The sequence below is a fragment of the Marinobacter sp. VGCF2001 genome (assembly GCF_049943275.1).
GTDB lineage: Bacteria > Pseudomonadota > Gammaproteobacteria > Pseudomonadales > Oleiphilaceae > Marinobacter.
In genome coordinates this window covers 57,054-99,760 of sequence record NZ_JBNFVX010000015.1, presented here as the reverse complement: position 1 = coordinate 99,760, position 42,707 = coordinate 57,054, and the positions used below count along the sequence as shown (strand labels likewise).

The 42,707-nt window shown below is 57.2% G+C and carries 40 protein-coding genes and 3 tRNA genes (1 of these 43 only partly in view); 12 read left to right on the top strand and 31 right to left on the bottom strand.

Annotated elements, in window-relative coordinates; all coding sequences use genetic code 11:
* Nucleotides 1-171: 171 nt before the first annotated feature.
* From ACP2AU_RS13815 to ACP2AU_RS13770, 10 genes are all read right to left on the bottom strand, one after another.
* Complete coding sequence (locus ACP2AU_RS13815; RefSeq protein WP_426376781.1) at nucleotides 172-840, bottom strand: hypothetical protein; 669 nt, start codon at nucleotides 838-840, stop codon at nucleotides 172-174.
* A gap of 112 nt (nucleotides 841-952) precedes the next feature.
* Nucleotides 953-1,552 carry a hypothetical protein gene (locus ACP2AU_RS13810; protein ID WP_426376780.1) on the bottom strand — a complete coding sequence of 200 codons (600 nt, stop codon included), beginning with the start codon at nucleotides 1,550-1,552 and terminating at the stop codon, nucleotides 953-955.
* Nucleotides 1,553-2,037: 485 nt separating this feature from the next.
* Entirely contained in the window at nucleotides 2,038-2,319 is a 282-nt protein-coding gene (locus ACP2AU_RS13805; protein WP_023012028.1) for a type II toxin-antitoxin system RelE/ParE family toxin, read from the bottom strand.
* Nucleotides 2,316-2,588 (bottom strand): CopG family ribbon-helix-helix protein, encoded by a 273-nt coding sequence (locus tag ACP2AU_RS13800; protein WP_022989998.1) that lies wholly within the window; start codon nucleotides 2,586-2,588, stop codon nucleotides 2,316-2,318. The genes ACP2AU_RS13805 and ACP2AU_RS13800 overlap by 4 nt, the downstream gene beginning before the upstream one ends.
* A gap of 149 nt (nucleotides 2,589-2,737) precedes the next feature.
* A complete protein-coding gene (locus ACP2AU_RS13795) occupies nucleotides 2,738-3,088 on the bottom strand; it encodes a hypothetical protein (protein WP_426376779.1) in 351 nt (116 codons plus the stop codon).
* Nucleotides 3,089-3,184: 96 nt separating this feature from the next.
* Nucleotides 3,185-3,592, bottom strand: coding sequence for a hypothetical protein (locus ACP2AU_RS13790; protein WP_426376778.1), 408 nt, complete (start codon nucleotides 3,590-3,592; stop codon nucleotides 3,185-3,187).
* Nucleotides 3,593-4,082: 490 nt separating this feature from the next.
* A complete protein-coding gene (locus ACP2AU_RS13785) occupies nucleotides 4,083-4,862 on the bottom strand; it encodes an FRG domain-containing protein (protein ID WP_426376777.1) in 780 nt (259 codons plus the stop codon).
* A gap of 81 nt (nucleotides 4,863-4,943) precedes the next feature.
* Complete coding sequence (locus tag ACP2AU_RS13780) at nucleotides 4,944-5,237, bottom strand: HigA family addiction module antitoxin (protein WP_068436756.1); 294 nt, start codon at nucleotides 5,235-5,237, stop codon at nucleotides 4,944-4,946.
* Entirely contained in the window at nucleotides 5,237-5,515 is a 279-nt protein-coding gene (locus ACP2AU_RS13775; protein WP_426376776.1) for a type II toxin-antitoxin system RelE/ParE family toxin, read from the bottom strand. The genes ACP2AU_RS13780 and ACP2AU_RS13775 overlap by 1 nt, the downstream gene beginning before the upstream one ends.
* A gap of 165 nt (nucleotides 5,516-5,680) precedes the next feature.
* Entirely contained in the window at nucleotides 5,681-5,953 is a 273-nt protein-coding gene (locus ACP2AU_RS13770) for a hypothetical protein (protein WP_286893498.1), read from the bottom strand.
* 370 nt (nucleotides 5,954-6,323) lie between these two features.
* Between ACP2AU_RS13770 and ACP2AU_RS13765 the strand changes: the two genes are divergently transcribed.
* Nucleotides 6,324-7,310, top strand: a complete 987-nt coding sequence (locus tag ACP2AU_RS13765; RefSeq protein ID WP_426376775.1) for an integron integrase — start codon at nucleotides 6,324-6,326, stop codon at nucleotides 7,308-7,310.
* A gap of 47 nt (nucleotides 7,311-7,357) precedes the next feature.
* Here ACP2AU_RS13765 and ACP2AU_RS13760 read toward each other — a convergent pair whose 3' ends face one another.
* Entirely contained in the window at nucleotides 7,358-7,705 is a 348-nt protein-coding gene (locus ACP2AU_RS13760; RefSeq protein ID WP_426376774.1) for a 4a-hydroxytetrahydrobiopterin dehydratase, read from the bottom strand.
* A 128-nt stretch (nucleotides 7,706-7,833) separates the two neighbouring features.
* On the opposite strand from ACP2AU_RS13760, the gene imuA reads away from it, so the two are divergent.
* Genes imuA through ACP2AU_RS13745 form a run of 3 tightly spaced genes read left to right on the top strand, consistent with a single transcriptional unit; the run spans nucleotide 7,834 to nucleotide 13,070 of the window.
* The gene (imuA, locus tag ACP2AU_RS13755) at nucleotides 7,834-8,523 is read left to right on the top strand and encodes a translesion DNA synthesis-associated protein ImuA (protein WP_426376773.1); all 690 of its coding nucleotides are present in this window, start codon (nucleotides 7,834-7,836) and stop codon (nucleotides 8,521-8,523) included.
* 9 nt (nucleotides 8,524-8,532) lie between these two features.
* Entirely contained in the window at nucleotides 8,533-9,951 is a 1,419-nt protein-coding gene (locus tag ACP2AU_RS13750; RefSeq protein WP_426376772.1) for a Y-family DNA polymerase, read from the top strand.
* Complete coding sequence (locus tag ACP2AU_RS13745) at nucleotides 9,951-13,070, top strand: error-prone DNA polymerase (protein ID WP_426376771.1); 3,120 nt, start codon at nucleotides 9,951-9,953, stop codon at nucleotides 13,068-13,070. The genes ACP2AU_RS13750 and ACP2AU_RS13745 overlap by 1 nt, the downstream gene beginning before the upstream one ends.
* 212 nt (nucleotides 13,071-13,282) lie before the next feature.
* On the opposite strand, the gene ACP2AU_RS13740 is transcribed toward ACP2AU_RS13745, so the two are convergent.
* From ACP2AU_RS13740 to dbpA, 4 genes are all read right to left on the bottom strand, one after another.
* Nucleotides 13,283-14,617, bottom strand: a complete 1,335-nt coding sequence (locus tag ACP2AU_RS13740; protein WP_426376770.1) for a sodium ion-translocating decarboxylase subunit beta — start codon at nucleotides 14,615-14,617, stop codon at nucleotides 13,283-13,285.
* Nucleotides 14,618-14,631: 14 nt separating this feature from the next.
* Nucleotides 14,632-16,419, bottom strand: coding sequence for a sodium-extruding oxaloacetate decarboxylase subunit alpha (oadA, locus tag ACP2AU_RS13735; RefSeq protein WP_426376769.1), 1,788 nt, complete (start codon nucleotides 16,417-16,419; stop codon nucleotides 14,632-14,634).
* A 40-nt stretch (nucleotides 16,420-16,459) separates the two neighbouring features.
* Nucleotides 16,460-16,711, bottom strand: coding sequence for an OadG family protein (locus ACP2AU_RS13730; protein WP_426376768.1), 252 nt, complete (start codon nucleotides 16,709-16,711; stop codon nucleotides 16,460-16,462).
* 223 nt (nucleotides 16,712-16,934) lie between these two features.
* On the bottom strand, nucleotides 16,935-18,308 hold the full coding sequence (gene dbpA / locus ACP2AU_RS13725) for an ATP-dependent RNA helicase DbpA (RefSeq protein ID WP_426376767.1): 1,374 nt from the start codon (nucleotides 18,306-18,308) through the stop codon (nucleotides 16,935-16,937).
* Nucleotides 18,309-18,412: 104 nt separating this feature from the next.
* Here dbpA and ACP2AU_RS13720 point away from each other — a divergent pair, with 104 nt between their 5' ends.
* Nucleotides 18,413-18,949, top strand: a complete 537-nt coding sequence (locus ACP2AU_RS13720) for a DUF2058 domain-containing protein (protein ID WP_426376766.1) — start codon at nucleotides 18,413-18,415, stop codon at nucleotides 18,947-18,949.
* A gap of 227 nt (nucleotides 18,950-19,176) precedes the next feature.
* Here ACP2AU_RS13720 and ACP2AU_RS13715 read toward each other — a convergent pair.
* The 6 genes from ACP2AU_RS13715 to alaS form a co-directional block, all read right to left on the bottom strand.
* A tRNA-Arg gene (locus ACP2AU_RS13715) sits at nucleotides 19,177-19,253 on the bottom strand.
* Nucleotides 19,254-19,277: 24 nt separating this feature from the next.
* Nucleotides 19,278-19,354 (bottom strand) — tRNA-Arg (locus ACP2AU_RS13710).
* 60 nt (nucleotides 19,355-19,414) lie between these two features.
* Nucleotides 19,415-19,504, bottom strand: a tRNA-Ser gene (locus tag ACP2AU_RS13705).
* Nucleotides 19,505-19,630: 126 nt separating this feature from the next.
* A complete protein-coding gene (csrA, locus tag ACP2AU_RS13700) occupies nucleotides 19,631-19,828 on the bottom strand; it encodes a carbon storage regulator CsrA (protein WP_354447999.1) in 198 nt (65 codons plus the stop codon).
* A 172-nt stretch (nucleotides 19,829-20,000) separates the two neighbouring features.
* On the bottom strand, nucleotides 20,001-21,239 hold the full coding sequence (locus tag ACP2AU_RS13695) for an aspartate kinase (RefSeq protein ID WP_426376765.1): 1,239 nt from the start codon (nucleotides 21,237-21,239) through the stop codon (nucleotides 20,001-20,003).
* Nucleotides 21,240-21,343: 104 nt separating this feature from the next.
* On the bottom strand, nucleotides 21,344-23,974 hold the full coding sequence (gene alaS / locus ACP2AU_RS13690) for an alanine--tRNA ligase (RefSeq protein ID WP_426376764.1): 2,631 nt from the start codon (nucleotides 23,972-23,974) through the stop codon (nucleotides 21,344-21,346).
* A gap of 158 nt (nucleotides 23,975-24,132) precedes the next feature.
* Here alaS and ACP2AU_RS13685 point away from each other — a divergent pair, with 158 nt between their 5' ends.
* Nucleotides 24,133-24,660, top strand: coding sequence for an RDD family protein (locus ACP2AU_RS13685; RefSeq protein ID WP_426376763.1), 528 nt, complete (start codon nucleotides 24,133-24,135; stop codon nucleotides 24,658-24,660).
* A gap of 10 nt (nucleotides 24,661-24,670) precedes the next feature.
* Here ACP2AU_RS13685 and lptG read toward each other — a convergent pair whose 3' ends face one another.
* Both lptG and lptF read right to left on the bottom strand, forming a co-directional pair.
* Nucleotides 24,671-25,732, bottom strand: a complete 1,062-nt coding sequence (gene lptG / locus ACP2AU_RS13680; RefSeq protein ID WP_426376762.1) for an LPS export ABC transporter permease LptG — start codon at nucleotides 25,730-25,732, stop codon at nucleotides 24,671-24,673.
* Complete coding sequence (lptF, locus tag ACP2AU_RS13675) at nucleotides 25,725-26,828, bottom strand: LPS export ABC transporter permease LptF (protein ID WP_426376761.1); 1,104 nt, start codon at nucleotides 26,826-26,828, stop codon at nucleotides 25,725-25,727. The genes lptG and lptF overlap by 8 nt, the downstream gene beginning before the upstream one ends.
* 225 nt (nucleotides 26,829-27,053) lie before the next feature.
* Here lptF and ACP2AU_RS13670 point away from each other — a divergent pair, with 225 nt between their 5' ends.
* From ACP2AU_RS13670 to ACP2AU_RS13650, 5 genes are all read left to right on the top strand, one after another.
* Nucleotides 27,054-28,544 (top strand): leucyl aminopeptidase, encoded by a 1,491-nt coding sequence (locus tag ACP2AU_RS13670; protein ID WP_426376760.1) that lies wholly within the window; start codon nucleotides 27,054-27,056, stop codon nucleotides 28,542-28,544.
* The gene (locus tag ACP2AU_RS13665) at nucleotides 28,534-29,043 is read left to right on the top strand and encodes a DNA polymerase III subunit chi (protein WP_426376759.1); all 510 of its coding nucleotides are present in this window, start codon (nucleotides 28,534-28,536) and stop codon (nucleotides 29,041-29,043) included. Before ACP2AU_RS13670 ends, ACP2AU_RS13665 begins: the two co-directional genes overlap by 11 nt.
* Before the next feature lie 89 nt (nucleotides 29,044-29,132).
* Entirely contained in the window at nucleotides 29,133-31,985 is a 2,853-nt protein-coding gene (locus tag ACP2AU_RS13660) for a valine--tRNA ligase (protein WP_426376758.1), read from the top strand.
* Between the two features lie 4 nt (nucleotides 31,986-31,989).
* Nucleotides 31,990-32,874 carry a ketopantoate reductase family protein gene (locus ACP2AU_RS13655; RefSeq protein WP_426376757.1) on the top strand — a complete coding sequence of 295 codons (885 nt, stop codon included), beginning with the start codon at nucleotides 31,990-31,992 and terminating at the stop codon, nucleotides 32,872-32,874.
* Between the two features lie 22 nt (nucleotides 32,875-32,896).
* Entirely contained in the window at nucleotides 32,897-33,454 is a 558-nt protein-coding gene (locus ACP2AU_RS13650; RefSeq protein WP_426376756.1) for a cob(I)yrinic acid a,c-diamide adenosyltransferase, read from the top strand.
* Between the two features lie 36 nt (nucleotides 33,455-33,490).
* Here the strand turns inward: ACP2AU_RS13650 and ACP2AU_RS13645 are convergent, their stop codons facing one another.
* The 4 genes from ACP2AU_RS13645 to ACP2AU_RS13630 form a co-directional block, all read right to left on the bottom strand.
* The gene (locus ACP2AU_RS13645; RefSeq protein WP_426376755.1) at nucleotides 33,491-35,521 is read right to left on the bottom strand and encodes a methyl-accepting chemotaxis protein; all 2,031 of its coding nucleotides are present in this window, start codon (nucleotides 35,519-35,521) and stop codon (nucleotides 33,491-33,493) included.
* 112 nt (nucleotides 35,522-35,633) lie between these two features.
* Nucleotides 35,634-36,521: a histidine kinase gene (locus ACP2AU_RS13640; RefSeq protein ID WP_426376754.1), complete on the bottom strand. Its 888-nt coding sequence runs from the start codon at nucleotides 36,519-36,521 to the stop codon at nucleotides 35,634-35,636.
* Nucleotides 36,522-37,133 (bottom strand): 1,6-anhydro-N-acetylmuramyl-L-alanine amidase AmpD, encoded by a 612-nt coding sequence (ampD, locus tag ACP2AU_RS13635; protein WP_426376753.1) that lies wholly within the window; start codon nucleotides 37,131-37,133, stop codon nucleotides 36,522-36,524.
* 106 nt (nucleotides 37,134-37,239) lie between these two features.
* Nucleotides 37,240-39,549, bottom strand: coding sequence for a DUF1631 domain-containing protein (locus tag ACP2AU_RS13630; RefSeq protein ID WP_426376752.1), 2,310 nt, complete (start codon nucleotides 39,547-39,549; stop codon nucleotides 37,240-37,242).
* Between the two features lie 222 nt (nucleotides 39,550-39,771).
* Here ACP2AU_RS13630 and nadC point away from each other — a divergent pair, with 222 nt between their 5' ends.
* Complete coding sequence (nadC, locus tag ACP2AU_RS13625; protein ID WP_426376751.1) at nucleotides 39,772-40,611, top strand: carboxylating nicotinate-nucleotide diphosphorylase; 840 nt, start codon at nucleotides 39,772-39,774, stop codon at nucleotides 40,609-40,611.
* A gap of 16 nt (nucleotides 40,612-40,627) precedes the next feature.
* Here nadC and ACP2AU_RS13620 read toward each other — a convergent pair whose 3' ends face one another.
* The 4 genes in view from ACP2AU_RS13620 to ACP2AU_RS13605 are tightly spaced (at most 42 nt apart) and all read right to left on the bottom strand, a layout consistent with a single transcriptional unit that may run on beyond the window.
* Complete coding sequence (locus ACP2AU_RS13620; RefSeq protein WP_426376750.1) at nucleotides 40,628-40,969, bottom strand: YqcC family protein; 342 nt, start codon at nucleotides 40,967-40,969, stop codon at nucleotides 40,628-40,630.
* A 9-nt stretch (nucleotides 40,970-40,978) separates the two neighbouring features.
* Nucleotides 40,979-41,776: a ParA family protein gene (locus ACP2AU_RS13615; RefSeq protein ID WP_426376749.1), complete on the bottom strand. Its 798-nt coding sequence runs from the start codon at nucleotides 41,774-41,776 to the stop codon at nucleotides 40,979-40,981.
* A 42-nt stretch (nucleotides 41,777-41,818) separates the two neighbouring features.
* On the bottom strand, nucleotides 41,819-42,517 hold the full coding sequence (hda, locus tag ACP2AU_RS13610; protein ID WP_426376748.1) for a DnaA regulatory inactivator Hda: 699 nt from the start codon (nucleotides 42,515-42,517) through the stop codon (nucleotides 41,819-41,821).
* A protein-coding gene (locus ACP2AU_RS13605) for a CDP-alcohol phosphatidyltransferase family protein (protein WP_426376784.1) crosses the window boundary here: on the bottom strand, nucleotides 42,514-42,707 show its 3' end. It continues 316 nt past the right edge of the window; 194 of the gene's 510 nt are visible here — the last part of the coding sequence; its start codon lies beyond the right edge, outside the window; the stop codon is at nucleotides 42,514-42,516. The genes hda and ACP2AU_RS13605 overlap by 4 nt, the downstream gene beginning before the upstream one ends.

The following is a 42,707-nucleotide window of genomic DNA, read 5'->3' as shown; positions in this document are numbered from 1 at the left end:
ATTGTTTGTCAGTAAACCAAAGGCTTACCAAAGCTGTAATAGCACCAATAACCGAAACTACAGCACTGAGCATATTTCTCCCTGATTTTTAACGCTTGCAGCATGCGCGCCCACGGAATGGAGCCGAAGGCGCAATGTAGTGGGCGTCGCCGTGCCTGCAGTGGTTATAAGTCATTTCACTACTCTCAAATAAGGAGGAAGCCTCTTACCTCCGGCCCTTTGAGTATCCTCACCCAAGAAGGCTTTCCGAGCCTCGTCTACGACCCCCTCAAGTTCTTTAAGGTAGTATTCGCAAAGCTCTTCGATAGACTTTTTCTTCAAATCGTCATCATCTGGAACCGGCAATTCGCTGAAGTGCTGCTGAACCTTGGCCATGCTTTCGGGGAGTTCAACGTAATACTTTTCCTTTGTCCCATCCGGCAATTCGATTTCCCACCCACTACCGCCAGTTTGATCTCCAATGAAAAATCCACTGGCTCCTGTGGGAGGTGTTCCCAACTTTGCCATGTCAGAAGATGAGAAGTTGACTGAGGCAGATGTGCTGACCGGCAGTTTTCCCTGTTTGAGTATTTCGTTTCTCAGCGTGACGAAATACTTCATCAGAACATCAGACTTCATTTTTTCCTGTATGGGTTGATACCAAGCATCAAACCGATCAGAACCAACAGGCGTTTTAAGGTTCTGAATTACGAAAGTCACCGACCGGCCAAAAACGACCAAGTTTCGGATGCCCGAATACCTCCGGTAGCGATTTCCCGACGTGAGATCCTCGTAGCCGAACCGAGCCGTTTGGAGCGTTTCTTCAGCCTTCTGAATTATCGCCCGAATCTCATTACTCACTCAGAACCTCAATGACTTATAACGCCAGCGCACAACGGCGCACTTGTAATGGAGGCGCAGCCGCAATGAAAAGTGCGTCCGGCGGCCACCGGCCGCGAATTGCTGCGCCTTGTTATGCATAGCCTGCTACCTGATCCACTTTAAATAGGAACTGATCATCTTGGAGCATTGGTTTGTAGTGAAGCTCACTATTACCCGATTCGGTCCAAATCAGATGCTGGAATTCGCCAAAGTAATCCGCATTGATTAAACCTTTTTCAAGCAGTGTAGGGACAATTGTAAGGTCGAGAACCCGCATATTTGGAAAAGTCAGCCAGACATGCAGGTCTAGTTCTCGGTTTGGATCAAACCCCTCAGCGAGGGTTCGACGCAGAGATGACTTTGAAACTGGGTACAACGGTGTGCCCTTGAACTCGACGCTGCCGACGGTTATCGCAAGCCCGCTAGCCTGTGAAAGCTCCGACTGCATCCAGTTATCAAAAAATTGCTGGCTAACACTATGGCAGAGCCCCGCCAAATCAGGAGGCGATTCTTTGATAAACTGCTCCGCGATAGTCGGCAAAATATGGTCAGTGAATTGGGCCAGATCTGGGTTGTCAGCAAGCTCCCGATAATGTTGTAAAAGGTCATCGTAAGCCTCTTTGGGCACCTTTTCGTTTCGGAGCTTGTTCCCGAATTTTACAGCGGAAACATACTCATCGAGATAGCTCACAAACTTCCTCCTCTAGAACTGCATAACGCCAATATTCAGCGGCGGCCTTTGCGTAGCGAAGCGAAGAAAAGGCCGTCCGGTGGAGGCCCAAAGGGCCGTAACGAACTGGAATGACTTGTTAACTGTGCCGCATGCGACGCCGTTGGTTCTCATTGGGGAGTGGCTTTTCAGGTCGGTTTTCACAATACCTACACCCTGCATCTCCGCAACGGCCCTCAAGCCATATGTTGCAATACGCGCAGATAAAAGCATCAAAAGGCTCATAGTAAATCGCTGGCTCCTGACACTTGTGGCATGAAACCGAGTCTTCCGGAATGAAACCCTCGATTTTGACCGCCCCGTCGATGAGCAGAAACCCTTCTTCATCAGCCTTTTCTACGAACTCTGTATCCATGCTTTTCTACAGTTAACGCTGAAGCGCACCGGTGGCTTTGTCGCAGCGCAGCGGAGACAAAGGCATCCGAGTGACGCGCCTGGTTAAATTACTACCGCTCACCTTCAAGGCCATGCCATACCCGGAGAATGATGATGGCACTGGGATGGAGCGAATATCGAACGACATATTTCCCGAAAACCATATCTCGAACAGAGTCAGGCACCGGTGCCATTTCAACTGGCGTGCCCATCTTGGGAAAATCAGGAAGCAATTCGATTTTGCCAACCAGTTCGGTGGCGATCCGGGCTGCCGCCGATGGATTGTGGACTGCAATGAACTCCCTGAGACGCTGTAAATCTTCAATGGCTTCGTCCGTGTAAACCAGTTTCACTTACCTGACCTCGGTGCATCCTGCTCGTTGTCGGTTCCCCAACTATTAAGCCAGCTGTGAACCTCGCGGGCATCAACAACCTTGCCTTGTGCAGCGGACTCCATTGCTTCTAAGGTCTGTTTCCAGCGCTCTTGCTCCAGCTGCTGCTTTTCTATGTACTCCGATAATGCTTGGTTAATTACCCAACCTTTGCTCCGGTGCAACCTGCCAGCAATTGCTTCCAGGTGCTGTTCAACTTCTGCTTGAAGGCGAACCGTGGTGACGCTCATGACTATACCCTCGAGTTTGGTTACTACAATGTATTACAACATAGTCTACGAGGGTGCGGCAAAAAATTTAACGCTGAGGTAACCGGCGCCGGAGCGCGAGCGGAGGGAACCAAAAGCGGCACGCTTTTGGCGTCCGGTTGACCGCCTGGTTATGGCCTCGCATGCTTAGTCACCGTGTGAATTACAAATTTCCCGCAAATCAAGCAAATGACGAGAATTAGTAAAATTTGGATGGGGAGGTTCGCGGCGAAATACCACCAGTACTCGTCAGATACCTCTTCCTTAGCTTCGACCAAGCGGTCCAAAAATTCCGGAGAGCGCCTCAATGCATTGCCCTCTTCTCGGGAAAGATCTGATATGGACCTGCCATCTAACGCTAATTCAATAGCCTCTTTATTAACGTGCTCTGTCAGTGCTCGCCCATAAGTTCCGCCTATGGCGCTGACAAACACTGCCAAAATTAGGCTGGCAAAAATGGACAGATAAACCTTCTTCTTCACTCGACTTCCTTGTGGTCATAACGCGAAGCTAAGCGGCGCCCTGACAAGGGCGTCCGGTGGACGGCCGACAGGCCGGGAACGTACTTGAGCGACTGGTTAAGTGTCATAGCCCAGATCTTCCTTTCTCTGACCAAGCTTGAGCGCCTTTGCTATCAATGGTTGTATTTCCGAGAGCCAGTGAACGGCGTTGGCAGAGCATGTATTTGAGTAAATTCCGGCTAGCTCCCTGCCTGCACTAGAGACAAAAGACAGTGCGACAAATCCTCGGCCTTTGGCTGGCTGCATTTCTTTGAGAACCAGCTCCGTTACGTCAGAAATAGGTGCTGAGATGCTGCGATTGTTTTTGATACAGCCTAGCGTTCCATCCGAGGAATCAGACCAGACGATGAATGCGCCTGCGGGTTCGCTGGCGTACTTCTTTTTGACTTTCTCCGAGGCCTCATCCTGAAGGGGAATATCAGCTTCGGCGTCGACCGGTCTTTCGATTTTCAACCAAACATCCATGATGCGACCTTTTACACTTAACGCTGAGGTAACCGGCGCCGAAGCGCAGCGGAGGGAACCAAAAGCGGTACGCTTTTGGCGTCCGGTTGACCGCCTGGTTAATGGCCGTTCACCACCGTGGTTGAGCCTGGAAACCCAGACCGCATGCCCTCTCCCGGACAGCTTGCACCAACTTGACGGATGGCGACAGGAACCAGAACGCAAAAGCCGCCGACCCGATTACCATTTAAGACGGACGGCCCCGCGACTGGGGCACGTCATGAATACCGACACTGCTGGCCATTGTGGCAACCAAACCAAACAGCGCATTTTCCGGCCTTGGCGATCACCAGAGTGAGCGGGCTTACAACCAATCCCGGTGCCAAGGCCTTTGCACCCCACCTGCTAAAAACTCACGAATGCCGGGCCAATAACGCCAGCAGCATGCGCGGCTTTGTAGTGAAGGCGAAGCCGCAACGAAAAAGACGTCGCCATGCCTGCCCTGGTTAAATTATATCAATCCTAATGTATCGTACTTGTTTATCGCAGATTGCATGTTGGCATGCTCGCTCGCACCCATCAGATCTGGAAATAGGGTTAAGTGATTTATATTTGACCTATTCAGGTGGATCAAACATTCTTCGACCATCCTGTTGGGGATTAGCATTTTTATTAGCACGGCCTCTTTGGATCTATCCCCGGAAAATTTTTTCTGTACCCATTCGTCCAAAATAGTTTCAGGTGGCAACCTGACAAATAGTCCTGCTTGATTAATGAGCCGATGATTCTCCTCTGTCAGAGGTGTGAAAATATCGACAAATTGCTCTTCCGTTTCTTCGGACTGTTTTTTTAGGTCCAGCAAGGTGCTCATGTGTATGGCGTAGACCGCTCGATAGTCAGCATCGGATTCTTCACTAAAAGCAAAATAAAGAGCAACGTAAGGTGAGCGAGTAAAATCAAGTAAAGGAGTTGCCAGGCCATAATGTTGGCCAAGTGACCACCAGTCATTTTCACTCAGCTCATTCAGACTCCCGTTTCGTCGGCCTCTTGCAGCATATTTAAATGCGTCTAGATGGCGATCTTCCGGGATGAGCACTTGCGACTTTTTTCGAAGGCGATCCAAGGTGTTCTCAAGCTTCCATTCCGAGTTACTTTGCCCCCGAAAACAATATCCTGGAAAGTTCACAAGCTCTTGAGTAACAAACCTATAGAAATACTTCCAATTTTGAAGGCGTATAATCATAACGCCATTTATTGGGTCTTCCTTGCTGATTTTCGGTCTTTTCGCCAAGGATTACTCCTTCAAATTTAACGCCTTGGCTTTGCGGCGTGCCGGAGCGCCAGCGTAGGCGCGTCCGACAACAGCCACTGGTTAAGCTGCTTCGAAGTCCAAGGGATGAATGCCATCCAGATTGACCGTATTGCGGGCCACCCAAAGATCGTACATGTCCTGCATTGCCAACCAGCTCTCAGGAGTGCGCCCGAGAACCTTGGATAGCCGCAATGACATTTCCGGGCTAATACCACTATCTCCTTTGAGCAGCCGAGACAAAGTGGAAGGTGATACGCCCAGACTGGAAGCAAGCTGACGGGAACTGATACCGAAAGGCTCCAGATACACCTCCCGAATGAACTCGCCTGGATGCGGCGGATTATGCATAGTCATTAGTGATAATCCTCATAATCAAGAATGTAGGCATTGCCGTCCTGAAATTCGAACGTCATGCGCCAATTTCCGTTAACCCGAATCGACCACCGCCCCTTGTCTTTTCCCTTCAATGGGTGAATCCGAAAGCCAGGGATGTCCATGTCCTCCACCGAAGTGGCCGTATCCAGAGCAGCTAACTGCATACGCAGTTTCTTGGCATGGTCAGGCTGTATGCCCACCGTGCTGCCGGTCGAGTAGAACCGCTTCAGTCCTTTGTGACGGAAAGATTTAATCATGAGGGGATGATAGCATGGTGCGCATCACGCAACAATAGAGCTTAACGCCCTTGTTTAGCGGCGCCCATGTAGCGCAGCGAAATGGGCGTCCGGTGTAGGGCCGCGAGGCCCGAAACGTACTACAACTATTTGTTAAAGGCTTTTGCAGTAAGCGCTCGGTAGCCACTACAACACCGACGATATTGTCTGAAAGACGCTCACAACTGTCAGGAACCCGCCAATGACGATCAGTCGTCTTTGAGAGAGATCGATGCCCTGAATCAGAACAAAGGTTCCGACCAAGCCGCTGAAAAAGCCTCCGCTAAACTGGGCACCACCAACCGCATAAACAAACACCAAGTAAACCACTGCCAGCAAATACAGCAATACTCGTAACGGCTTAAACTCAAAACGCTTGTAGTAGGCTTGGTCTTCTGGAGAAAGATCTTCCTTGTTCACCGGGAACTCCCTTTAGCCTTTAACAGCTAATTATACGAACGCGTTCGCATATCACCCGTTCGTAAAACTCCATTCAAACACGCCCAAGAAAAAACAAAATTCTTCATAAAAATAATACCTTGAGCACTATTCACCACGGCTACCGCCGGAGTTATACGCCCATTCTTGAGCCACCCCTGCTCCCGCTATAGGCGTATAACTCCGCCATTCCTTTTCTAACTTCTCAACCCTATCAGATAGTTACCAACATTTCTTATGCAATTTTCAGAGTTTTGCGAACGCGTTCGTGTAACTCAGCCAACATAAGCCTCTTGACTTTATCCCTAACCGGATTACTGTATATAAAAACAGTATTCAAGGATGAACGGATATGGATATCCCCACCCCGATACCGGCACAATCAACCCGCTTTTTGGACAAAGTCCGGAGCTTCATGCGCCTGCGGGGCATGGCGTATAAATCAGAGAAAACCTATCTGTTCTGGATTAAACGCTTCATCCGCTTCCATGGCCTCCAGCACCCTACAGCCATGGGCTCTGGAGAAGTCGAATCGTTTCTGTCTCATCTGGTTTTGCAGGCAAACGTAAGCGCTTCTACCCAGAGAGTCGCTTTGAACGCCTTGGTATTTTTATATCGTGAATTCCTTGGCCAACCTTTGGACGACCTGAAGTTCGAACGGTCCAGAAAGCCGGTGAAGCTTCCAACGGTATTCAGTAAAGAAGAAGCCAGCGCTGTCATTGGCAACCTGGGCGGAGATTACAAGCTTATTGCCATGCTCCTCTATGGATCTGGCCTGCGGATAAACGAAGCCCTGCGCCTAAGGGTCAAAGATGTTGATTTTGATATGCAACAGTTGATTGTTCGAGCCGGTAAAGGTGCTAAAGATCGAATTACACTGCTGCCAGATCGCCTCGTCGAACCGTTAAAACAACAGATCGATTCCGCGCTGCATTTGCATCAGGCCGATCTTTTGAAGGGATTCGGCTCGGTCTATCTTCCTGCAGGCCTGGAACGCAAATACCCAAGTGCCAGCCAAGAGCCCGCCTGGCAATATATCTTTCCGGCTCAGGAGCTTTCACGAGATCCCCGCTCCGGCATTCGCCGTCGCCACCATCTAATGGATCGAACCGTTCAAAAACACATTCGCCGGGCTATCCAGGCGGCCGGCATCCGCAAACTCGCGGGCAGCCACACCTTTCGTCACAGTTTTGCCACCCGGTTACTTGAGGCCGGCTATGATCTCCGCACTATCCAAAAGCTGCTTGGCCACTCGGATGTGCGCACCACAGAAATCTACACCCACGTTGTTCGCAAGGGTGGTTTTGGGGTGCGCAGTCCGGTTGATGAGGGCTTTTAGCATCAGGGAAGGAACGCGGCGGAAGTCGGGCTCCGCCGCAATTGGAATTATTGCATATCGTTGAAAGCAGCGTCGGTCCTGGCCGCCAGAATAAAGTCGTTTTTGTGCAGGCCGCCGATTTCGTGGCTCCACCAGCTCACGGTCACTTTTCCGTACTCAAGAACAAGCACAGGGTGGTGGTCTTGTTCTTCGGCCAGTTCGCCAATCTTGTTGGTGAATTCCAGCGCCTTCACAAAATTTTTGAGTTTATAAACCTTGTGAAGCCGTTCTTCACCGTCCATATCCAGAATGTCCCAGTCCGGAACCTCTTTGTGCAACTGCTGCTTTTCTTCCTCGGTCGCCTTGGGTGCAGTCGGGCTGCAGGCTTCACAGCTGTGTGTTTTCAGGTCACTCATGTCAACCTCCATGGTTGATGGCTGTAGTACAAGCGTGGGTCGTGCTCTTCGCTTTATCAACCCTTCCCTTGAAATCCGGCCGCTTTCAGAATACTGTATATTTAAACAGTATCTCGAGAGTTTTGATCATGAGCGAGCTTCTGAACACGCTGATACAGGATGCCCGTGTCTGGCAGGGGCGTCGCCACACCCAGACCACACAACCTGCAGAACCCACTGGTTACCAGATACTGGATAATCAGCTTGGCGGCCTGGGCTGGCCACTGGGCGCCCTGAGCGAGTGCCTGCTGGATGCACCGGGTATTGGCGAACTGCATTTGCTACTGCCGCTGATGCAACGGGTGTGCGAAGAGGGTAAAAGCGTGTTCTGGCTGAACCCGCCGCATACGCCCTATGCCCCTGCCCTGGCCCGGGAAGGCGTCAATCTGGACCAGGTAGTACTGATCCATACCGACGATGAGGGCGACTTTCTGTGGACCCTGGAGAACTGCCTGCGTTCACCGGTCACGGGCCTGGTAATGGCCTGGCCGGGCAAGCTGGCCTCACGGCATGTCCGTCGCCTGCAACTGGCCGCCGAAGCCGGGAGCAATGTGTGTGTGCTGTTCCGGGAACGATGTTACGCCGGGCAGAATTCTCCGGCAGCCTTGCGGCTGGAGCTGGAGCCGGGCGAACAGCAACATCTCAAGGTGAATGTGCTCAAGCGCCGGGGTAGCTGGCCCGGGCAGCGCTGTTCACTGGCCATGGCCCAGCGGGCCGATCTCGCATTCCGCGAAACCACCCGGGTTATCCGGGGCCCTTGGTCGGGTTCAACCGGGTAATAACGCGCCATGCTCTGGCTGTATCTGCATTTCCCGCACCTGGTGCTGGACCATATTCGGCGCACCCGTGAAGACCAGGGCGCCCTGGTGGTGGTTGAAGGCTCTGGCCAGAAGGTGATCCAGGCCTGCCCCGATGCCAGGGAACAAGGCATCCGTCGCGGCATGCGCCTGAAAACCGCCATCAGCCTGGCGCCGGATCTGGGCATGGTGCGGGCCGATGAAACCCGGCAAGCCAGGATTCTGGAAGATCAGGCCCGCTGGCTGTACCACTATGCGGCCCATATTGTGCTGGTGCCGCCCGATGGTCTGTTAGCCGAAATTGGCAGCCTGAAAAAACTCTATGGCGGGCTGCCCGCCGTTTGGCAAACCGTGGAACAGGGGCTGAATGAGCGCCAGCTGAACGCCTGGATCGGTATTGGCTATACCCCTCTGGCGGCCCGGCTGATTGCCCGCGCCGGCAAGGGGGAATGCACGGCAGACAAAGGCCACATTCTTCGAAGCCTGAGCCAGATGCCCCTGTTGGCAGCGGAATTCAACGAAAAGGCCTGCACCCGTTTGCAGCGCCTGGGGCTGAACACCCTGGGAGAGGTGTTTGATTTACCGCCCGGTGAACTGGCCCGGCGCCTGTCTCCGGAGTTACTGGCTTACATCCAGAAAATACAGGGCGCCCGGCCAGATCCCCGCGCGCCCTGGCAGCCGCCCCACTCGTTTCGGCAACAAGCAGATTTTGTGCAGGAAATAGAACACACCCAGGGGCTGCTGTTTCCGCTCCAGCGTATGCTTGTCGAACTGGAAGAAGATCTGTGCTGGCGCCAGCAGGATACCGACAGCCTGCGGCTGGTTCTGAAGCACCGGCACGCGGAACCCACCCGGCTGCAGATTCGCACATCCGGGCCGGAGCACCGGGCTGACAATTTCCTGAACCTGGTTCGCCTGCGGCTGGAGCAGCATTCCCTGAGCGCCCCGGTTATCTCCATGGTTTTGCGGGTGAAGCGTTTCCTGTCACGGGAAGCACCCTCCGGGCAGGATCTACTGGGTGAAACCCAGGATCTGAATGAAGCCTGGCATACCCTGATCAGCCGGCTGCAGGCGCGCCTGGGCGATCAGGCCCTCAGGCAGCTCTCGCCCCAGGCGGATCATCGTCCCGAGCGGGCCTGGTCGGCCTCGGAAGTTCTGCGTAAAACCGGAACGCCGATCGTACCGGCGGCAGAACTGCCCAGGCGGCCGCTCTGGTTGTTGAAAGGCCCGCAACCGCTCACCGAGGCGCCCGTTACCTGGTTTTCCGGGCCTGAGCGCATCAGCGGTGGCTGGTGGGATGGCCAGCGCGTGCATCGGGATTATTACATAGCCCAGTTGAGCAGCGGCCAGTTGGCCTGGGTCTTCCGGGATGCCCGGGAAGGCTGGTTTGTGCATGGGTGGTTTGGCTGATGTCCGGGCAGCAGTATGCGGAGCTGTTCTGCTTCAGCAATTTCACCTTCCTCACCGGGGCCTCTCATCCTCACGAGCTGGCCGAGCGGGCGCATGAGCTCGGCTACACTGCCCTGGCCATCACCGATGCCTGCTCCGTTGCCGGCATTCCCCGGGCCTGGGCAGCGCTGGCAGAAAGCCCTGTAAAACTCATTACCGGCAGCTGGTTTGAGTTGTCGGATGCCCCCGCCGGCGCCACTCAGCCCCGCTTTATCCTTCTGGCCCGCACGCGCAAAGGCTATGGCCAGCTTTGCCAGCTGATCACCACTGGCCGTCGCCGTGCGGAGAAAGGCCAGTACCAGCTGTTTTACCGGGACATTGAAACCCACACCCTGGATGACTGCCTGTGCCTGTGGCTGCCCCCATCGCCTGCCGAAGCGGATTCCGACCAGGCGCTGGCCTGCGGCGATTGGCTGGCCCGCCTGTTCGATCACCGGCTCTGGATTGCCGCAGCACGCACCCTGGAATCCGGCGAGGAGCAGCGGCTGGCGCGGATACACTGGCTGGCCGATCAATTGCGCATTCCCGTGGCTGCCGTTGGCGAGGTGCATATGCACAGCCGGGAGCGCCAGCCGCTGCAGGATGTACTCACAGCCCTGCGCAATCACACCAATCTGGAGAATGCCGGCCACTGCCTGTTCCAGAATGGCGAGCGATACCTGCGTCCCCTGCCCGTTCTGCAACGGCTGTTTCCGGAAGCCTGGCTGCAGGAAACCCTGGCCATTGCCAGCCAGTGCACCTTCGAGCCCGGCAGCCTGCGCTATGAATACCCGCCAGACCTGGTGCCGGAAGGTGAAACTCCGGCCGGCTACCTGAAGCGGCTGACCCGCGAAGGCGAGCGCCGGCGTTACCCGGAGGGCACACCGCTGCAAGTTCAGAGCCTGATCCGCAAGGAGCTGGGCCTGATCTCGGAGATGAAGTACGAGCATTACTTCCTCACCATCCACGATATTGTCGACTTTGCCCGCAGCCGGGGGATTCTCTGCCAGGGACGGGGTTCGGCGGCCAACTCTGCGGTCTGCTACTGCCTTGGCATAACCGAGGTGAACCCGGCCCGGGTGGAACTGCTGTTCGAGCGGTTTATTTCCAAAGACCGGAATGAGCCGCCCGATATCGATGTGGATTTCGAGCACGAGCGGCGTGAAGAGGTTATCCAGTATATCTACCGGCGCTATACCCGTGAGCGCGCCGCCCTGGCTGCCACAGTGATCCGCTACCGCCCCAAAAGCGCCATTCGGGATGTTGGCAAGGCCCTAGGGTTTGATCCGGCCCTGGTGGAACAGCTGCTGGAAGGCATCGACTGGCGGGACAAGGCCACCAACTGGCGCCAGCAGATTCTGGAAAAAAAAATCACCCGCAACCCACAGGTGGCGGACCAGTTCTTTACCCTGGTGAATACCCTGCTGGGCTTTCCCCGGCATCTGTCCCAGCACGTGGGCGGTTTCGTGATCAGCGCCGGGCCACTGACCGAACTGGTGCCGGTGGAGAACGCTGCCATGGCCGACCGCACCGTCATCCAGTGGGACAAGGACGACCTCGAAAGCCTGGGGCTGATGAAGGTGGATGTGCTGGCCCTGGGTATGCTCTCCGCCATCCGAAAAGCGCTGGAACTGATCAGCGATGAGAAAGGCGAGCCTTTCCGAATACAGGACATTCCCCAGGAAGACCGTGACACCTACGCCATGCTTCAGACAGGCGACAGCATCGGCGTATTCCAGGTGGAATCCCGGGCCCAGATCAATATGCTGCCCCGCCTGAAACCGGAAACCTATTATGACCTGGTGGTTGAGGTGGCCATCGTGCGGCCGGGCCCCATCCAGGGTGACATGGTGCACCCGTACCTGCGCCGCAAGCACGGCCTGGAGCCGGTGGACTATCCAAACGATGCCGTGCGCAAGGTGCTGGAGCGCACCCTCGGTGTGCCCATCTTCCAGGAACAGGTGATTAAACTGGCCATGGTGGCGGCGGGCTTCTCCGCCGGTGAAGCCGACCAGTTGCGCCGGGCCATGGCGGCCTGGAAATCCCACGGCGACCTGACCCCATTCCGGGAAAAGCTGGTCACCGGTATGCTCGAGCGTGGTCACGATGCCGACTTTGCCGAACGGCTGTACCAGCAGATTTGCGGCTTTGGCGGCTATGGCTTCCCCGAATCCCACGCCGCCAGCTTTGCCCTGCTGGTCTACGTCTCCGCCTGGATCAAACGGCACTATCCGGAGGCCTTTTACTGTGCCCTGCTGAACAGCCAGCCCATGGGATTCTATTCTCCCTCACAGCTGGTGCAGGACGCCCGCCGGCACAACGTTACCGTGCTGCCGCCCGATGTGAATGCCAGCCAGTGGGACCATACCCTGGAAGGCGAAGAACGCCACCTGCGCCTGGGCTTGAGAATTATCCAGGGCCTATCTGTGAATGGCGCCGAACGCATCCACCAGAACTGCCCGGCTGGCGGCTACCGTTCCGCCAGCGAACTTCGCCGCCTGGCCGCCCTGAACCAGCGGGATATGGAATTGCTGGCCGGCGCCAACGCCATGCCGGCATTCACCGCCAACCGCCACCAGGCATACTGGCAACTGCTTGACCACGAACAACCTGCGGAGCTGTTCGCTCAGGAAACGGCGGTCGACTACCAGCCGGACGACTGCCAGCAATTGCCGGAACCCTCAGAAGGCCAGAACGTGCTGGCCGACTACGCCAGCCAGGGCCTCACCCTGCAGCGTCACCCACTGGCATTACTGCGGGAACAGGGCCATCTGAAGTTCTGCCTCAGTGCCGAGCAACTGAAAAGTACCAAAGCCGGCATTCCGGTTCAGGTCGCCGGCCTCGTCACCGGCCGCCAGCGCCCCGGCTCTGCCTCCGGCGTCACCTTCGTCACTCTGGAAGATGAAACCGGCAATGTGAATGTGGTGGTGTGGCTGGAAACCGCCCGCCGCCAACGTAAACCGCTGCTCACTGCCCGACTGCTGCACGTGAAAGGGGTACTGGAAAGACAAGGCGACATTGTTCATGTGATGGCCGGCAAACTATCTGACCTGAGCCACCTGATCAAAACCCTCCCGGTCGATTCCCGAGATTTTCACTAGCTCTTTGATAACCGCACTGAAGCCGACAGCGGCTGTGTGGAAGCCCTTTTCAGGAATGTTGGAGGCCATGGACGGCCGGAAACAAGCGCACGTGGATGTGCTCGTAGCGGTTCCTGAAAAGGGCTTCCACACAGGCGCTACCACCAAACTAAAAGGCTAGAAAACAAAAAACCCCGCACATAGGCGGGGTTTTTTGTACTGCGGTGAACAAATCAGCCAAGCAGCTTGATCATCACACCTGCAGCAACCGCAGAGCCGATAACGCCGGCCACGTTCGGGCCCATGGCGTGCATCAGCAGGAAGTTCTGCGGGTTGGCTTCCAGGCCCACCTTGTTGGAGACCCGCGCTGCCATCGGCACCGCAGATACACCGGCAGAACCGATCAACGGGTTGATCTCTTCCTTGGTGAACTTGTTCATCAGCTTCGCCATCAGTACACCTGAAGCAGTACCCACACCGAAAGCCACAATACCCAGGCCCAGGATACCCAGTGTCTGGCCATCCAGGAACTTGTCGGCCATCAGCTTGGAGCCAACAGACAAGCCAAGGAAAATGGTCACGATGTTGATCAGTGCGTTCTGGGCGGTGTCGCTCAGGCGCTCAACCACACCACATTCGCGCATCAGGTTACCGAAGCAGAACATACCCAGCAGCGGAGCGGCATCGGGCAGGAACAGAACCACGGCAATCAGCACCACCAGCGGGAAGATGATCTTTTCCTGCTTGCTCACCGGGCGCAACTGGGACATCTTGATAGCCCGCTCTTTCTCGCTGGTCAGCGCCTTCATAATCGGCGGCTGAATCATCGGAACCAGCGCCATGTAGGCATACGCCGAAACCGCGATCGCACCCAGCAGGTGCGGTGCCAACACGCTCGATACGTAGATGGATGTGGGGCCGTCGGCACCACCGATGATACCGATGGCCGCCGCTTCAAGAATGTTGAACTCCAGCACCCCGGTCCAGTCCAGCAAGGCAGCGCCCAGTACGGTACCGAAAATACCGAACTGTGCCGCAGCGCCCAGAAGCAGTGTCTTAGGATTAGCCAGCAGCGGACCAAAGTCGGTCATGGCGCCAACGCCCATAAAGATCAGCAGAGGCCCAACGGTGCTGCCGATGACAACCGAATAGAAGTTGTACAGCATCCCGTTGCCATAACCGAAGTCCTGAGCCAGGGAATTGGCCATCGCCATTTCGGAGTAGCTCGCTTCCTTGAACGCCACTTTGAAGGCTTCTTTGAGCTCCGGCGTTACCGCCTGGCCGGCTTGATAAGCCACGTCCAGCGGTGCCGCCAACGCAACCAGAATCTCGGTTGTGCCTTCCTTCAACGCAAAGTGAATGGCATTTTCCGCCGCAGTCAGGGCCAGGCCTGCCTCCGGAATATTCGCCAGAATGCCACCAAACCCGATGGGGACCAGAAGCAACGGCTCAAATTTCTTGTTGATCGCAAGATAGAGGAGCAACAGGCCAATGGCGATCATGATCACCTGGCCGATCTCGATATTGAACAGGCCACTACCTGTCCAGAGTGTCATTAATTTTTCCATGGAATGCTGGCCCTTTATGCGATTGTCAGCATTTCATCATCAGGGGAGACGGCATCACCGACCTTGATGAAGACTTCGCCGATAGTGCCGGCTTTCGGTGCGCGAACCTCGGTTTCCATTTTCATGGCCTCGAGGATAATCATCACATCGCCCTCTTCCACGGTGTCACCCGGTGAAACCAGAACTTTGAAGATGTTACCGCCCAACGGAGCAACCACAGGCTCGCCGTCACCCGCTGCAGGCGCCGGAGCCGAGGAAGCCGCAGGTGCGGAAGCAGCACCGCCATCACCCTGGATCTGGGTGATCTCGCCACCTTCGGAAACAGCCACTACAAATTTCTTGCCATTCACGTCGACGGTGTAAGTCTCTGGACCTTCAGCCTTCTTGGCAGGAGCGGCGTCTTCGGCAGTCGGTACCGGCTCAAACGCATCCGGATTGTTGCGGTTCTCCAGGAACTTCAGGCCAATCTGAGGGAACAGTGCGTAGGTGAGTACGTCGTCCTCAAGGTTATCGGCCAGCTTGATACCTTTCTCGTCCGCAAGCTTCTTGAGTTCGTCGGTCAGCTTGTCCATTTCCGGCTCAATCACATCCGCCGGACGACAGGTCATCACTTCCTTGCCATCCAGAACACGGTCTTGCAGTTCTTTGTTCATCGGGGCCGGCGCTGCACCGTACTCACCCTTCAGAATGGCAGAGGTTTCCTTGGAGATGGACTTGTAACGCTCGCCGGTCAGAACGTTCAGTACCGCCTGGGTACCGACAATCTGGGAGGTCGGAGTCACCAGCGGGATGAAGCCCAGGTCTTCACGTACCTTGGGAATCTCGTCCAGAACCTGATCGAACTTGTCGCTGGCGTTCTGCTCACGCAGCTGGTTTTCCATGTTGGTGAGCATGCCACCCGGAACCTGGGCAATCAGAATGCGGGAATCGGTACCGCGCAGGCTGCCTTCGAATTTCGCGTACTTCTTGCGCACCTGGCGGAAGTAGCTGGCAATTTCTTCCAGCAGGTTCAGATCCAGGCCGGTGTCCCGGTCAGTGCCTTCCAGAATGGCAACTACGGCTTCGGTGGGCGAATGGCCATAGGTCATACTCATGGAAGAAATGGCCGTATCCACATTGTCGATACCGGCTTCCGCGGCCTTGATGGCGGTGGCAGTAGACATACCGGTAGTGGCGTGACACTGCATATGAATCGGAATATCCAGTTCTTTCTTCAGACGGCTGACCAGATCGAACGCCACATACGGCTTGAGAATACCCGCCATGTCTTTGATGGCGATGGAGTCTGCGCCCATGTCGGCGACTTCCTTCGCCAGCTCTACCCACATATCAATGGTATGCACCGGGCTGGTGGTGTAGGCAATGGTGCCCTGGGCGTGTTTTCCGGTCTTGCGGACGGCCTTGATCGCACGATCCATGTTGCGGGGATCGTTCATGGCATCAAAAATACGGAACACGTCAACGCCGTTTTCGGCGGCACGCTCACAGAAACGGTCAACCACATCATCCGCGTAATGACGGTATCCCAACAGATTCTGACCGCGCAGAAGCATCTGCTGCTGGGTGTTGGGCATGGCTTTTTTCAGTTCACGGATGCGCTCCCAGGGGTCTTCGCCCAGGTAGCGAATACAGGAATCAAAGGTCGCGCCGCCCCAGGATTCCAGGGACCAGAAACCGACCTTGTCGAGTTTCTCGGCAATAGGCAGCATGTCATCCAGCCGCATACGGGTGGCAAGCAGGGACTGGTGGGCGTCACGCAGGATAACGTCCGTAATCCCCAGCGGTTTCTTCGTGTCAGTCATCGTGTCAGCCTTCTGTTTAAAGGTTCTAGTCTTTACCGGGTCACTTCTTGTGGCGCGACCGGAATTGTGCAATCGCCTTCTTGATGGCCTCGGCGGTGTCAGGGTCAACCGACGCGGGCGCCTTCGGCTTGGCACGTGGCGTTTTGGCCGGGGTTGCCGGCTCTGGCGGCGCAAACCGTCGAATGAGTTTGGACATGAGCAGTGTCGCGAATACCAGAATAATCAGGAACACGAACACAAATCCCATACCAGCAATCATCAAGTCGACAGCTTGTGACATCAGCTCATTCATATTGAATAGCTACCTGTATTGGTTTGTTGATTTCCCCGAACGCTCCGGTAGGCCGGCTAAAACTAAAGTCTAATAGCCCTTCAAAACAATTCGGGAGGCAAAATCCTGCGTAATTTACCGTTTTCATTAACAGGGAGCAACCTGAAGCAAACATTTCTATAGGGACTTTCCGAGCGCTCCGGCCAAACGTCTCGCCGGCAGGAACGCATTTCAAAGGCCGGAATCATGCATATCGAACGCGGAATTTGCGCCCTTTCACCTTACCCTTTTCAAGTCGGGACAAGGCGAGAGCAGCCCATTCAGACTCCACGGCCACAAAACACTGAAAATCAAACAGGTCAATTTTACCAACCGCTGCTCCGGGAATGCCCGCTTCGCCCGTCAGCGCCCCCATAACGTCCCCCGGGCGCACCTTGTCTTTCCGGCCACCGGCCAGGCACAGAGTTTTCATGGCGCAAACCACCGGCTGCAGACGCTCGGCCAGCAGTTTGTCGGTATCGCCCCAGGTGACGACCTCACCCCTCTGCGCTTCCAGGCGGGAGATTTTGTGGCCGTGGCGCGGAGTACACAGAGTTACCGCACGGCCCTGCTCACCCGCTCGCCCGGTACGACCTACCCGATGAGTATGAACCTCCGGGTCCCGGGCCGGCTCGGCGTTGATCACCAGCGGCAGCCCCTTGATATCAAGCCCACGCGCGGCCACGTCCGTTGCCACCAGCACGGTGCAGCTTTGATTGGCGAAACGCACCAGGGCACTGTCTCGCTCCCGTTGGTCCAGATCGCCGTGCAGCGCCAATGCCGAGAATCCCAGGCTCGACAACTCGGCCGCCAACTCGTCGCAATCCCGCTTGGTGGTGCAGAACACCAGGGACGATACCGGCTGAAACCGCGACAAGAGCGCGGCCACTGCGGTTACCCGCTGCTCGGGCTGCACCTCATAAAACGACTCATCGATGGTCGTGGTTGCCGCTTGTGCTTCTACCCGCACGTCCCCGGCCTGATTCTGGAACCGCTCGCTCAGTTGTCGTATGGCCGGCGGCCAGGTAGCAGAGAACAACAAGGTTTGGCGCCTGGCGGGTGTTTGCGACAGAATGCCGGTGACCACCTCCTCGAACCCCATGTCGAGCATTCGGTCGGCCTCGTCCAGCACCAGCATCTGTAATCCATCGAGCGTCAATGTGCCTTTGCGCAAATGGTCGTCCACCCGGCCTGGCGTACCCACCACAATATGGGCTCCATGTGCGAGTGACCCGATTTGCGGACCAATGGGCACACCACCGCACAGGGTCAGCACCTTTACGTTCTCTTTCGCCCGGGCCAGTTCACGCAGTGCTTTGGTCACCTGGTCGGCAAGCTCGCGGGTCGGGCACAACACAAGACTCTGCACCTTGAACCGCTGCGGATTAATCGATTCAACAATGGGTATGCCGAACGCAGCCGTTTTACCGCTGCCGGTTTGCGCCATGGCAATCACATCCCTGCCCGCCAATGCCAGGGGCACAGCTTCGGCCTGAACAGGCGTCGGCTGCTGGTAACCTAACTGCTCCAGATTGGCCTGCATCGCCTGCGAGAGGCCCAGCGTTTTGAAAGAAGACATAGAAAAATCCGTAGGGTGAGTTGCGGTGGGTGATTGGGATATCACTGACAGCGTATACTTGATTCTGAATTGCTGAAGTTTATCACGAATCCACGGAGTCACTGATGGCCTCACTGCAGGAACAGTTAATGAAAGCCGGGCTGGCCGATGAAAAGAAAGTCCGGGAAGTGCGCAAAGAGAAGCGCAAACAGAGAAAACAACAGCCGAAAGGCGCTGCCGTTGTCAATGAGGCAGAAGAACGGGCTCGCAAAGCCCGGCAGGAAAAAGCCGAGCGCGATCGGCAGCTGAATCTTGAGCGCAAACAGGAAGCGGAGAAAAAGGCCATTCAGGCGCAGATTCGCCAGTTAATCGAGACCAATCGCCTGGACCGCAGCCGGTGCGAAACCTCCTACCAGTTTGTGGATGGCAAGAAGATCAAGAAGATTCTGGTGAACGATACCATGGTCGACCAGCTTTCCCGGGGCCGTCTCGCCGTGGTTCGCCTGGGCGAAAACTACGACGTGGTGCCGGAAAAAGTAGCCACCAAGATTATGGAGCGGGATGAGGTGGCCGTGATTGTGCTGCACGACCGCCAGCAGGACGATGTGGGCGAGGACGACCCCTACGCGGGCTACGAAATCCCCGACGACCTTATGTGGTAACCCAGAAGAAAAAACCCCGCTCAAGGCGGGGTTTTTTTGTTTGACTTGGCGCGGCCGGGAGGATTAAACGGGCCTTCGGCCCTTCCCCTTCGGGGCCGCCGCTGCGCTCCGGCGTTCCTTTGCGCGCATGGCGCGCTGCGGTCGAACCTCTTGTCGGTTTAAATCCTTTCGGACCTTGAGGTGTAAAAACAAAAAACCCTGCATAAGGCAGGGTTTTTTGTTTGATTTGGCGCGGCTGGGAGGATTCGAACCTCCGACCGCCTGGTTCGTAGCCAGGTACTCTATCCAGCTGAGCTACAGCCGCTAAAACTGGGGTGTGGTCAAGATTTGGCGCGGCTGGGAGGATTCGAACCTCCGACCGCCTGGTTCGTAGCCAGGTACTCTATCCAGCTGAGCTACAGCCGCGCATCTTAAACACTGTGGTTGATCGCTACTTCAACCTGTCTCACCTTTCCAAAAAGGAAATGGCGGAGAGGGAGGGATTCGAACCCTCGGTACGATTGCTCGTACGGTTCCTTAGCAGGGAACTGGTTTCAGCCACTCACCCACCTCTCCTTGAGAACGGGGCGTATACTACCACGATTTTTGAGTTTTCATAGGGTTGACACGAATTTTTTCTGTTTGATTTCCTCTGAAATCAAAAAAGCCGCCCGGGTTTCCCTCGAACGGCTTTCTCACTGATCAGCTATTGCCCGGCTCTGGCTCATCGGAGCCTTTCTCGGATTGAATCCGCTGATAGATCTCTTCGCGGTGAACAGCCACATCTTTCGGCGCGTTCACACCAATGCGAACCTGGTTACCTTTCACCCCGAGAACGGTGACGGTAATTTCGTCTCCGATCATCAGGGTTTCGCCTACACGGCGAGTCAAAATTAACATATCCCTTACTCCCTATCCTGAGCTACCTGTTCCGACGAACACTTTAAGTGTACTTGTTGCTTTTATAATGAGATCACTTCCAACATCAAAGACGCAAAAACCCCTACACTAACCCGCGTCTTGATAGATATCTTCAATGACCCTGATCAAAGGCAGCCTGAAACGTCCTGTCTCAGGCTCCCCCTTCAACCCCGGCCTGATCCAGTTCAAAGACACTGTGTAGTGCCCGAACGGCAAGCTCGAGATACTTCTCATCGATAACCACCGACACCTTGATTTCAGATGTGGAAATCATCTGAATGTTGATGCCTTCGTTCGACAACGCCTCGAACATTTTGGTTGCCACACCGGCATGGGAGCGCATCCCCACACCCACAATACTGACCTTGGCAATCTTGGTGTCACCACCGACCGTGCCGGCGCCGAGTTCTGCAGCAACGCCTCGCAAAACCTCTTGGGCCCGCTTGAAATCGTTGCGATGCACGGTGAAGGTAAAGGCCGTTTTGTTGTCCTCACCCACGTTCTGCACGATCATGTCTACTTCAATATTAGCATCGCTGACCGGCTTGAGAATCCGTAATGCGCTACCCGGCGTGTCGGGCACACCGGAGATGGTCAGTTTGGCTTCGTCACGATTGAAAGCAATGCCGGAAACAACCGGTTGTTCCATGGCGTTCTCATCCTCAAAAGTAATCAGGGTGCCACCGCCTTCCTGAAAGCTGGACAACACCCTTAAGGGAACGTTGTATTTACCTGCAAACTCCACGGCCCGGATCTGGAGTACTTTCGACCCCAGGCTGGCCATCTCGAGCATTTCTTCAAAGGTAATGCGCTCTAATCTGCGAGCGCTGTCGACCACCCGCGGATCGGTGGTGTAAACCCCATCCACATCGGTGTAGATCTGACATTCATCGGCCTTCAGAGCGGCTGCCAGGGCTACAGCGGTGGTGTCTGAGCCACCGCGCCCCAGCGTGGTAATATTGCCGAGTTCGTCAATGCCCTGGAATCCGGCAACCACCACAACCCGCCCGGCATCGAGATCTTCGCGCATTCGCTGCTCGTCAATCTGCTTGATCCTGGCCTTGGTATGGCTGCTGTCCGTCAGAATGCGTACCTGAGAGCCCGTGTAGGAGCGGGCATCACAGCCCCGCTTCTGAAGCGCCATCGACAAAAGCGCAATGGTCACCTGCTCGCCAGTAGAGACCAGCACATCCATTTCACGGGGTGTCGGCTCTTCCATAATGCTGTTGGCCAGGCCAATCAGCCGATTGGTTTCACCGCTCATGGCCGACACCACGACCACAACATCGTGCCCATTTTCACGGAACCGACACACCTTGTCGGCCACCGCTTCAATCCGCTCGGTTGTCCCGACGGACGTACCACCAAATTTCTGAACCAGCAGAGCCATGTTTTCCCAAACTCCGAAACAGCGTGTTACTGCGGGGAAAGCGCCCCGCCACCAGAACAAACGGGCGGAATTATAAACCTCCGCCCTTGTCATTAAACAGTGGTTTACCTGATATTTTGCTCGACCCAGGCCGGCACACCTGCCAGCGCATCGGCCAGGCGGGAAGGATCGCTGCCGCCTCCCTGAGCCATATCCGGTCGACCACCGCCTTTACCATCCACCTGAGCCGCCAGGTGCTTCATCAGATCACCGGCCTTGATGCGGTTGGTGGCTGATTTGGTAACACCTGCCACCAGCACTACCTTGCCATCCTCAACGGTAGCCAGCACCACAACACCCTCGCCCAGCTTGTTCTTGAGCTGATCCGCGGTTTCCATCAGCGCCTTGCGATCAGCCCCTTCCAGCTCGGAGGCGACAACCTTGAGGCCGGCAACCTCTACGGCAGAGCCCGCCAGATCAGAGCCGGCAGAGCTGGCCAGTTTGGCCTTCAGTGCATCCACGTCTTTCTCAAGCTGGCGGTTGCGATCCAGCACCTGCCGAACCTTGTCGACCAGCGAATCCCGTGTGCCTTTCACCAGGCGCGAGGTTTCACGCAACGTGTTCTCGGTTTCATCGACCCACTCCAACGCACCGAACCCGGTCACCGCCTCAATCCGGCGGACACCGGAGGAAATACCGCTCTCCGAGGTGATGCGGAACAGGCCGATATCGCCGGTACGAGCCACGTGGGTACCACCGCAAAGCTCTACCGAGTACTTGTCTGTGCCCATGGTCAGCACGCGAACAACATCCCCGTACTTCTCGCCAAACAGGGCCATGGCGCCTTTTTCCTTGGCCGTGTCCATGTCGGTAATGTCGATATCAACCGGTGTGTTATCCAGAATCTGCTCGTTAACCGTTCGCTCAATCTCTTTCAATTGCTCCGGGGTCAGCGCCTCAAAATGCGAAAAATCAAAACGCAGTTTGTCCGGATCAACCAGTGAACCTTTCTGGCCAACGTGCTCGCCCAGAATGTTTCGCAAGGCTGCGTGCAGAAGGTGCGTGGCCGAGTGGTTGCGTTTGGTGCGTTCACGACGAGCATGATCAATGCGCGCATCCACTTCCAGGCCGGGGAATATTTCACCTTCAATGAGGGTACCCACGTGCAGGTGGTTATCCCCTTCCTTGCGGGTATCGGTAACCTGAAAACGACCGCCGCTCCAGGTCAACAGGCCAGTGTCGCCTACCTGGCCACCGGATTCGGCGTAAAACGGCGTGCGCTCCAGTACCACGACACACTCGTCGCCGGCTTCCGCGCTCCGCTCTTCGCCGTTCACCAGCACCGTGCGGATTCGCTCATGGCCGTCAATGTGGTCGTAACCGGTAAACTCGGTCTTACCTTCAATGGTAATACCGGCCGCGTTGTAATCGATCCCGAACTTACTGGCGGCCCGGGCACGGTCCCGCTGCGCCTCCATGGCCTTTTCATAACCTTCGTAATCCAGGGTCAGGCCACGCTCGCGAGCAATGTCGTTGGTCAGGTCAACCGGGAAGCCGTAGGTGTCATAAAGGGTAAAGACGGTCTCGCCAGGAATTTCGGTGCCTTTCAGCTCGGCAATGTCCTGCTCAAGCAAGCGCAGGCCTTTATCCAGCGTCTTGGCAAACTGCTCTTCTTCCTGCAACAGGACTTTTTCGATTTGCTTGCGGCTGCTTGCCAGTTGCGGATAAGCGTCGCCCATCAATTCCACCAGGGCTCCGGTGAGCTTGTGGAAGAACGGCTGGGTTGCACCGAGCTTGTTGCCGTGACGGGCGGCCCTGCGGATGATTCTGCGCAGCACAAAACCCCGGCCTTCGTTGGACGGCATTACCCCATCGGCAATCAGGAAGGCACAGGAGCGGATGTGGTCCGCCACCACGCGCAGAGACGCTTCGGTAGTTGGAGCACCACCGAGAATTTCCGACGCGGCTTTCAACAAGTCCTGGAACAGATCAATTTCGTAGTTGCTGTGGACGCCCTGCAGTACGGCGGCAATCCGCTCCAGACCCATACCGGTGTCAACTGAAGGGGCCGGAAGATTGAGCATTTCGCCGTCAGCGGTCCGGTTGTACTGCATGAAGACCACGTTCCAGATCTCGATGTAACGGTCGCCGTCTTCCTCAGGGCTGCCGGGAGGCCCGCCGGCTACATCCGGGCCGTGATCATAGAAAATTTCCGAGCACGGGCCGCAGGGACCGGTATCACCCATCTGCCAGAAATTATCCGATGCGTAGCGAGCCCCTTTATTGTCGCCAATACGAATAATGCGCTCGGCAGGAACGCCAATTTCCTGGTTCCAGATATCGAAGGCTTCGTCGTCTTCGGCGTACACCGTTACCCAGAGATTTTCCTTGGGGAGTTTCAGCCACTGTTCGCCGGTAAGAAAAGTCCAGGCAAAGTTGATGGCCTCACGCTTGAAGTAATCGCCGAAGCTGAAATTGCCCAGCATTTCGAAGAAGGTATGGTGGCGCGCGGTGTACCCGACATTCTCCAGGTCGTTATGCTTGCCACCAGCCCGGACACATTTTTGGGAGGTGGTCGCTCGCGTATAATCGCGCTCTTCCCGGCCAAGGAAAACATCCTTGAACTGATTCATCCCCGCGTTGGTAAAAAGCAGAGTGGGGTCATCGTGGGGTACCAGTGAACTGCTTGGCACAATGGCGTGCCCTTGCTGCTGGAAATATTCGAGGAACGCTTGTCGCAACTCTGCGGTTTTCATAGACCTTGGATACCTTTCGACCTGATACACCATAACAGTACCTCGCCGGGCGAGCCCGCGGGCCTGAGGTTATATGCGATTACTTACATGCGTGTGCAAATCGGCTACTCTAGCACACGCCGAGAACTTGAAAAACGTGAAAACTCACAGGAGACACCATGCCCCGACGCTTTCATGAGGCCGACAAACTGCTGCCTCCGGCCACCGGCCTGAAACGCGCCCTGGCCATCATTTACGATGGTTTGATCAGTATCGCCGTGCTGCTGGTTGCCAGCTGGGCATACACCATGATGGCCGGTTGGATAACGGGCTGGGACGACTATGAGCAAATGGCGGAGGCCGGCCAGCTTTCAGGAGACCCCGGGCTGACGTTCGTTCTGTTTCTGGTGCTCTATCTGTTCTTCGCCTACTTCTGGACCCGCATCGGCCAGACGCTGGGTATGCAGGTATGGCGTGTACGCATCGAGAACATGGACGGCACATCGGTGAGCTGGACCCAGGCACTTATCCGGTATGTAACGGCATCGGCCATTGTGTTCCTGACTCTCCTGGGGGCTTACTACATTGGCGCCCTGACCCTGCTGCTGAGTATCCCGGCGATTGTTGCGCTGTTTTACCCGATCAACGGCCTCTCACTGACCGACCGCGCGTCAGACAGCGTGGTTGTGCAGGTCGAGAAAAAATAGCGCCCGCACACTACCCCGCCCGACGCATCAGTGCGGCTCCGACAAGACCGTTAATAATAATCGGAGCCAGCACGGCGATCAGCGGATTGAAACCGTACACCATACTCATGGGGCCCAGCAGGTCCTGCATATACTTGAACAGCAAGCCCACCAGCAAGCCGGTAAACACCCGGAACCCCATGGTTACCGACCGCAGAGGCCCGAATACAAAGGAAATCGCCACCAGCACCATCACCGCCGTACCCAGGGGCATCAGCGTTTTTTTCCAGAAAGCCAACCAGTACTGGGCCGCACTCAACCCCTGCTCGCCCAGGTAAGACGCGTAAGTGTATAGCCCCTGCATCGACAGATTTTCGGGCTTGACGATCAGCACACTCAAAACGCTGGGCGACAGCCCCGTATTCCAGCGCAGGCTCGCACGTTCACTACGCACCATGCGATCGGCTTCGATGCGAGTGGAGGTTACCTTTTCAAGCAGCCAGTAATCGCCCTGATAAATCGCCCGCTCCGCAAAGCTCGCCACCTGTAACTGGCGGGCATCATCAAATCGGAACAGGGAGACACCGTGCAGAACACCGTTGGGCTGCACCGCGTTCAAATGCATGAAGGTGTTCCCTTCCCGATGCCAGATTCCCTCGGCCGAGGCCACGTTGCGCCCTGCGCCCAGGGCCACGGCCTTGTCACTCTGGGCAATGCGTTCGGTGGTCGGGGCAACATACTCACCAATCGCAACCCCCAACAGCACCACAATCAGGGCCGGCTTCATGGCCGACCAGACAATCCGTTTGAGCGATACCCCGGCGGCGCGAATAACGGTCAGCTCAGACGAGCTCGCCATCGACCCCAGCCCGACAAGGCACCCCATGAATGCGCCCAGCGGCAAATAATCGTAAATCCGCCGGGGCAAAGTCAGAGCCACGTACCACAGTGCCTGCAGGGCCTGGTAGTTGTTACGGGTGTCTTCCAGTTCGGCAATGAACGCAAAGATCACGTCCAGCGACAGCACCACCACCATCACCAGGAACATGGCGCCGCCCACGGTACGCATCACATAGCCATCAATCTTATGCATCCCCGCGCCCCTCCTTCACCAGTCGGCGCCGGTTAAGCCAGGCCGGGCCAAACTGCAGCCATAAACCGAGCGCCAGGAACAGCGCATGAACCCAGAGCATTCCCAGCCATTCCGGCACCTTCTGGTCGGCCAGGGCATCACGTGCCACGATCAGCAGCCCGAGGTAGGTAATGTAAACCAGCATGGCTGGCAACAAATGGAAAAAACGCCCTTGCCGGGGGTTTACCCGGCTCAGCCGAACCGCCAGCAAGGTGACAATCGGCACAATCAGCGGCAGCGAGATTCGCCAGTGCAACAAGGCGCGCTCTTCCGGGTCATCGGAGTTCCAAAGCGCCTGCGAACTCAAGCCTTCCTCCAGCTCCTTGCTGCCTTCCTGGCCACTGACTATTTTCAGACCGTAGGCCTCGAAGCCGGTCACGTTGTAATCCAGCCGGCCGGGCGCCCCCTGGAAACGGCCTCCATTTTCCAGCACCAGAAACCGGCTACCGGTCTCCTCATCCACAATCTGTGATCCGGACTCGGCGGTAATCAGAGTCACGCCCTGACCATCCTTGTCGTATTCGGCAATAAAAACGCCCTGCAACTCACGTTTGTCGTCGCTCAGGGCTTCGGTGTAAGTCACTCGCTCACCCGAGCTGAAATCCTGGAAACGCCCGGGGGCCAGCATCTCGAATTCGGTGGCTTTGCGCTGCTCATTGAAAATATGCTCCACCTGCTTCATTCCCCAGGGCGAGACATACAGGCTCATGGCGCCCACCACCAGCATCACCGGCAACGCCCCTAACAACGTTTTGGTCAGTAACTGCCGCTCACTCACTCCACAGGCGAACAGCACCGTCATTTCGCTTTCCAGATACATTCGGCCATACGCCAGCAAAATGCCGATAAACAGCCCCAACGGCAGAATCAGTTCAAGAAAACCGGGAAAACGGTAGCCCATGATGGAAAACAGCACGCCGGCGGCAATCTCCCCCTCGGCCGCATCCGCCAGGTATTTGATAAAGCGCCCACTCATGAACACCAGCAGCAGGATGCCGGAGACGGCAAGCATACTGACCATGATCTGGCGAATGAGGTAACGGAAAATAATGCTCAAATCGGTCTCTCTGGCGGCGCCGTCATTGAAGATGGAGGTTCATGAAAACTGCGCGTATTCTATGTAACCTCGCCGCCGAATGACAGTACGGAGCCCACACGATAAAGCCATCGTAACCAAGCCGGCACCCGGCTTGATTAATAAACGCTTTGCCCCAATCCTTAAGGGCATCGCAAGAAATGTCCAATTCGGATGTACCAAGCATAACCTGACAACGGAGTTGCCATGAATTTCAGCCTGAGCAGCACAGCCATCACTGCCACTAAAACCGACTGCCTGGTTATCGGCCTGCCCGAGAAAGGCGAATGGCCCGCCTCCACCAAAGCGGCGGATGACGCGCTGGGCGGACTGATCACGCAACTCGAGAAAACCGGCGACCTCGCCGGCAAGAACGCTGCGGTCAACACCCTGCCACTGGTCGACCAGCCCTGGCAGCGTGTCATTGTTATCGGCACAGGGAAAGACGCAGACCGTACTGCGGCCAGCTATCGTAAATGCCTGGCCGCCATGGTCGGCGCCCTCAAAGACGGCCCTTCCGGAAGTGTGCTGATTGCGATTTCTGACACCGGGTTCAGCGGCGACGCAGCCAGCACTTCGGAAGATGCCAAGCTGAATCTCATCGGCAGGATACTGGAAGACCAGCTGTACACCTTCACCGACTTCAAGAGTGAACAGCCGGCCGCCCGGAAACTGAAAAAAGTCGTTGTCCAGGCATCCGACACCGACAAGGCCCTGAAAAACGCACTCAATCTTGGCCTGGCCACCGGCCGCGGCATGAACTACACCAAAGACCTGGGCAACACTCCGCCCAACATCTGCCATCCGGTCTGGCTGGCCGAGCAGGCCCAGGCCATGGCAAAAGACAACGACTGCATCCAGACCGAGATCCTGGACGAGAAGCAGATGGAAGAGTTGGGCATGAACACCATCCTGGCCGTTGGCAAAGGCTCGAAACAGCCGCCACGCCTGATCGTGATGGAATACCGGGGTGGCAATGCCAACGACAAACCCTACGTACTGGTCGGCAAAGGCATCACCTTCGACACCGGCGGCATCAGCCTGAAGCCCGGCGAAGGTATGGATGAAATGAAATACGACATGGGCGGCTCCGCCAGTGTGTTTGGCACCATGAAAGTGATTGCCGAGACCCAGCCGAAGATTAACGTGGTTGCCGTCATTGCGGCGGCCGAGAATATGCCGGACGGCGGCGCATCGCGCCCCGGCGATATCGTTACCACCCTGAGCGGCATGACCGTGGAAATCCTCAACACCGATGCCGAAGGTCGCCTGGTGCTGTGCGATGCCCTCACCTATGTGAAAAAATTCGATCCGGCCGCTGTGGTCGACATGGCTACGCTCACCGGCGCCTGCATCATTGCCCTGGGCAACCAGGCCACCGGCCTGCTTTCCAATAACGACGAACTGGCCAACGAGCTGCTGGCCGCCGGCGAACGCACCGGCGACCGCGCCTGGCGCCTGCCGCTGTGGGAAGAGTACCAGAGCCAGCTCGACAGCAATTTTGCCGACATGGCCAACATCGGCGGCCGCCCGGCAGGCACTATCACCGCTGGCTGCTTCCTGAGCAGGTTCGCCAAGGAGTATCGCTGGGCCCATCTGGATATCGCCGGCACGGCCTGGAATTCCGGCAAAGCCAAAGGCGCAACTGGCCGGCCGGTTCCCCTGCTGGTCAACTACCTGATGACTCATGCAGGGTAAACCCTCAGCCTCACCGGAGACCGGCAGCCTGGCTGCCGGCGCCTCCGGACAGGAAGACCAGAACCAGCGTTACTGGTTTCATATTCTCGCCCAGAACACGTCAGCGGCGCGAAACCTGCACGCCGCCAAGCTTGTGGACAAGGCGTGGCAACAGGGAGATCGCGTGTGCATCGTTTGCGACAGCGAGGAACACGCCAGCGAACTCGACGATCTATTGTGGAACGTCAGCCCCGACGCGTTCATCCCGCATAGCATCGCAAGAGAGCCTGCCGCCCCCTGTGACGATCCCGTAGGCATTCTGCTTTATCCGCCGACCGCGGCAGACTGGGACACCATCATAGTGCTCTCCGCCAAGCTGCCGGCAGGCGCCCATCAATACCGCCGCCTGGCCCTGGTAGCCCACAATGACCCGGACATTCTGAACCAGGCCCGGGGCCACTATAAACAGCTGCGCCAGCTCGGTATCGAAGCCCGGGTGCATGATATGCGCAAGCGCTAGCCGGGTTCGCCGCAACTTGAGCGACCATGTATAATCCGGCAATTCAAACTTCCTCTGTGAATCAACCAAAACGGTCACCTTAGAATCCCATGGAAAAAACCTACCAGCCAGAAAACATCGAGCGCCAGTGGTACGAAAACTGGGAAAACAAAGGCTATTTCCGCCCCTGCGGAGAGGGCGACTCCTACAGCATCGCCATTCCGCCACCCAATGTGACCGGCAGCCTGCACATGGGCCATGCGTTCCAGCACACCATTATGGACACCCTCACCCGCTTCAAACGGATGCAGGGGCGTAACGCGCTGTGGACCGTGGGCACCGACCATGCCGGCATTGCCACACAGATGGTGGTCGAACGCAAACTGGCGGCCGAGGAAGACAAAACCCGCCACGATCTGGGCCGGGACGAGTTCATCAAGCGCATCTGGGACTGGAAAGAGCAATCCGGCGGCACCATCACCCGCCAGATGCGCCGCCTGGGCAACTCCGTCGACTGGAGCAACGAGCGCTTCACCATGGACGACGGTTTCTACAAGGCCGTACAGGAAGTGTTCATCCGGCTGTATGAAGACGGCCTGGTCTATCGCGGCAAGCGGCTGGTGAACTGGGACCCGAAACTGCACACCGCCATTTCCGATCTGGAAGTGGAGAACAAGGAAGAAAAAGGCTTTTTCTGGCACCTTCGTTATCCATTGGCTGACGGCGAGACCACGCAAGACGGCAAAGACTACCTGATTGTTGCGACCACCCGCCCGGAAACCATGCTAGGCGATACCGCCGTGGCCGTGCACCCGGACGATGAGCGCTACGGCCATCTGATTGGCAAGCACGTGTTATTGCCGCTGGCTAATCGTCGCATCCCGATTATTGCAGATCACCACGCCGACCCGGAGAAAGGCTCGGGCTGCGTGAAGATAACCCCGGCTCACGATTTCAACGACTACGCGGTGGGTAAACGCAACAACCTGCCGATGATCAACGTGATGACCCAAGACGCCAATATTCGCGATGTCGCCGAAGTCTTCAATGCCGATGGCAGCGAAAATACCGAGATCAACAGCGCACTGCCAGAGGCTTACGCCGGCCTGACCCGGGAAGCCGCGCGCAAGCAAATCGTGGCGGATATGGAACTGGCGGGGCTGGTTGAGAAGATTGAGGACCACGTACTGAGCGTGCCCCGGGGTGACCGCTCCGGGCTGATCATCGAACCCATGCTTACCGACCAGTGGTTCGCCGATGCCAAAACCCTGGCCCAGCCCGCCATCGAGGCGGTAGAAGATGGTCGCATCCAGTTTGTGCCCAAACAGTACGAGAATATGTACTTCGCCTGGATGCGTGACATCCAGGACTGGTGCATTTCCCGCCAGCTGTGGTGGGGCCACCGGATTCCGGCCTGGTATGACGCTGAAGGCAATATCTATGTGGGCCGGAGCGAGGCTGAGGTTCGCAGCAAACATCAGCTCCCGGATACCCTGGAACTCAAACAGGACGACGATGTGCTGGACACCTGGTTCAGCTCTGCCCTGTGGACCTTTGGCACCCTGGGCTGGCCGGAAATCACCGAGCGCCTGAAGAACTTCCACCCGACCGACGTGCTGGTCACCGGCTTCGATATCATTTTCTTCTGGGTCGCCCGGATGATCATGATGACCATGCATTTCATGAAGAACGAAGACGGCACCCCGCAAGTGCCCTTCCATACCGTATACGTCACCGGCCTGATTCGGGACGAACACGGCGACAAGATGTCCAAGTCCAAGGGCAACGTCATTGACCCGCTGGACATGATCGACGGCATCAGCCTGCCGGAGCTGCTCGAAAAGCGCACCGGCAATCTGATGCAGCCCAAGCTGGCCGAAAAGATTGGCAAGCGTACCGAGAAGGAATTCCCGGAGGGCATTACCGCACACGGCACAGACGCCCTGCGCTTCACCCTGGCAGCCATGGCCACCACCGGCCGTGACATTAACTGGGACATGAAGCGCCTGGAGGGTTACCGTAACTTCTGCAACAAGCTGTGGAACGCGGCCCGTTATGTGCTGATGAACACCGAGGGGGAGGATTGCGGCGTAAACGATGAGCCCGTGGAGCTGTCTCTGGCAGACCGCTGGATCACCAGTGAACTGCAGCACTGCGAACAGGAAGTCATCCGCCACCTGGACCAGTATCGTTTTGACCTGGCGGCCTACGCGCTCTACGAGTTTATCTGGAATGAGTACTGCGACTGGTACCTGGAACTGTCCAAACCAGCCCTGAGCGATGACAGCACCAGCGCCGAAGCCAAGCGTGGCACCCGCCGTACCCTGGTGCGCGTACTCGAAGCCGTACTGCGCCTGGCGCATCCGATCATGCCCTTCATCACCGAAGAGATCTGGCAGCGCATTGCGCCGCTGGCCGGTAAGCAGGGCGACAGCATCATGCTGCAACCCTACCCGCAACCAGACACCAGCAAGCAGGATACCGCAGTCGCCGCCGATATCGAGTGGCTCAAAGGCGTTATCGTGGCGGTGCGCAATATCCGTGGCGAGATGAATATCTCCCCGGCCAAGCAGGTACCGGTGCTGCTCAAAGGTGGCAACGCCGACGATCAGCGCCGCCTGAACGACAACCGGCAATTCCTGATGTCTCTGGCCAAGCTGGAGAAGCTGGAGTGGTTCGACGGCGACAAAGCGCCGATGAGCGCCACCCAGCTGGTGGGCGAGATGGAAGTTCTGGTGCCCATGGCCGGCCTGATCGACAAGGATGCCGAGCTCAAGCGCCTGGACAAGGAACTGGAGCGCCTGAACAAGGAAATCGGCCGCCTGGAAGGCAAACTGAACAACGAGAAGTTCACCGCCAAGGCTCCGGCAGAAGTTGTCGATAAGGAGAAAGAGAAGCTGAAGGATGCTCAGGGCAGCCTGCAGAGGCTCAGCACTCAACGGGCAGAAATCGAGGCCATGTAAGGCCATGATTGCCATCCTCGGCGCCGGCTCTCTGGGCCGGCTCTGGGCCGCGACGCTATCTGCCGGCCAGGTAGCGTTCGTGCCCCGCCCGGGCAGCATGGCCGAACCGGCCCGCTACACATTTCAGCCCGTGGGGCGCGAATCGTTCAAGGTAACGGTTCCCTGGCTGAAACCGGGCCAGATACCCCGCGTGTTGCTGGTCACCACCAAAGCCGGAGACACCCTGAATGCCCTGGCGGCAGCCTTGCCTGCTCTTCCGGAAACCGTACCGGTTGTTTTGTTCCAGAATGGCCTTGGCAGCCAGCAAGCGGTGGCCGACCGCTGGCCCAGCCGGCCAATAATCGCAGCCTCAACCACCGAAGGCGCCAACCGCCCAAAACCAGACACCACGGTCCATGCCGGCCTGGGAGAAACCTGGATGGGCGCTCTGACCCCGGCAGGCCATTCCTGCGTAGCCAAGGTTATCGAAGATCTCGCGCCCACCGACCTGGTCATTCATCCCGTCGAAAACGTACTCGGGAAGCTCTGGCAGAAGCTGGTCATCAATGCCGGCATCAACGCGTTCACCGCGATTCTCGACTGCCCCAATGGAGATATCCTGGAACATCCGTTCTATTTGCACTGGATTGACCCGCTGTGCCAGGAAATCGCCGCCGTGCTTAAGGCAGCCGGGCAACCGGCGCAAACACCGGGCGCTTTGCGGCAACAGATTGAAGGAGTCGCGCGCAAAACGGCCACCAACACGTCGTCTATGCGGGCCGACGTGCTGGCCGGGCGCCGCACGGAAATCGACTTCATTAACGGCTACCTGGTGAAGTTGGGCGAACAACATGGCATCGCGACACCGGTGAACCAAATGCTTGCCGGACAGGTACAACAACTGAACTGACTTTTAGCGAGGGAAACAACGCATGGGTAACCGCCTGTCAAAGATCTATACCCGAACCGGAGACGACGGCTCGACCGGCCTGGCCGACGGCAATCGAATTGCCAAGAATGCCCAGCGCGTGGAGGCCATGGGCATGGCAGACGAACTGAACTGCCACATTGGCATCCTGATTGAAACGCTCCCGGCTGAAGATGCATTGATTGAAACCTTCCGCCGGGTTCAGCATCACCTGTTCGACCTGGGCGGTGAATTTGCCATTCCGGGCAGCAAGGTCATCAGCGACGACCACATCGAATGGCTCGAGCAAACCCTGGATGAATACAACACGGACCTTCCGCCACTGAAAAATTTCATCCTTCCCGGCGGTTGCCCCGCTGCGGCACAGTGTCACCTGGCCCGGGCGGTATGCCGCCGGTCTGAGCGCGTGGTTGTGGCTTTGGGTCACGAGGACTCCATCAATACGGCTTCCCGCCATTACCTGAACCGCTTGTCCGACTTGCTGTTCGTGATCGCCCGAGTACTGGCACGCCGGGATGGCAGCCAGGAAATTCTCTGGGAGCAAAAAAAATCCGGCCTCTGAGGGCCGGATTTCCTGGTGTTTTAGCCATTCTGCCAATCAGACTCTGAACGCCTCCACCAAGCGCTGAAGAGACGCGGTGAGCTCCGACATCTGGCGCGACGACGCCAGCGTTTCTTCGGCGTTCGCCGCTGTGCTCTGCCCCAGCTCACCGATTCGCTCAACGTTTGTGTTCACGTTTTTGGCCACTGCCGATTGCTCTTCCGCGGCCTGGGCGATCTGATGACTCATATCCACAATTTCAGAAATCCCCGACGCTATCCGATCCAGCGCCTCGGTTACCTCACCCGATTTCTGAACCGTTTGCTCGGTGGCATCGTGGCTTGAAGTCATCGCAGACACCGCCTCTTTCACGCCACCCTGTAACCGGGAGATCATGCTTTCAATCTCCTCGGTGGACTTGTGAGTACGCTGGGATAGTGAGCGCACTTCATCTGCGACCACCGCAAAGCCGCGACCCTGCTCGCCCGCACGGGCAGCCTCGATGGCGGCGTTCAGCGCCAGCAGGTTGGTCTGCTCCGCTATCGCCTTGATCTCCACCAGCACCTGACTGATGTTGTCGCTGTCGGCACTTACCCGGTTGATCACCTCCACGGCGCCGGCAATTTCCGTTGCCAGGCGGTTAATGGTGCCAACGGTGTCTGCAACCACTTCCCGCCCGGTATCAGTATCTCTCTCGGCATTGCCCGCACTGTCAGCCACCCGATGGGCGCTTTCAGTCACCTCATTGACCGCCTCGACCATTTGCCCCATTGCTTCATTGATCTGGCCGGTTTCATCCATTTGCCGGGCCACCGCCTGGCTGTTGGCAGACGCAGTATCGTTCACGCGCAAGGCCTGCTGGTCGACATCGGCAGTTGTCGAGCCAACCGAACGGATCAGCTCCGCAATGCGATCGGTCATATCGTTGAACTCGGAGGTCAGCTCGCCCAGCTCATCCCGGTTATTCAGCTTGATATGCGTGGTCATGTCCCCGGCGGCAACATTACGCGCCGCGTCGCTGAAGCGATTGATGGCGATGCGCACCGACATGAAAAAGCCAACATACAGGTAGACCACCACCAGCAAGACGGCAATCAGCGCCACCACAATCAGGGTACGCTGGCCGGTCTCTTTCGCCAGACGCTGCTCAAGGTTGGCTTCTACAACCCTGAAAATGCCTTCGCTGAGCGTGCCATAGTGATTCAGCTGCGCAGACAAGGTTGCATCGAACTCACGCCAGGGCAGCTCTAGCCGCATTGGAGTGATGACATTCAGGTCCAGCTCATCGCGCACCGCAAGCAGACTTTCTTCCACCCGTGCCAGGGCTCCAACGGCCCGCTCAGCCAACTTGGGTGACGCCTCCACAGCTACCGACAGGGCAGGCAAAAGCAGAGAACTGCGGTTGGTAAGACGGTCGTAAATGCCATTGAGACTCTCGCTGAGCGCGAAGCCGACCTGGCCTTCGACAAGCGCATAGATACCGTAAGCCCGAGCCTCGCCAATCGCAGAGCGGGCCTCCGGCAAGGCCGAACGAATCAACCCGAGCAGCAGCAGGTTCTCCCGCGAAACATCCTGCCCCAGGCCTGAAATCTCGATGGTCGCCGGCAGCAACGCCATCACTTTCTGGACAAATTCCTGGTAGTACTTGAACTGGGGGTCAATGTTGCCCTGATAACTGCCATTGGCGTTCAGCGATTCCCAATCATCGCGAACCGCCATAACCTGGCTCTGCCAGGAGCCTGAGGAATCGAACGAGCGCCGGGGCTCAGAGAGATCTGCCAGCAAGGTATCCAGCCGGGATGCCGCCTCATCGGCTTTCTCGAGCAGTGCCTGCTCGTCTTTGAGGATGCCGGGGGCTTTATAATCACGATAATCCATCGCCGCCACCAACAGACGCTCCACTTTCTGAAGCTCCGCCAGGCCATCAATGCCCCGCGTCGTTGTCTGGACAGACTGATTGAGCCCGGAGATCACCAGCCAGGAAAGGACGATGATGGGCCCTAGAAAGAGAATACTGATGAGGCTGAACTTATAGATCATCGGCAGCCGGTTCATCAGCGCTACCGCTGGATTGATTATGTAATTCACGGAGCCCTCGCTGATTCTAAAAACTGAATCTTTATTCTTTGTTTAATTATCGCCCGTTACCGGAAAAACTTAATCACTATTTAGTGTTATTCTGTAACCCGTTTGCCCATCCTCACGGCAATCCGGCAATCACCAGAAGTGCGAACGCACAAATCCAGACCAACATACTCCGGTTCAGCAGATCCCGGATTGCACTGAGACTCCGCCCGCCAAAGGCCGGCCATTCCCCGGGGTGCATTTCGGAAAAACGGGCCGGATCAAGAGCATAACCGGTTAACGACCCGTTCGCCGAATTCATGAGCACTTCCGAGACATTCTTCCCGAACCCGGGCAATACCTTGCGGATAGCCCGTGACCAACCCGGAAAATCACCGGCAAGCCCGAAGGTGCAGGACAGCAAGCGGGCAGGAAGCCAACCGGCAACGCGGGCTATCCGATCATAGCGGTCGCGGGCCGCGGCCTGTGGCCAGTGGTTGGACAGCGCAACCAGGCCCCGCGCCAGAAACGCCAGGGCGATGCCGCCGACGGCGTACCAGAACACCACCAGAAAAAACCGGTCGAAGACCGATCGCATCAGCGACCGCGACACCGACAGATGCATTGCCTCCGGTGACAGCGCGGCACCCCGTTCCGCAGCCGGTAGACGCTCCTGGATATGGCGCCAGGCGGCCTGCATATCGCCGCGCCGCCAGGCGTCAGAATAGACCAGTAACACCTTTCGCCAGCCGGGCGCCCCCATCAACACCAGCAAGAGCACCAGCTCAAGCGGATACAAGGCATAGCGGAAGCCGTTTTCGCGAGCCAGGAACACGGCGCCAGCGAGCAGCATGGTCGGCACCAGAACCAGCAACAATCCCTTCCAGACAGCAGTTTCCCGGCCTGCCTGCACGCGGCTCCAGCGATGGAACCACGCTCGCCAGAGGTCATCGCCGACCAGGCGGTCAGCGCGGTCCAGCCTTCGCCGAATGACATAAGCAAACAGAAACACCAGGAATGACATTCAGGTTTCCTCTTCAGTCGACAACAGCGAACGGAAATGGGACCAGGCAAAAGCAGGCCCCGGATCGGTTTTTCGCCCGGGCGCAATATCACTATGGCCAGCAACACGGCGCGGCGTAATTTCCGGCCAGGCGGCCATGATCATGCGGGCCAGCCGTGCCAATGCGCGATATTGCGACTCGGTATAAGGAATCTCGTCTGCGCCTTCGAGTTCGATACCAATGGAGTAATCGTTACACTCGTCCCGTCCCTGAAAACTGGAACGACCGGCATGCCATGCGCGGTCCAGACAACTGACAAACTGGACAACCGAACCATCCCGGCGAATTAATGCATGGGCAGAAACCTTCAACCCGGCAATGGTCTCGAAGTAGGGATGCACCGAGGTGTCCAGGCAATTGCAGAAAAAATTTTCGATATGCGGGCCGCCGAACTGTTCGGGGGGCAGGCTGATGTTGTGAACCACCAGCAATGAAACCGAGGTGCCCTCGGGGCGCGCACCAAAGTTGGGCGACGGGCACCAGCGAGCCCCGGCAATCCGGCCAGTGGCGCGCAGATGCGAGGCCGCCTGCTTCAGGCTATCAGGATGATGGTCGTTCCGGGTATCAGACAAGAGTGTTCCATAAACGCAGAGGATTCATGCAAATGATTGAATCACAAAGCGCCCACCGATGCCACGGCGCATCGGAGTTCCGGCCGGCTCCCCGACGCGGCGAAGATCAATCCTTTCGACTATGGCGCAGGTTGTCGATAATGGATTCCAGTGCCCGGTCGAAAATGAGCCCGTCGTCCAGCATCGTGATGGTTTGATCCTGCAAGGCAATCGCCAGGTCTTCCCGATGATATTCGGCGACTTTGGCACCGCTGCGGTTTACGAAGATGTATTTTCCGGTCGCCTTGATAAAGGCGGCCAACTTACAGCGCACGCGGGTTTCATCCCGAGCCATTTCCACCCAGGACCCGACCCGCAGCCGATCCGCCTTATCCAGCCACTCGGGCAAGGCAGCGGCTGGTGCGTCTGCTTCAGCCTGAGCCGTATCCACAGTCGCCTCGGCAACCAGGGGCGACACCTCGGCCGGCTGAGCCGGAGCAGGCTCAGGACGCTCATCCACAACCTCGGGCGCAGGCTCCGGCCGCTGGGGAACTTCTTCCGGCTCCGCCGGAGTTTCGGGTATATCAACACGCTCCACAGAGGGGGCTGTGTCTGCTACCACCGGTGCAGTCACCAGATTCTGGAACACATCGACGTGCGCGAGCTCCAGGTCCCGAATGGCGGCATCGGTCGCGAACGGGTCCCAGGAAATCTCCTGCAACGCCATACGGAGCTCCTCCACCACCTCAGGAATCGCTTTCAGCAGTTCTGCCCGGGTGTCAGTGGAGACGGGCCTTGGGTCCACCGTCCACACCAGTCGCGCACTGAATGCCCTGGCCTGCTGCCAGCGCTCACTGTCCTCGCCTTCCCGCAGGACCACCCATTGCAGATAGCGGGTCCAGGGTTCATTCAGAACCTGCAAAACCGGCTCGGGAATCACCCTGCCTGCGGTATGTTCATGGATGACCTCCGTCGCAGCCTGACTGGCACGTTCTTGTCTTGCCCGCCCCTCCTCCGCATCCCGGAGACGTTGCTCCACCAACTCCCGGCGCCGGCGATCCAGATCCATGAAGTGACCGAAATCCTTCAGCAGCGCTTCGAATAACCCGACCTGATCGGTATATTCGTTGAGCACACGGCCAACCACTTCCTCAATCTTCTCCTTGAGAGGGTCCCGCATACCCGGGCGTTTTTCACTCCAGCCAATGGCTGCAAGGGCCAGCTCGTTAAGCAGCTTGCGTACCGGGTGACCACCCCGGTTAAAAAAGTTCTTGTCGCCCAGCGCGACCTTGAGCACCGGAATCTGCAGCCGGCCGATCAGCGCCTTCATGGTTGGGTGCAACTGCCGATCTTCCAGTATAAAGTCGAACAGCATGGACACCAGGTTGATGACATCACTGTCGACCTGTGCCACCGACAGCGGCTTACCTTCAGACTGCTGAAGCAGAGGCTGCAATTGCTGGCGCAACGGCAACACGGTATTGCCGGTATCCTGCTGTGCCTCGCCCTGCAGTTCACTCAGGCGGGCCATCAAACGGTCCGTATCCAGTACGGTACCGGCCGGGGAAGGAGCAGACTGGCCGCCACTTCCCTGATGCAGCAGGGCACTCAACTCGTTAAACGTGGGCGCCTGACCATCGGTTGTCGACGATTGTACACGGGGGCCCGCTCCCTCGCCGGCCGCCCCCGCCGCCGGGCTATGGCTTGCGCCGGCGGTTCCGGAACCTTTTGGCGCCTGCCCCGCCACCGGCGCGCGTTTCATATCGGGCAGTACACCGGAGGCTGCCAGTGTTTTGTTGCAGGCCTGATAAAAGTCGCCCAGTTTGTCTGCCAGCAGCCGTTCGAACAGCTTCAGCACCACAAGTTTTGCCCGAATGTCGATATCAAGATCGGTACAGGCATCAGAAATAGCCCCGCAAAGCACTTCAGGGCTCAGCGGCATCTGGTCGTCTGACAGCTCCAGCTGCGGCACCAGGTGGCGGATTCGTGCCGCCAGCATTCGCACCTGCTCCTGATACCGGTTACGCAGACGGTTGGTGAGATTATCAATCGCCACCTGCTGCTCAAGCTCGGAGTGGTCCAACAGACTGAGAGAGTCCTGATCAACCTCCTCCAGCGAGCTTCCGGAGCGCGAAGGCTTGAATTTACCCAGATCATTGAAGGCCTGACTGACGTATTGAAGCACCGACACGGTCATGGATTTGCGTCGCAGGCGTAACTCGCGCATGGCGTCGAAGTAGGCGGTTTGGTCCTGATTGGAAGCAGCCCGGTCTGCGAGGGCAAACAGGCTGTCGTCTGCCTGCTCGAAAAAACTGGCAAGCACCGCTTTGAGCGACTGACCCGATGTGTCACGCAATCGCACCAGCTCGGTCGGCAACGCGAAACGGCTGACCGATGCCTGACCGGTCAAGCGGACTACCTTGTTATCGTGCGCCATTTGGATGCTCCGCGTTCATGCTGCTGATGTTTTTTCAGGATTCTGTACTTTTACATCATACGGGCAGGCCTCGTCACCTTGTGTCAGATTTTGTCACCTTTTGTGTACGCAGGAACTGCATCACATTTGATGCCGGAGCCGCGGCATTTGGAGAACGGCCCGGCTGGCAGTAGAATTGTGCGCCGGAAATCCTGAAACCCACCCTAGCCCCCGGAAAATCCCATGATTCCAGCTGAACTGCTTCGCCAGGCCCGCGTCGAAACCGTTGCCCAGAGCCTGAGGGAGGATATTGGTGATGGTGACATTACTGCGATGCTGATCCCCGCGGACAAACCCGCACAAGGGCGAGTCATTACCCGGGAGAACGCCCGCCTGGCCGGTAAGGCCTGGGTTGAAGAAGTCTTTCACCAGATTGATCCACGCGTGACCCTGCACTGGCAATTTCGCGATGGCGACGACGTGCCAGCCAACGAAGTGATCTTCCGGATGGCCGGCCCTGCCCGCTCACTACTGACTGCCGAACGCGCAGCGTTGAACTGGCTACAGACACTGTCGGGCGTTGCGACTACCTGCGCCGGTTACGCTCGCCAGGTGGCACACACCCCGGCCCGCCTGCTGGATACCCGGAAAACGCTGCCCGGGCTGAGGCTGGCGCAGAAATACGCTGTTACCTGCGGCGGCTGCGACAACCATCGACTGGGCCTCTGGGACGCCTTCCTGATCAAGGAAAACCACATTGCCGCGTGCGGATCAATTGCCAACGCGGTGGCCGAAGCGCACCGTATTGCACCGGGCAAACCGGTGGAAGTGGAAACCGAGTCACTTGAGGAGCTGGGTCAGGCCCTGGAGGCGGGCGCCGACATTATCATGCTGGACGAATTCTCGCTGGCGGATATGACCGAAGCGGTGAGGCGCAACGCAGGACAGGCTCGCCTCGAAGCCTCCGGTGGCATCAACGCGCAAACTCTTGTGCCCGTAGCCGAGACAGGGGTGGACTACATCTCGATTGGCGCCCTCACCAAAGACGTGCGCGCGATCGACCTTTCCATGCGCCTGGAGTAATCCGGCGCCGGAAACGTTATTGGAGCCCGGACGACAGCAACTGGTCCATTTCCTCAAGCACTGCCACCAGTTCACGTCCGGATTGCTCGCGCCCCCGGAAATGCTCCTCCGCCATGGGCGCAATACCAGACACCGCCGGCAGCGGACCGCCGGCCTCAACCAGCGATTTCATCTTTTCAAGAAACACAAACTGCAACCATTGAGTGAAGCTCATGGTATCCAGGCAAAATGGCTGGGTACTTTCAAACGCGGCCGGCGGCAGCGCTTCGTATTGCCAGACACCCAGCTGTCGGAGTTCAATTTCGATGTTCAGTAAACCATCGGTGATCAGATCAAGATGGCGCGCGTTTTCGCTCATAGTCTCCTCTTAGTCGGCCAGAGGCTCCAGCTCAACAGACTCTCCATGCAGCACTCGGTAAAGGTCCTCATACTGGCGAGTAAGGGTGTGCTTCGGTGCCATGTGAATCAGCGGCTGCCGGCTCTGGTGCGACTCCTTCATCTTGACGGAGCTGGATAAGCGCACCGGCAGCACCGGCAAACCTTCGTCAATCAGTTCTTTGACCAGCTGCCTTGGCAGGCTTGCCCTCGGCTGGAACTGGTTCGCAATAATACCCTCGACCACCAACTCTTCGTTGTGGTCTTCCTGCAGCTCACCTATCTCGTGAAGGATGTTGTACAGCGCCTGGCGGGAGAAATCATCACAATCGAACGGGATCAGACAACGTTGGGCGGCAATCAGCGCAGACCGGGTATAGAAGTTCAGCGCCGGCGCGGTATCGATGAAGATTTCGTCAAAACTGTCACCGAGTTTTTTCAGAAATTCCCTGAGCTTGTAGATCTTATGCTTCGTCTCGAGCTTGCGCTCCAGAAAATCCAGCTCCGGACTGGACGGCAGCACAAAGAGATTGTCGAACGAGGACGCGTGCACAAATTCGTCCGGACGACGGTTGAACACACTGAAGGCGACCGTCTGCTCAAGCAGGTCAGCCACGGTATCCCGGAGCTCTGCCGCCGGCTTGCCCAGAAGATAATGGGTGGAGTTGCCCTGCGGGTCAAGATCCACCACCAGTGTCCGTTTACCTCGCGCGGCGCTGATTGCGGCCAGGTTACAGGTAATACTGGATTTGCCAACACCGCCTTTCTGATTGAATACAACCCGTCTCATGTCGTCTCTCCAATGACCTTTATCATTATTAATTCTCTGTCGTCACCATCCCATCACCGCTTTCACGAACGGAATGGTCAGCCTGCGCTGGGCTTGCAGTGAGTTTTCGTCCAGGGTGTCGAGCAAACCCAAAAGATCCCCCAGCCTTCTGGGAGCCCGGCGCATAATAAAGCCCGCAACATCGTCGCTCATCACCAGGCCACGCTGTTCCGCTCGCGCCATGAGAATGCGCTGGCGGTCCTCGTCCCTGTACACCCCCAACTGGAGAAGCAGACCATGTGCAAGCCGGGAACCAAGGTCTGCCAGCCCGAACGGCAGCGAGGCCGGCACTTCAGACAGGCTGATCACCAGCAACCCCTTCTGGTCAAGCACACGATTATACAAGTGGAATACCGCTTCCTCCCAGGCCGGGTCACCCGCTACGTGCTCCAGATCGTCCAGGCAGATCACATCATGGCTATCCAGGCCCGCCAGCGCGTCCGGGCCAAATGGCAACAACTCTTCAATGCTGATGCAGACCGCGGTTTTGCCCATTTGCTCGGATTCGTGACACAAAGCCTGCAGGAGATGGCTTTTGCCCGTATCGGAATCCCCGCAGATAACCACCACCGGTAACCCTTCCGGTCGATGGCAGACCGACTTCAGGCGCTCGGCTGCCGGGCGGTTCCGATCGCCGTGGAAGTTATCGAATCTGGCATCATCGCGGAGTTTGACCCCCAGCACCATTTGTGAGGCTTTCATGTCCGCTTCGCCCTCCAGGCCCGCAAACTCCATACCATGACGTAGTGGCCGCCACTAACCACTGAACTGACGGCGACCAGCCAGGTGCCCGCGGCAATCACCCATGGCTGCATGGGCAGCCCCGCCAGCAAAATAATAATCGCCAACGCCACCAGAATCTGGATAAATGTATTGAACTTGCCGGGGAGGC

What these genes read in the sequence shown, in the direction of transcription:
- ACP2AU_RS13695 (WP_426376765.1), bottom strand. Translation starts at nt 21,239, where the DNA reads ATGGCTCTGCTGGTTCAGAAATTTGGTGGTACGTCCGTCGGGACAACC.
- ACP2AU_RS13790 (WP_426376778.1), bottom strand. Translation starts at nt 3,592, where the DNA reads ATGGATGTTTGGTTGAAAATCGAAAGACCGGTCGACGCCGAAGCTGAT.
- ACP2AU_RS13650 (WP_426376756.1), top strand. Translation starts at nt 32,897, where the DNA reads ATGGGTAACCGCCTGTCAAAGATCTATACCCGAACCGGAGACGACGGC.
- ACP2AU_RS13655 (WP_426376757.1), top strand. Translation starts at nt 31,990, where the DNA reads ATGATTGCCATCCTCGGCGCCGGCTCTCTGGGCCGGCTCTGGGCCGCG.
- ACP2AU_RS13620 (WP_426376750.1), bottom strand. Translation starts at nt 40,969, where the DNA reads ATGAGCGAAAACGCGCGCCATCTTGATCTGATCACCGATGGTTTACTG.
- ACP2AU_RS13730 (WP_426376768.1), bottom strand. Translation starts at nt 16,711, where the DNA reads ATGAATGAGCTGATGTCACAAGCTGTCGACTTGATGATTGCTGGTATG.
- ACP2AU_RS13760 (WP_426376774.1), bottom strand. Translation starts at nt 7,705, where the DNA reads ATGAGTGACCTGAAAACACACAGCTGTGAAGCCTGCAGCCCGACTGCA.
- ACP2AU_RS13775 (WP_426376776.1), bottom strand. Translation starts at nt 5,515, where the DNA reads ATGATTAAATCTTTCCGTCACAAAGGACTGAAGCGGTTCTACTCGACC.
- ACP2AU_RS13800 (WP_022989998.1), bottom strand. Translation starts at nt 2,588, where the DNA reads ATGAGCGTCACCACGGTTCGCCTTCAAGCAGAAGTTGAACAGCACCTG.
- hda (WP_426376748.1), bottom strand. Translation starts at nt 42,517, where the DNA reads ATGAAAGCCTCACAAATGGTGCTGGGGGTCAAACTCCGCGATGATGCC.
- csrA (WP_354447999.1), bottom strand. Translation starts at nt 19,828, where the DNA reads ATGTTAATTTTGACTCGCCGTGTAGGCGAAACCCTGATGATCGGAGAC.
- oadA (WP_426376769.1), bottom strand. Translation starts at nt 16,419, where the DNA reads ATGACTGACACGAAGAAACCGCTGGGGATTACGGACGTTATCCTGCGT.
- ACP2AU_RS13740 (WP_426376770.1), bottom strand. Translation starts at nt 14,617, where the DNA reads ATGGAAAAATTAATGACACTCTGGACAGGTAGTGGCCTGTTCAATATC.
- ACP2AU_RS13665 (WP_426376759.1), top strand. Translation starts at nt 28,534, where the DNA reads ATGCAGGGTAAACCCTCAGCCTCACCGGAGACCGGCAGCCTGGCTGCC.
- ACP2AU_RS13780 (WP_068436756.1), bottom strand. Translation starts at nt 5,237, where the DNA reads ATGACTATGCATAATCCGCCGCATCCAGGCGAGTTCATTCGGGAGGTG.
- imuA (WP_426376773.1), top strand. Translation starts at nt 7,834, where the DNA reads ATGAGCGAGCTTCTGAACACGCTGATACAGGATGCCCGTGTCTGGCAG.
- ACP2AU_RS13750 (WP_426376772.1), top strand. Translation starts at nt 8,533, where the DNA reads ATGCTCTGGCTGTATCTGCATTTCCCGCACCTGGTGCTGGACCATATT.
- ACP2AU_RS13720 (WP_426376766.1), top strand. Translation starts at nt 18,413, where the DNA reads ATGGCCTCACTGCAGGAACAGTTAATGAAAGCCGGGCTGGCCGATGAA.
- nadC (WP_426376751.1), top strand. Translation starts at nt 39,772, where the DNA reads ATGATTCCAGCTGAACTGCTTCGCCAGGCCCGCGTCGAAACCGTTGCC.
- ACP2AU_RS13685 (WP_426376763.1), top strand. Translation starts at nt 24,133, where the DNA reads ATGCCCCGACGCTTTCATGAGGCCGACAAACTGCTGCCTCCGGCCACC.
- lptG (WP_426376762.1), bottom strand. Translation starts at nt 25,732, where the DNA reads ATGCATAAGATTGATGGCTATGTGATGCGTACCGTGGGCGGCGCCATG.
- ACP2AU_RS13745 (WP_426376771.1), top strand. Translation starts at nt 9,951, where the DNA reads ATGTCCGGGCAGCAGTATGCGGAGCTGTTCTGCTTCAGCAATTTCACC.
- ACP2AU_RS13660 (WP_426376758.1), top strand. Translation starts at nt 29,133, where the DNA reads ATGGAAAAAACCTACCAGCCAGAAAACATCGAGCGCCAGTGGTACGAA.
- ACP2AU_RS13765 (WP_426376775.1), top strand. Translation starts at nt 6,324, where the DNA reads ATGGATATCCCCACCCCGATACCGGCACAATCAACCCGCTTTTTGGAC.
- ACP2AU_RS13630 (WP_426376752.1), bottom strand. Translation starts at nt 39,549, where the DNA reads ATGGCGCACGATAACAAGGTAGTCCGCTTGACCGGTCAGGCATCGGTC.
- ACP2AU_RS13670 (WP_426376760.1), top strand. Translation starts at nt 27,054, where the DNA reads ATGAATTTCAGCCTGAGCAGCACAGCCATCACTGCCACTAAAACCGAC.
- ACP2AU_RS13615 (WP_426376749.1), bottom strand. Translation starts at nt 41,776, where the DNA reads ATGAGACGGGTTGTATTCAATCAGAAAGGCGGTGTTGGCAAATCCAGT.
- alaS (WP_426376764.1), bottom strand. Translation starts at nt 23,974, where the DNA reads ATGAAAACCGCAGAGTTGCGACAAGCGTTCCTCGAATATTTCCAGCAG.
- ACP2AU_RS13640 (WP_426376754.1), bottom strand. Translation starts at nt 36,521, where the DNA reads ATGTCATTCCTGGTGTTTCTGTTTGCTTATGTCATTCGGCGAAGGCTG.
- dbpA (WP_426376767.1), bottom strand. Translation starts at nt 18,308, where the DNA reads ATGTCTTCTTTCAAAACGCTGGGCCTCTCGCAGGCGATGCAGGCCAAT.